The 57,085-nt window shown below is 68.0% G+C and carries 54 protein-coding genes and 1 tRNA gene (1 of these 55 only partly in view); 11 read left to right on the top strand and 44 right to left on the bottom strand.

Translation table 11 applies throughout. From position 1 onward, the window contains the following. Positions 1-232: 232 nt before the first annotated feature. The 5 genes from EV279_RS05285 to EV279_RS05260 form a co-directional block, all read right to left on the bottom strand. Complete coding sequence (locus EV279_RS05285; RefSeq protein WP_166644454.1) at positions 233-754, bottom strand: DUF1877 family protein; 522 nt, start codon at positions 752-754, stop codon at positions 233-235. A 678-nt stretch (positions 755-1,432) separates the two neighbouring features. Continuing rightward, positions 1,433-2,338 (bottom strand): carbohydrate ABC transporter permease, encoded by a 906-nt coding sequence (locus tag EV279_RS05275; RefSeq protein WP_133541835.1) that lies wholly within the window; start codon positions 2,336-2,338, stop codon positions 1,433-1,435. Continuing rightward, positions 2,335-3,252: a sugar ABC transporter permease gene (locus EV279_RS05270; RefSeq protein WP_208109474.1), complete on the bottom strand. Its 918-nt coding sequence runs from the start codon at positions 3,250-3,252 to the stop codon at positions 2,335-2,337. The genes EV279_RS05275 and EV279_RS05270 overlap by 4 nt, the downstream gene beginning before the upstream one ends. Positions 3,253-3,262: 10 nt before the next feature. Then, positions 3,263-4,603 (bottom strand): extracellular solute-binding protein, encoded by a 1,341-nt coding sequence (locus EV279_RS05265; RefSeq protein ID WP_133541833.1) that lies wholly within the window; start codon positions 4,601-4,603, stop codon positions 3,263-3,265. Positions 4,604-4,660: 57 nt separating this feature from the next. Next, positions 4,661-5,758: an enolase C-terminal domain-like protein gene (locus EV279_RS05260; protein WP_133541832.1), complete on the bottom strand. Its 1,098-nt coding sequence runs from the start codon at positions 5,756-5,758 to the stop codon at positions 4,661-4,663. Positions 5,759-5,845: 87 nt separating this feature from the next. On the opposite strand from EV279_RS05260, the gene EV279_RS05255 reads away from it, so the two are divergent. Further along, positions 5,846-6,610: a FadR/GntR family transcriptional regulator gene (locus EV279_RS05255; RefSeq protein WP_133541831.1), complete on the top strand. Its 765-nt coding sequence runs from the start codon at positions 5,846-5,848 to the stop codon at positions 6,608-6,610. A 93-nt stretch (positions 6,611-6,703) separates the two neighbouring features. Here EV279_RS05255 and EV279_RS05250 read toward each other — a convergent pair whose 3' ends face one another. The 16 genes from EV279_RS05250 to EV279_RS05170 form a co-directional block, all read right to left on the bottom strand. Beyond that, positions 6,704-7,777, bottom strand: coding sequence for a Gfo/Idh/MocA family oxidoreductase (locus tag EV279_RS05250; RefSeq protein ID WP_243728446.1), 1,074 nt, complete (start codon positions 7,775-7,777; stop codon positions 6,704-6,706). Between the two features lie 5 nt (positions 7,778-7,782). Continuing rightward, a complete protein-coding gene (locus EV279_RS05245) occupies positions 7,783-8,487 on the bottom strand; it encodes a ThuA domain-containing protein (RefSeq protein WP_133541829.1) in 705 nt (234 codons plus the stop codon). Then, entirely contained in the window at positions 8,484-9,932 is a 1,449-nt protein-coding gene (locus EV279_RS05240) for an aldehyde dehydrogenase (NADP(+)) (RefSeq protein ID WP_133541828.1), read from the bottom strand. Before EV279_RS05240 ends, EV279_RS05245 begins: the two co-directional genes overlap by 4 nt. Then, positions 9,929-10,798, bottom strand: a complete 870-nt coding sequence (locus EV279_RS05235) for a fumarylacetoacetate hydrolase family protein (RefSeq protein WP_243728445.1) — start codon at positions 10,796-10,798, stop codon at positions 9,929-9,931. The genes EV279_RS05240 and EV279_RS05235 overlap by 4 nt, the downstream gene beginning before the upstream one ends. Before the next feature lie 22 nt (positions 10,799-10,820). Beyond that, entirely contained in the window at positions 10,821-11,762 is a 942-nt protein-coding gene (locus EV279_RS05230; protein ID WP_133541827.1) for a sugar kinase, read from the bottom strand. Further along, positions 11,759-12,403, bottom strand: a complete 645-nt coding sequence (locus EV279_RS05225) for a bifunctional 4-hydroxy-2-oxoglutarate aldolase/2-dehydro-3-deoxy-phosphogluconate aldolase (protein WP_133541826.1) — start codon at positions 12,401-12,403, stop codon at positions 11,759-11,761. The genes EV279_RS05230 and EV279_RS05225 overlap by 4 nt, the downstream gene beginning before the upstream one ends. Before the next feature lie 3 nt (positions 12,404-12,406). Further along, on the bottom strand, positions 12,407-13,471 hold the full coding sequence (locus tag EV279_RS05220; RefSeq protein ID WP_133541825.1) for a beta-propeller fold lactonase family protein: 1,065 nt from the start codon (positions 13,469-13,471) through the stop codon (positions 12,407-12,409). Further along, positions 13,468-14,457, bottom strand: a complete 990-nt coding sequence (locus tag EV279_RS05215; RefSeq protein ID WP_133544630.1) for an aldo/keto reductase — start codon at positions 14,455-14,457, stop codon at positions 13,468-13,470. The genes EV279_RS05220 and EV279_RS05215 overlap by 4 nt, the downstream gene beginning before the upstream one ends. A gap of 25 nt (positions 14,458-14,482) precedes the next feature. Beyond that, positions 14,483-15,277, bottom strand: a complete 795-nt coding sequence (locus tag EV279_RS05210; RefSeq protein ID WP_133541824.1) for a hypothetical protein — start codon at positions 15,275-15,277, stop codon at positions 14,483-14,485. Between the two features lie 29 nt (positions 15,278-15,306). Continuing rightward, positions 15,307-16,470: a mandelate racemase/muconate lactonizing enzyme family protein gene (locus EV279_RS05205; protein WP_133541823.1), complete on the bottom strand. Its 1,164-nt coding sequence runs from the start codon at positions 16,468-16,470 to the stop codon at positions 15,307-15,309. A gap of 15 nt (positions 16,471-16,485) precedes the next feature. Continuing rightward, positions 16,486-17,232, bottom strand: coding sequence for an SDR family oxidoreductase (locus EV279_RS05200; RefSeq protein WP_133541822.1), 747 nt, complete (start codon positions 17,230-17,232; stop codon positions 16,486-16,488). Positions 17,233-17,650: 418 nt separating this feature from the next. Beyond that, positions 17,651-18,562 (bottom strand): BadF/BadG/BcrA/BcrD ATPase family protein, encoded by a 912-nt coding sequence (locus EV279_RS05190; protein WP_133541820.1) that lies wholly within the window; start codon positions 18,560-18,562, stop codon positions 17,651-17,653. Positions 18,563-18,640: 78 nt separating this feature from the next. Further along, positions 18,641-18,829: a hypothetical protein gene (locus EV279_RS05185; protein ID WP_133541819.1), complete on the bottom strand. Its 189-nt coding sequence runs from the start codon at positions 18,827-18,829 to the stop codon at positions 18,641-18,643. A 78-nt stretch (positions 18,830-18,907) separates the two neighbouring features. Next, positions 18,908-19,825 (bottom strand): carbohydrate ABC transporter permease, encoded by a 918-nt coding sequence (locus tag EV279_RS05180; RefSeq protein WP_133541818.1) that lies wholly within the window; start codon positions 19,823-19,825, stop codon positions 18,908-18,910. Continuing rightward, complete coding sequence (locus EV279_RS05175) at positions 19,822-20,775, bottom strand: sugar ABC transporter permease (RefSeq protein ID WP_133541817.1); 954 nt, start codon at positions 20,773-20,775, stop codon at positions 19,822-19,824. Before EV279_RS05175 ends, EV279_RS05180 begins: the two co-directional genes overlap by 4 nt. Positions 20,776-20,854: 79 nt before the next feature. Next, positions 20,855-22,090, bottom strand: coding sequence for an ABC transporter substrate-binding protein (locus EV279_RS05170; protein ID WP_166644451.1), 1,236 nt, complete (start codon positions 22,088-22,090; stop codon positions 20,855-20,857). Between EV279_RS05170 and EV279_RS05165 the strand changes: the two genes are divergently transcribed. After that, on the top strand, positions 22,080-23,603 hold the full coding sequence (locus EV279_RS05165) for an ROK family transcriptional regulator (protein WP_208109473.1): 1,524 nt from the start codon (positions 22,080-22,082) through the stop codon (positions 23,601-23,603). The two genes, EV279_RS05170 and EV279_RS05165, sit on opposite strands and share 11 nt — an antisense overlap. Positions 23,604-23,673: 70 nt before the next feature. Here the strand turns inward: EV279_RS05165 and EV279_RS16815 are convergent, their stop codons facing one another. The 7 genes from EV279_RS16815 to EV279_RS05130 form a co-directional block, all read right to left on the bottom strand. Next, a complete protein-coding gene (locus tag EV279_RS16815; RefSeq protein WP_166644395.1) occupies positions 23,674-23,943 on the bottom strand; it encodes a hypothetical protein in 270 nt (89 codons plus the stop codon). Between the two features lie 228 nt (positions 23,944-24,171). Continuing rightward, a complete protein-coding gene (locus EV279_RS05155; RefSeq protein ID WP_166644449.1) occupies positions 24,172-26,463 on the bottom strand; it encodes a right-handed parallel beta-helix repeat-containing protein in 2,292 nt (763 codons plus the stop codon). Between the two features lie 23 nt (positions 26,464-26,486). Then, positions 26,487-28,976: a glycoside hydrolase family 2 protein gene (locus EV279_RS05150; protein ID WP_133541812.1), complete on the bottom strand. Its 2,490-nt coding sequence runs from the start codon at positions 28,974-28,976 to the stop codon at positions 26,487-26,489. 92 nt (positions 28,977-29,068) lie between these two features. Continuing rightward, the gene (locus tag EV279_RS05145; RefSeq protein WP_133541811.1) at positions 29,069-30,106 is read right to left on the bottom strand and encodes a LacI family DNA-binding transcriptional regulator; all 1,038 of its coding nucleotides are present in this window, start codon (positions 30,104-30,106) and stop codon (positions 29,069-29,071) included. Positions 30,107-30,136: 30 nt separating this feature from the next. Next, positions 30,137-32,716: a right-handed parallel beta-helix repeat-containing protein gene (locus EV279_RS05140; protein ID WP_133541810.1), complete on the bottom strand. Its 2,580-nt coding sequence runs from the start codon at positions 32,714-32,716 to the stop codon at positions 30,137-30,139. 35 nt (positions 32,717-32,751) lie between these two features. Then, positions 32,752-33,750 carry a hypothetical protein gene (locus EV279_RS05135; protein WP_133541809.1) on the bottom strand — a complete coding sequence of 333 codons (999 nt, stop codon included), beginning with the start codon at positions 33,748-33,750 and terminating at the stop codon, positions 32,752-32,754. After that, the gene (locus tag EV279_RS05130; protein WP_133541808.1) at positions 33,747-34,634 is read right to left on the bottom strand and encodes a phytanoyl-CoA dioxygenase family protein; all 888 of its coding nucleotides are present in this window, start codon (positions 34,632-34,634) and stop codon (positions 33,747-33,749) included. Before EV279_RS05130 ends, EV279_RS05135 begins: the two co-directional genes overlap by 4 nt. 24 nt (positions 34,635-34,658) lie before the next feature. On the opposite strand from EV279_RS05130, the gene EV279_RS05125 reads away from it, so the two are divergent. Beyond that, complete coding sequence (locus EV279_RS05125) at positions 34,659-35,624, top strand: AraC family transcriptional regulator (protein ID WP_166644448.1); 966 nt, start codon at positions 34,659-34,661, stop codon at positions 35,622-35,624. 761 nt (positions 35,625-36,385) lie between these two features. After that, the gene (locus EV279_RS05120; protein ID WP_208109472.1) at positions 36,386-40,051 is read left to right on the top strand and encodes a serine/threonine-protein kinase; all 3,666 of its coding nucleotides are present in this window, start codon (positions 36,386-36,388) and stop codon (positions 40,049-40,051) included. A 6-nt stretch (positions 40,052-40,057) separates the two neighbouring features. On the opposite strand, the gene EV279_RS05115 is transcribed toward EV279_RS05120, so the two are convergent. The 8 genes from EV279_RS05115 to EV279_RS16910 all read right to left on the bottom strand — a co-directional run bounded on the left by EV279_RS05115 (position 40,058) and on the right by EV279_RS16910 (position 45,141). Beyond that, entirely contained in the window at positions 40,058-40,330 is a 273-nt protein-coding gene (locus tag EV279_RS05115) for a hypothetical protein (protein WP_133541806.1), read from the bottom strand. Further along, entirely contained in the window at positions 40,327-41,022 is a 696-nt protein-coding gene (locus EV279_RS05110; protein ID WP_133541805.1) for a DUF2306 domain-containing protein, read from the bottom strand. The genes EV279_RS05115 and EV279_RS05110 overlap by 4 nt, the downstream gene beginning before the upstream one ends. A 33-nt stretch (positions 41,023-41,055) precedes the next feature. Then, a complete protein-coding gene (locus EV279_RS05105) occupies positions 41,056-42,342 on the bottom strand; it encodes an ABC transporter permease (RefSeq protein WP_133541804.1) in 1,287 nt (428 codons plus the stop codon). Then, positions 42,339-43,052 (bottom strand): ABC transporter ATP-binding protein, encoded by a 714-nt coding sequence (locus tag EV279_RS05100; protein WP_133541803.1) that lies wholly within the window; start codon positions 43,050-43,052, stop codon positions 42,339-42,341. The genes EV279_RS05105 and EV279_RS05100 overlap by 4 nt, the downstream gene beginning before the upstream one ends. Further along, positions 43,049-43,435 (bottom strand): DUF805 domain-containing protein, encoded by a 387-nt coding sequence (locus EV279_RS05095; protein WP_133541802.1) that lies wholly within the window; start codon positions 43,433-43,435, stop codon positions 43,049-43,051. The genes EV279_RS05100 and EV279_RS05095 overlap by 4 nt, the downstream gene beginning before the upstream one ends. Before the next feature lie 26 nt (positions 43,436-43,461). Further along, the gene (locus EV279_RS05090; RefSeq protein ID WP_166644447.1) at positions 43,462-44,469 is read right to left on the bottom strand and encodes an NAD(P)-dependent alcohol dehydrogenase; all 1,008 of its coding nucleotides are present in this window, start codon (positions 44,467-44,469) and stop codon (positions 43,462-43,464) included. Between the two features lie 151 nt (positions 44,470-44,620). Further along, entirely contained in the window at positions 44,621-44,887 is a 267-nt protein-coding gene (locus EV279_RS05085; RefSeq protein ID WP_133541800.1) for a hypothetical protein, read from the bottom strand. A 44-nt stretch (positions 44,888-44,931) separates the two neighbouring features. Then, positions 44,932-45,141, bottom strand: a complete 210-nt coding sequence (locus EV279_RS16910) for a hypothetical protein (RefSeq protein ID WP_208109471.1) — start codon at positions 45,139-45,141, stop codon at positions 44,932-44,934. 77 nt (positions 45,142-45,218) lie between these two features. Here EV279_RS16910 and EV279_RS05075 point away from each other — a divergent pair, with 77 nt between their 5' ends. Then, positions 45,219-45,791: an XRE family transcriptional regulator gene (locus EV279_RS05075; protein ID WP_133541799.1), complete on the top strand. Its 573-nt coding sequence runs from the start codon at positions 45,219-45,221 to the stop codon at positions 45,789-45,791. 353 nt (positions 45,792-46,144) lie between these two features. On the opposite strand, the gene EV279_RS05070 is transcribed toward EV279_RS05075, so the two are convergent. Then, positions 46,145-46,236 (bottom strand) — tRNA-Ser (locus EV279_RS05070). A 185-nt stretch (positions 46,237-46,421) separates the two neighbouring features. Between EV279_RS05070 and EV279_RS05065 the strand changes: the two genes are divergently transcribed. Further along, the gene (locus EV279_RS05065; RefSeq protein WP_243728444.1) at positions 46,422-47,282 is read left to right on the top strand and encodes a hypothetical protein; all 861 of its coding nucleotides are present in this window, start codon (positions 46,422-46,424) and stop codon (positions 47,280-47,282) included. Between the two features lie 33 nt (positions 47,283-47,315). Here EV279_RS05065 and EV279_RS05060 read toward each other — a convergent pair whose 3' ends face one another. The 5 genes from EV279_RS05060 to EV279_RS05040 form a co-directional block, all read right to left on the bottom strand. Then, positions 47,316-48,605: an LCP family protein gene (locus tag EV279_RS05060; protein ID WP_133541798.1), complete on the bottom strand. Its 1,290-nt coding sequence runs from the start codon at positions 48,603-48,605 to the stop codon at positions 47,316-47,318. A 163-nt stretch (positions 48,606-48,768) separates the two neighbouring features. After that, positions 48,769-49,437: an anti-sigma factor gene (locus tag EV279_RS05055; protein ID WP_243728443.1), complete on the bottom strand. Its 669-nt coding sequence runs from the start codon at positions 49,435-49,437 to the stop codon at positions 48,769-48,771. 103 nt (positions 49,438-49,540) lie between these two features. Beyond that, entirely contained in the window at positions 49,541-50,134 is a 594-nt protein-coding gene (locus EV279_RS05050) for a sigma-70 family RNA polymerase sigma factor (RefSeq protein ID WP_133541796.1), read from the bottom strand. Then, on the bottom strand, positions 50,131-50,754 hold the full coding sequence (locus tag EV279_RS05045) for a class F sortase (protein WP_133541795.1): 624 nt from the start codon (positions 50,752-50,754) through the stop codon (positions 50,131-50,133). Before EV279_RS05045 ends, EV279_RS05050 begins: the two co-directional genes overlap by 4 nt. Before the next feature lie 44 nt (positions 50,755-50,798). After that, a complete protein-coding gene (locus EV279_RS05040; protein WP_133541794.1) occupies positions 50,799-51,629 on the bottom strand; it encodes a DUF4397 domain-containing protein in 831 nt (276 codons plus the stop codon). 234 nt (positions 51,630-51,863) lie between these two features. On the opposite strand from EV279_RS05040, the gene EV279_RS05035 reads away from it, so the two are divergent. From EV279_RS05035 to EV279_RS05020, 4 genes are all read left to right on the top strand, one after another. Beyond that, a complete protein-coding gene (locus tag EV279_RS05035; protein WP_133541793.1) occupies positions 51,864-52,460 on the top strand; it encodes a fasciclin domain-containing protein in 597 nt (198 codons plus the stop codon). 97 nt (positions 52,461-52,557) lie between these two features. Further along, the gene (locus EV279_RS05030; protein ID WP_133541792.1) at positions 52,558-53,562 is read left to right on the top strand and encodes an NADP-dependent oxidoreductase; all 1,005 of its coding nucleotides are present in this window, start codon (positions 52,558-52,560) and stop codon (positions 53,560-53,562) included. 136 nt (positions 53,563-53,698) lie between these two features. Continuing rightward, positions 53,699-54,637 (top strand): SDR family oxidoreductase, encoded by a 939-nt coding sequence (locus EV279_RS05025; RefSeq protein WP_133541791.1) that lies wholly within the window; start codon positions 53,699-53,701, stop codon positions 54,635-54,637. A gap of 69 nt (positions 54,638-54,706) precedes the next feature. Further along, on the top strand, positions 54,707-55,552 hold the full coding sequence (locus tag EV279_RS05020; protein ID WP_133541790.1) for a helix-turn-helix transcriptional regulator: 846 nt from the start codon (positions 54,707-54,709) through the stop codon (positions 55,550-55,552). Between the two features lie 16 nt (positions 55,553-55,568). On the opposite strand, the gene EV279_RS05015 is transcribed toward EV279_RS05020, so the two are convergent. Together EV279_RS05015 and EV279_RS05010 are read right to left on the bottom strand one after the other, a co-directional pair. Further along, positions 55,569-56,210 carry an LON peptidase substrate-binding domain-containing protein gene (locus EV279_RS05015; protein ID WP_133541789.1) on the bottom strand — a complete coding sequence of 214 codons (642 nt, stop codon included), beginning with the start codon at positions 56,208-56,210 and terminating at the stop codon, positions 55,569-55,571. 110 nt (positions 56,211-56,320) lie between these two features. Then, complete coding sequence (locus tag EV279_RS05010; RefSeq protein ID WP_133541788.1) at positions 56,321-56,782, bottom strand: pyridoxamine 5'-phosphate oxidase family protein; 462 nt, start codon at positions 56,780-56,782, stop codon at positions 56,321-56,323. Between the two features lie 181 nt (positions 56,783-56,963). Between EV279_RS05010 and EV279_RS05005 the strand changes: the two genes are divergently transcribed. Further along, positions 56,964-57,085 carry the 5' end (the start) of a hypothetical protein gene (locus tag EV279_RS05005; RefSeq protein ID WP_133541787.1) on the top strand. 151 nt of this gene lie beyond the right edge of the window, so only the first 122 of its 273 coding nucleotides appear in the window; the start codon lies at positions 56,964-56,966; its stop codon lies off the right edge, out of view.

Here is a 57,085-nt window from a genome sequence, read left to right as displayed (position 1 = left end):
CGAGGTCGGCATCGATCCGCTCGTACAGCTCCTCGGCGTCGCGCCGGCGCTCGTCTCCGCTCGGATGGGTGCCGAGAATACCGGCGACCACGGGTGCACTGCCGCTCGAAGCAGCTCCCATGCCGCATCGGGCTGCGCGAACTGGCCGAGCCCAGAACGTGGGCGACGGCGGGCACGCGGCCATCCTGGAGGAACACACCGACATCCGTTGACGGGGCGGCGTCGGACCGAGTCACCCGATGAGGTAGACCATTCCGCGGCCCTCCGTCGCGAGCGACTCGACGAAATCCTGCGCTCGCCCGAGGTAGTCGAGGACATAGCGAAGCTCGTCGCCGTCGTCGGCTCCGTGCCGGCTGCGCCAAGTGCGCGCCCAGGATCGCACCTGAGACTCGTCGATCGCGCAGAGCTCGTCCCGAATCGAGGGCACCTCCTCCGGGAGGATCGTCCTCACCCACGGCTCCCAGCCCATGTCGTGCATCGTCACATTTCCCTCGAACATGCGGTAGCACGAACCAGTGGCGGGGCTTCCGGCCCCCGAGCGCGTCAGGGACTGCAAAGCAGACCACGCCTTGTCGAGATAGAGCATGTCGCGCTTCGGCGAGACCTGCTCGAACGTCGCGACGCTCATCGCCGCGTGGGGCTCCAGGCCCCATGCGTCAGCAAGCGGATCGCTGGAGAGGATGCTGTGCGGGTCATCGACCGCCTGCTGAGTGAGGTCGGCGTCGAAGGCATATGCGTAGTACCGGATTCCCATGCAGCGAGCATCGCGACTAGGACGTCGCGCCGATCGTGGCATTCGACGGACGAGGGACAGCCCGCCCGGATCCGCCGTTGTGGAGGAACGGAGGCGACCGAGGGGGACTTCTGCATGGACCCTGGAGCCCGAGGGATTCGCGCTCGCGGTCTCACCGGTGGATGGGCTGGGTCCTCGCCTCCCCGGTCCCAACCAAGCAGACTGATCAGCGAGCGCTCACGGACGCCTGCTGATCGCTAAGCCTCGGACGCTCCACGAACGTTGCAGACATGGCGCCCTTGCTAGCAGCATCGAAGTAAATTACGTCTGATCAGCAACTCTTTTGAGGAGAGGGGAGGATCTGAGCCCTCCGCTCCCCGTGAGGGGACTCTCCCTTAGCATCGTTCACCACGCCCACGTCCTAACGCTCCGAGGCGCCAGCTACCGGCTCCGCGGCAGCGGCATCGACAGCCTCCCCAGCATCAAGACACAGGATCCGGCAGACTGAGCAAACGACGAACTGGTGGCCCACTTTTCGCCCGTCGCACTGGCCCAGTTTTCAAGCGTCGTCGACAATCCGAGCCCGCAGAATGCTCACGCTCACTTGGGGTCACCTGGTCATCTCATCGCGCAACCTCGAAATACTGCAGTTCGAGGGCGACGGGACGGCTCTCAAGGCGCTCGGGCTGCCGCCGGGCGCTATTCCTTCGTCGCCCCCGCGAGCATGCCCGACACCAGTGTGCGTTGCGAGAACATGAAGAGCAGCAGCACCGGGAGGACCGCCACCAGCACTGCGAGCGCGAGTTCGGGTCGATTTATCTCGAGGTTGCCGCCGCCGATTCCCGGGTTGAAGGCCGGAGTGGCTGCGACGAGTTGTTCCAAGCCGAGCTGCAGCGGATATGTCTCGTCGCGAGCGAGCATCACGAGCGGTAGGAAGTAGTTGTTCCAGTTGCCGACGAACCCGAAGAAGGCGACCAGCGCGATGACCGGTTTCGCCAAGGGCAGGGCGATACGCGTGAACAGCTGCCACTCGTTGCACCCATCGATGCGCGCCGCAGCGAGCAGATCCTTCGGGAGCGCTGTCGAGTAGTAGATGTACGTGAGGTATACGCCGAACGGGTAGAAGGAGAACGGCAGGATGACTGACAAGGGCGTCCCCGTGAGATGGACCGCGCTGAGTTCGAGGTAGATCGGAAGAACGAGCGCGGTGTCCGGGACGAGCATGACGATCAGGGTGGCGGCCAGCAGCAGCGTCCGTCCGCGGAATCTCGTCATCGCCAGCCCATACCCGGCCGGGATGCACGCGAGCACCGTGAGCACGAGTGCGGATACCGAGTAGAAGATCGAATTGCCGAACCAGGTGAGGTAGGCACCGTCCTGGAACTCGAGAAGGTTCGCCCATGCGCGGCTGATGTTCTCGAGCGAACCGAAGGCAAGCGGATTGGACCGCACGAGCGCGGAGTCATCTTTGGAGGGGGTGATCACGAGCCACAGCACCGGCACGATGAAGTAGACCGTTGTGAAGGCCAGCAACAGCCAGGACGCGGCGCGGAGGACACCACGGCCCGCGGCATCGGGTGCCTTCGTGCTGCGAGCGGCGGTCATTCGTCGTCCTTGAGGTTGTACACGCCGGTGCGCGTGATGATGACAACCGCGCCGGCGAGCGCCACCAGCAGCAGGAACATCGAGATCGCGGCGGCCCCGTTGAAGTCGTTGTTCTGGAACGCGTAGAGGAAAGCGAGCTGGTTCGGCGACCACGCTGGGTCGACCGCGCCTGTTGCTGTCCCGAAGATCTGAGGCTCGGCGAACAACTGGGTCCCGCCCGCGAAGGCGAGGATCGCCATGTACGCGATCCACTGCTTGATCATGGGGATCTGGACGAACACCGCCGTCTTCAGAGCCGATGCCCCATCCATCCGCGCAGCGTCCATGACCTCGTCGGGGATGTTGTTGAGCGCGCCGTACATGATGACGATCCAGCCGCCGGCACCCGTCCAGAACGCCATGATGACGAAGATGATCGGCAGGTTCTGCGGCGCCACGACGGCGCTCAGATCATTGAGACCGAAAACGCTCAGCACCCACGATGCGGGGCTGACGGCCGGGTCCAGCATGAACATCCACACGAGGATGCTCGCGACGCCCACCAGTGCACCTGGAACGTAGAAGAGGAAACGAAGGATGGAGGACGCGGACCGGGCCCGCTGGCGCAGTAGGAGGGCCAGGCCCACGGTCATGACCAGGAGCACGGCAACCCAGATCACGACGTAGACCGCGATGTTCGCGAAGGCCGGACCGAACCGGAAGTCCCGGAAGACCTTGACGAACTGGCCGAGTCCGACGAATTGCCCGAGGGCGTTCGTGAACGAGAGATAGAGGGCGTACCCGGCGGGAAGTACTCCGAAGACGAGCAGCAACACGGAATAGAAGGCGACGAACAGATAGCCGGAGCGGCCGGGCCGCCGCGTGATGCGGCGGCCCTGCACTTTCGGCTCGTCGACCTTCGGAGAGTCGAGCATGACCATAGGACTATTCCGTGACGATGTATCCGGCGGCGCCCGCGAGGTTGCGCGCCTTGGCCTGCCACGCTGGGAGGGTCTCCTCGAGGGTCTTGCCGCTCGCCAAGCTCGTCAGCACTGTGGACGACCAGATCGACTGCTGATCGACGCGGGCGGTCTGCGACCAGCCGTCCCAGATGGAGTCGACACCGATCCGGAAGGCTTCGCTGACATCGTTGGCGTAGTACCCGGTGTTCTTCGGGTTCTCAAGCCACGCCGCGGCACCGCTCTCGAACGCGGGGTATGTCGACGCTCCTTCGAGCACGCCCATGTCGGTGGTCAGGTACTCGACGACATCCGAAGCCGCTTCGAGGTTCTCGCTGTGCGCCGAGATGTACCAGACTCCACCTCCCACGTTGCCCGTGGTGGTGTCCGTGTCACCCTCCCACTGCAGGGGCGGGGCTGCGGCAATCTGACCGGCCGGCACCTTCAGCGCGTCGCGGAAGACGAACGCGCCGAACCAAGAGGGCCCGACCATCGCGAGCGTCTTGTCGGCGAAGCCCTGCACGTACGCTGCGCCGGTCAGCGCACCTGACTTCTGGACGGTCCCGTTGGCGATCATCCGATCGAGCAGCTGAGCCATTTTGATGCAGTGCTCGTCGGTCAGGTCCGCTGTGAACTCACCCTCGTCGAGCTGGTTCGCGGGACAACGCGAACCCCAGAAGTACTGGAACGCGCCGAATGAGTCGCCGATCTCGCCGAGCGAATACCCGGGATGCTCCGCCGCGACCTTTTCACCGAGCGCCTCGTACTCCTCCCACGTGGTGGGCACCTCGTATCCGAACTCGTCGAACAGTTTCTGGTTGTACCAGAAAACGTTCTGCGCGATGTCGTTGCGAATGCAGTAGAGCGTCTCACCCACGGTGCACGGATCGAGCGCCCGGGGAGCGAATCCCTCGATCTTCTCGTCAGGGAAGATGCCGTCGTTGAGCGGGGCCGCGAACGGCTGCTCTCCTGTGGTCAGTGGCTCGAGGCCGAACAAGCCCGTCGAGAAGACGACATCCGGCCAACCTTCGCCGGCCTTGTTGAACAGCGACACCTTCGCCTGCAGCGTGTTCGGGTTGCCGTCATACGTCACGAGGCTGATGTCGATGTCGGGGTGGGCGCTCATGTAGTCCTGTACGGCCGGCTCGCGAGCAGCGTCCACCCACACCGTCAGCGGCGCCGACGAGTCCTGTTCGACGGGTGCGAACTCTCCGGATACGACGGCGACATCGGCGCTTGCGCATCCGGTGACCGTGACCGCCGTGACAGCGAGCGCAGCAAGGCCCGTGAGTCCGAGCCGTGCCGCGCGGGAAATGTATGACTTCATCGTCTTCCTATTCTCCTGGGTGGTGGATGCGGCCCGATGACGGGCCTCTCGTCGTCGTCACGCAGCGTCGGCGGCGTAGCTCTCGAGCTCGGTCGGGTACTCGAGGCCCGCGGGCAGTGCGATCCCGGCATGACGGGGCGCCCGGACGAGCCCGTCGGCACCGACGATCGCCTCTCGGCGGACGGGATTCGAGGTGACGAGCGACTCGTAGTAGGTGGTGTTGCTGATCGCCATGGCCAAGTGCTGGTTGGGGACCGCGGACCCGTGGATCTCCGCCCGCACCTGGAAGGCGTCTGCCATATGCGCGGTTCGCATCGAGCCGGTGATTCCGCCTCGCAGGATGGCGCTCGCCCGCACCCCGAAGGTCGCCGCGCCGGCGCGGATGAAGTCCGCCGAGTTCATGTGGACGCCATCGGAGGTCTCGGCGACGAGGAGCGGCACCTTCACGGCGGAAGCGAGTTGCGCGTAGGCGCCGATCGAGAACTCGCGCATCGGCTCCTCGTACCAGAGGAAGTCGGCATCGGAGAGGACGTGCCCGAGTCGGATTGCATCGGGTAGGTCGAAACCGGCCGATCCGTCGTACATCAGATCGATGTCGTCACCCACGTGCTCACGCAGCGCGATCGCGAGGCGGCCATCGGCGACGGCGTCGCCCCAGGCGTGCAGCTTGATCGCTCGATACCCCAGCTCCAGAGCTTGGTCAGCGACGTGGAGGAACTCCTCGACGGTCCGGAACGTGGAGGTTGAAGCGTAAGCCGGGATGGACTCGCGCACGCCTCCGAGGAGATTCCAGACTGGCGAGTCGTAGTACCGGCCGGCGAAGTCCCACAGCGCGATGTCGACGAGCCCGAACAGCGGCAGCGGAAACTCCTCGATACGATCCAGCTCCCACATCCGGTGCCACACCAGCTCCCGCGCGAAGGGATCACGACCGACCAGTTCCTCCCGCAGCACGCGGTCGACCAGCTCGGTCATGACGACTGCGCTCCCCGGTCTGCTCGAGAACGCAACGCCGTCGGGACCGTGATCGGTGCGGACGCGCAGCACGGCACATGCCCCGCCGCGGCTGCTGCTGGGAAGCCCGTGTCGCCAATGGAACGGAGGCGAGGCCGGCGGGGTGTCGACACGGAGGACATCGACGTCGGTGATCTTCATTGACTTTCCTTCACGAGTGTGCTTCGTCGAATGTAAGTTGTCGGACAACCGATGTCAAGTGAAATGGTGTAGATTCGGCGACGAAGGATGTGGTGCCGAACGGAGAGGAGGCCCGGCGTGGCTTCCAAAGCCTCGATCGAAATCCCTGCTGACGCGAAGAACCTTGTCGACAGACCGGCACGGCTCAGCACGAGAATCGCGGCAATCCTGGTCGACCAGATCGTCGACGGAGTGTTCGTCCCCGGAGCATCCCTTCCGACCGAGGCTAGTCTGGGCGCGTCGTTCAGTGTCAGTCGCCCGGTGGTGCGAGAGGCGGTGAAGCTCGTCGAACAGAAGGGGCTCATCCGGGTGAAGCAGGGCGAGGGCTCGACCGTGCTCCCTCGGCCGGAGTGGAATCTGCTCGATCCCGACGTGTTGCGCGCCTGTCTCCGGAACGACGACGACTCGCGGCTTCGGCGCGACGTCGTCGCTCTGCGCAGCGGACTCGAGGCCGACATGGTGCGCCGCGCAGCCGCACACCTTTCGCCGGAGGACTTCGCACGCATGGCGCTCTCGCTCGAGACGATGGATGTCGCCACTGAACCGCACGAGCTCTACCGCGCCGATGGCGACTTCCACCGAACCATCCACTACGCATCGGGCAACGAGATCGCCCGCACGGTCGTGTCGAGTCTCGTTCGCGAAGTACGCGGGACGAACGTGCTCGGCGACCGGGGCCGCGAGATCTACGCAGCCGCCAATGCCGACCACCGGCGGATCTACGACCACCTCCAGGCGGGGGATGCCGAAGCCGCGGCGTTGGAGATGGCCAAGCACATCTCCAGTCGCTGGCTGCTCAGCACGCCCCTATAGGCGCAGGGCGAGCCAGGGGTGCTCTCCACCACCCGCCGGTGCCGAGCGCGTCGACCTGCGGGTCTGCACCGCACCGCAATCGTGCACTGAGAGTCAGGCCCCCGAACTTTCGGTGAGCGGGACCGCTGCCGCAATGTCGCACCGACTCGCGATGACGACGGTGCGACCCGACCGGGCCGCCTCGAGGACGCCGAGCATCACCTCCAGGACATGGAAGGCGACCTCGCCGGTAGCGCGTGGCTCGCCGCTGCTCGCCACGAGGTCGGCGATGCCGATGCCGCGAGACGCGTCGATGTAGCCGGCGGTCGGATCCAGCTCGCTCCACTCGGTCTCACCCAGGGGGCGAACCGTCACCGCCCCGATGAACTTGTTGGGATCGGGCACGCTCATCGACGCCCGATCCCCGTGCACCTCGATGCTGGCCGACCGCGTACCCACCGCGTCGAAGCTCATCACCAGCGTCGAGATCGCGCCCGAGGCATGGCGCAAAGCGCCTGTGACGTGGGTGTCGATCTCGACCGCGATGATCTCCCCCGCACGCGGCCCGGAACCGATCGTCCGGGTGGTGCGCGTGTGCCCCGACATCCCGATGACAGACTCCACAGGTCCGAGCAAGTGCACGAGTGCGGTGATGTAATACGGCCCCATGTCCAGGAGCGGCCCGCCGCCCGGCTGGTAGTAGAAGTCGGGGTTGGGGTGCCAGCGTTCATGGCCGGGCACCACCATCACCGCGGTCGCGGCGATCGGGGCGCCCACCAGCCCATCGTCGATCGCCTTTCGAGCGGTCTGGATGCCGGTGCCGAGCACTGTGTCGGGCGCGCAACCGACGGCGACTCCCGCCACGGCCGCCGCATCCAGCACCTCTCGTGCATCGGCCAGAGTGGTGGCGAGCGGCTTCTCGCCATAGACAGACTTGCCCGCCTGTATTGCTCGGAGCGCGACCTCGGCGTGCGCGGCCGGGATGGTGAGGTTCAGAACGAGGTCGACATCATCGGCGTGCATCAGCTCATCCACGGTGCAGGCACGGACTCCCCGCGCGGCCGCGGCCGCCGCCGCGCGCGCGGGATCGAGATCCGCGATGGCGGCCAGGTGCAGGACGTCGAGCCGCTCGAGCGTGTCGAGGTATTGCGAGGAGATCGCGCCGACGCCGACCACGCCCACGCGCACGGACGTCAGCGTGCAGCCCACAGCATCCCCCGCTCGATGATCGTTCGCACGTTGGCGTCTTCGACGATGTCCAGCTGATGGCCCGGTGTCACGACGACGATGAGGCCCTCCCCCCACTGCCGCGTCCACACCGCAGGGCACGTGACCGGACGGTTCCAGGGGTCGTAGTCGCGTGCGGCGAGCGTCGTCGTCGCGAGGACGTCGTTGTAGTCGTCCGACAGCACCCAGTACTGCTCGGTGGTCAGCTCGAAGTCGGCCAGTCCTCGAACGAGAGGATGATCGGCCTGCTCGGGAACGATGTTCACTGTGTAGCGCACGAAGTTACGGGCAGCATCGTCCGGCAGGTCCTCGGGCTGCGCCTTGGACGGATGGTGGGCGAACTGGCCGCCGATCAGTTGCAGGTAGTCGGCGCTGTTGCGATACGAATCCGCGATGCCACCGTGCCAGCCCACCAGTCCGGTGCCGGAGCGGACCGCTCCGATGAGCCCGGCGATCTCCGCTTTCTCGATCGTGTTCATCGTGTTGCACTGCACGATCAGATCCACGGTCTCCAGGTAGTCCACATCCGCGTAGATCCCGCTCCCCTCCTCCACGCGCACCTCGAAGCCGTGGTCGTGGAGGAAGGGCAGGAACAGCGCGGTGGTCTCGTACGGCTGGTGGCCGTCCCATCCGCCGCGCACCACGAGCGCGTTCTTCCTCACGTCCGTCACGACTCTTCTCCCTCGTGTTCTGACCCGTTTCGCAACCCGACCGGCAGCAGCGCGGGTGGCGCGTTCTGGTAGGTGATCGGCCGGAGGAATCGGTCGATGGCGTGCACGCCCACGGAGGTGTGCAGCACCGCTGTCGATGACGGGTACGGGCCTCCGTGCGTGGTCGCTCGACCCACGGGGACCCCGGTCGGCCACCCGTTGAAGATGATCCGCCCGGCCAGCTCCGCCAGCTCGTCGAGCAGAGCCGTAAGCCCCGTCCGAGCGGCGCGGTCTTCAGCATCCGTCTCCCGACTCGTGAAAATGGATGCGGTCAGCGATCCTTCGAGCGCGCGGGCGGCACCGACCAGCTGGGCGACATCGTCATACTCGATGAGCAGCGTGGCGGGGCCGAAGCACTCGTTCTGAAGGCGATCGATGTCGGCGATGAACTCGTCGAGCGACGTGGTGAGCACCAGCGGCACGGAGTCGCCGAGGCGCCCCGACGCGATGCGCACGGCCGTCGACGCCGCGACCTGCTCGACGGCCCGCAGATAGCGGTCTTTGCCCGAGGCGCTCAGCATAGCGAGCGTCGCGGAGTCTGCAAGGCGTTCCGCGAGGATGCCGGCCAGGTCGTAGTCGGAGGGGTGGAAGACGAGCCCCGGCTTGGTGCAGTACTGCCCGGCTCCCATCGTGAATGATTCGACCAGCCCGTCGGCGACGCCTCCGGGATCGGCGTGCACGGCGTCGGGCAGCAGGAACACGGGATTCATGCTGCCGAGCTCGCCGTAGAACGGGATCGGCCGGTCGCGCGAAGCGGCCAGGTCGAAGAGCGCCCTTCCACCCGCGGTGGATCCCGTGAAGGCTGCGGCGCGGATGGACGGATGCTGGACGAGCGCGACCCCCGCGTCGAAGCCGTCCACGCTGCGGAAGGTACCGTGGGGCGCGCCGGCCCCCGCCAGCGCCTGGACGACGATCTCGGCCGTGCGAACGGAGAGCCGAGGGTGCCCGGGATGCCGCTTCACAACGACAGGGCACCCGGCGGCCAGCGCAGACGCGGTGTCGCCACCGGCCACACCGAACGCGAACGGGAAGTTGCCGGCGGCGAAAACCGCAACAGGGCCGACGGGCCGCGTCGTGCGTCGGACATCGGGCGTTCCGGACACGTGGTCTGCCGGATCGACTTCGGTCCGAGACCGGGAGTCGGTGACGACCCGCCCGAACATCCGAAGCTGGTTGGTGGTGCGGGTCAGCTCGGCGTTCAATCGAGCGGCCTCGAGGTTCGTCTCCCCGGCGGCGATTGCGACCAGCTCGGCACGGTGCCCCTCGAGAGCATCGGCGATCGCGCTCAGCTGTCGGGCTCGCACCGCGGGGCTCTGCCGCCGGAGTTCACGGGCCGTGGCGTCGATGCCCGCGAGAGCTGCATCGACATCGGCGGCCGCGGCGCTGGCGTCGGCCGTCGCAATCATGCGAAGGCCCTCGTCTTCGGGGTCGCGGTGCGCACGACGTTCCGGATAGAGCCGACGCCCTCGATGTCGATGACCACGACGTCGCCGTCCTCGAGAACGAACTCCAGGTCGGGCACGATGCCCGTCCCGGTGCTCAGTACGGCTCCTTCGGGGAACTCCAGTTGGCTGTACAGGTCGGCCACCAGCGACTCGGGTGTGCGGTGCAGCTGCGAGCTGTTCGCGGTGCCGGAGAACACGGTCCCACCCCCGCGGTCGATGCGAAGGACGATCTCGTGGGAACCGACCTCGCCGCCCGGAATGACGACGATGCCGTTCGAAATCACACAGCTGCGGTCGTAGACCTTCGCCTGCGGCAGGTAGAGCGGATTCTCCCCCTCGATGCTGCGGGAGCTCATGTCGTTCGCAGCGAGGAGTCCCACGATCTCCGCGTCGGCGTTGACCACCAGCGCGAGCTCGGGCTCAGGGACGTTGAGGGCGGAGTCGTTGCGCTGCCAGACGTCATCGCCATCGGTGATCACTCGCCAGCTGGGGGCCTTGAAGAACAGCTCGGGGCGCGCCGCGTTATAAACGCGGTCGTAGATGTCCGCGTCCTGGCTCTCCTCCATGCGGGCTGTCCTCGAGCGCGTATAGGTGACTCCTGAAGCCCAGACCTCGGTGCGGCCGTCGATGGGCGGCAGCAGGCGGGACGGAAGCGGCTCCGCGGGGGTGCCCGCGATCGCGTTCGCCAGGAGCGCGTTCAACTCGGCGCGTCCCAGTGCGAGCAGGACGCCCACACTCGTCACGGGGAGCGGATACATCGCATCGCCGACGACGACACCGACAGCCGGTTCGTTGGCGGGCACAGATTCGTAGCGGACGATCTTCACGGGCGTCTCCTGGTGGGTTGGGTCAGCGGATGACGTCGTCGACGTCGTCGAAGACGGACAGGTCGGTCGGGCTGGGCAGGTTCTCCCAGTCACTCTCGGAGGCGACGGCGAACGCGGCGACGGCGTTTGCCTGCCGGAGTGCGGCCAGTGGCGCGGAGTGGTCGAGCCATGACGCGAGGAACCCGGCGGCGAAGGCGTCCCCCGCGCCGATCGCATCGACGACGGTGGTGCTTACGGCCGGCGCGCGCTCGACTCCCTCCGGGGTGGCGATGAGGGCGCCCCGGGCGCCCAGCTTCACGACGGCAGCAGAGGGGCCGAGGTGCAGGAGTGCTCGCGCGAGCGCTTCCTCGTGGTCGCCGCGGACCAGGTGGGCGGCCTCGTCTGCGCTGGCGAAGACGAGATCGGCCTCGGCGGCGAACTCGGCGAGCAGTTCGTCGGTCTCGCCAGGCACCCACAGCGAGCGCCGCACATTGAAGTCCATCGAGACGACGGCACCCGCCGCGCGCGCATCCGCGACGGCCTGACGGAGTGCTTCGACCGGTCCCCGGCCGAGGGCGAGGGAGATGCCCGTGAAGTGGAAGCACCGTGCCGAGCGGAGAGGAGTGAGGTCGAACGCATCGCGCCCCGCCCGCGCGAACGCCGAGTTCCGCCTGAGGTAGTGCACCGCATTGATGTCGGGGGTCTTGCGGGTCTTGACCATCACGGCGGTCGGGTCCGGCGACTCGGTGGCCAGGACCTCGACGCCTTCGGCGCGAAGCTCCCGCCGGATGGCGGCCCCGATCGCGTCACGGCCGAGAACGCTGATCCATGTGGCGGACTTTCCGAGCCGGCGCATTCCGATGGCGACGTTGGACTCGGCCCCGGCGATGCGGAAGCTCACGGCCCTCCCATGGCGGAGAGGACCGGTTCCATCGGCCGCGAACACGCCGAGGGATTCGCCGAGCGTCACGATGTCGACGGTCATGACGCCTCCAGCGCGGCGAACCGTTCCGCGGCACGCGTGATGGCCGCGAGATGCGCGGAATCGCCGGTACGAGCGCCTTCCGGCGTGATGAAGAGGGGCGAGCCGACGCCGATCGCCACCGCCCCGTGGGCGAGGTGACGTCGGCCGCGCGCCACGTCGATTCCCCCGACGGCGATCATCGCGACCTGGGGAAATGGAGCGCGAAGGTCACGGATGTAGTCGTCGTTCATGGCATTGACCGGGAACACCTTGACCGCGCTCGCTCCGGATCTGGTCGCGTTCCAGACCTCCTGCGGCGTGAGGACGCCAGGGTAGTAGGCGATGCCTCGATCCCGGCACGCCTCCAGCACTTCCGTGTCGAAGGCCGGGGAGACGACGAAACGCGCGCCTGCATCGATCGCGGTCTGCGCGTCGGCAGCGGTGAGGACGGTGCCCGCGCCGATCGTCGTGTCGCGGAAGCGGGCGACGAGCTCTCCGACGACGGCACCGGCCCCTGGAGTGACCAACGACACCTCCATCGCGCGGATGCCGCCCGCGCGCGCCGCCACGGCGACGGCGACCGCGATCATGGGGTCGCGCTCTCGGATGATGCCGAACACTCGGCCGCCGACCGGCGATGGGCGGGGTGGAGCGATGTTCACGGTTCAGGCCTCCAGAAGCGCGACGGGGGTGGCAGCCTCGACAGTGGCGAGCGGCTGCGCAGTGCCGACCTCGTGATCGAAGCGGAACGCGGCGAGCGTGGAATCGTCCTGGTGGGCGACCACGAGCAGGTCGTCGGCGACGAACGTGAGATCCCGCGGAGTTCTGCCGCCCGCCGGGAGCTCGCGCGCGAACTCGAGCATGAGCGGGTCACTCGAGACGCGGAAGACGGCGATGCTGTCCCGGCTGCGGTTGCCGGCGACCAGGTGCCGTGCGTCGGGGCTGAGCCTGAGAGCGGATGCCGCTGCCGACGCCCGGTGCCCGCGCCCGTAGTCCGCATCGGACATCGCGACCGTGGCTGCGACCACGAACCGCGCGCCGTCGCGGCATGCGGCCGTGATGGTGCCCGCACGTTCGTTGACGACGAACAGCCCGCTGCCATCCGGCGCGAAGACGAGGTGGCGCGGCCCGGCGTCGCGCGCGATGTTCATACGCCTCGCCCGATCTTCGACGAGACCGCCGCCATGGCCGAGCGAGAACAACCGGATCGCGTCGATGCCGAGATCCGTCACGAGCAGCTCGCCCGTGACCGGGTCGAACGCCGCGTGGTGCGCCCGGGAGGCGTTCCCCGCGGGGCGATGCACGGCCACGGCGTCCCCGAGCCCTCCGTCCGCTGCGATCGGCAGAACGCTGACGACACCGTCGAGGTAGTTGGCGACCACAACGTAGCGGCCGTCGGGGCTCACGGTCAGGTGGCACGGCGCGCGCCCCACGGATGAACGCATGCCCAGCGCGATCAGCCGGCGTCCCTCCACGCGGAAGGCCGACACGCCACCCGCCCCGTCCGGGAAGCACGGGGTCTCGTTGACCGCATAGATGTGAACTCCGTCAGCCGACGCCGCCAGGTATGACGGCGAGGGAGTCCGCGCGGCCAGGTCCACCGCGCCGAACTCCCCGGCAGCGATGTCCAAGTCGACCACATGGATGCCCCTTCCTCTGCCGTCCACATGCGGACGCCGCGAGGTATAGGTCCCGATGAACAGCCGTGTTCCAGCCCCCGCGCCGCTCATGGCGCGAGCTGCGTATCGCGAAGGCGGCGCCAGAGCTCGTCAGGCACGGATGCGCGCAGCCGTGCCATATTGTCCACGATCTGCTCGGCACGGGACGATCCGATGACCACGACATCCACGGCTGGGTGCCGGAGCGGATAGTGCAGCGCTGCGGTAGGCAGGTCGACCCCGAATTGGCCACATGTCGCCGCGAGGATGCGAGCACGCTCGAGAGCATCGTCATCGACCGGGCGGTAGTTGTAGCGCGCTCCCGCCCGAGGCTCGTTGACCGCGAGCAGTCCGGAGTTGAACACGGCGGCGTCAGCGACGGCGATTCCGCGCTCCTGGCAGAGCGGGAGGAGCTCCTCGCCCGCCTGCTGCTCGAGCAACGTATATCGACCGGCGATCATCACGATGTCGATGTCGGCTTCTCGTACGGCGCGAGAGGCTGCCTCCGCACTGTTCACGCCCACGCCTATGGCACCGACGATGCCCTCGTCCCGCAGGGCGGCCAGCGCCGGCAGACCCTCCCGGATCCCGCGATCCAGGTCATACTGGTCCGGATCGTGCAGGTAAAGCACATCGATCCGGTCGATCCCGAGGCGTTCGAGCGATGCGTCGAGACTGCGTCGGATGCCCTCCGCAGAGGGGTCGAAACGGCGCACCAGGCTGTTCGGCACGTCGAAGCCGTTGTCGAGGTCACGTCCCCCCGCGAAGTCGGGGTTCGCTTCGAGAACGCGACCGACCTTCGTGGAGAGCACATACTCGTCTCGACGCTGTTCGCGCAGGAAGGCACCCAACCGCTGCTCGGACAGTCCCAGTCCGTAGTGCGGGGCGGTGTCGAAGTAACGGATGCCGGTGGCCCAGGCCGCGGCCAGCGTCGCGTGAGCCTGCTCATCCGAGATCTCGCGACCCATGTTGCCCAGTGGCGCTGCCCCGAAGCCGACGGGTTCGTCCAGGCTGCTGAGCAGGGCGGCGCCACGGGAAGGCGATGCGTGGGGTTTCATCTGATCGGTGTTTCCCTTTGTGCGGTCAGTCGGCCAGATCGATGTCGACCCACCACCGGAGCGGTTTGCCCGGCTCGAGGTGTGCCGCGCGGCCGAGTTCGATCGCGGTGGCGAGGGAGTCGGAGAAGGCGAGGGCCGGTTCGATCGCGATGACAGGCTGCGTGTTGACGGCAGCATGATCGAACCAGACAGCGAGGTAGCGGCATCCTTCGGACCACGAGAGCGCAAGCGTGCCTCGCCTCGGTGAGACCAGTTTCGCCCAGGTCGGGGCCTCGTCTGGATGGACCCACAGCTTGCGAGTGCTTCCGCGCTCCAGCGAATCGATCGTCGCGAGCTCTTCCGACCATGGCACGTAGCCGACCTCCGGGTGCTCGACATCGAGTGCGCGCGAGGCGCGCTCGTCGATCTGAACGCTGCTGCCGGTTTCCGCCAGGAACTGGGGGTGTGCTGCCCAGAGGAACGGCAGATTCCTCAGCGGTGTCGAGCACTCGTAGGTCAGCCGGATTCCACCGCCGGGCGATTCTGACATCGATCGGGAGAACCGGTATTCGAAGGTCTCGCCGTGGGCGTGCAGCTCCTGACCGTCGGGCGTCATCGGTCGGTTCCACAGGTCGCCGTGATCGGGGAGCTCCCGTCCTCGCACGGTGCACGCGGCGATCGTGGGGGCGCACTCGTCCCACCCCGCCATCTCGGCGTCCACGAATCGCGCCTCGGCCGTCACTTCCCGTGCAGGGTCGGTCTGTGCGAGCCACTCGGAGCCGGAGCGATCCTGCAGAGAAGTGATCTTGCCGCCGCGCCGGGGGTCCACCACTGCCGTCACTCCGGCGGAGGAAGAGAATCGTATAAAGCTCACCAGTCGGCGACCGATCCGTCGGAACGCACGAGCTGCGGCATCTCCACGGTGATCTCCGGTTTCGACTCGCAGAGCGCCCAGTCCAGGTCGACCCCCCAGCCGGGCCCGGCGGGGACGGGAAGGTAGCCGTCGGTGACCACCAGCGGTCGGTCGATGATGTCGTCGCGCCAGTCGTCGAGGAAGAGTCGCTCCTGGATGAGGAAGTTCGGCGCGACGGCGTCCAGGTGCAAGGACGCGACGGTCACGAGCGGGCTCATCGGCGAGTGGGGTGCCACCCACGCGCCGAAGAGGTCGGCCGTGACGCTGATGTCCCTCGCTTCGGCCAGACCATGGCAGTGCGCAAGGTCAGGCTGGACTACGGCGAGCGCGCCGTTCGCGAGGAAAGGCAGGGTCTCCTCCTTGGTCGTGAGCCGCTCCCCCGCGGCGATCGGCATGGGCGCCGCCTCACTGACGCGGCGCATGTCGTCCGGCCGATGCGGCTGCACCGGCTCTTCGAAGAACAGCAGGTCGACAGGTTCCAGCGCCCGCGCCAACTCGATGGCGAGGTGGGCGTCGTAGCGCCCGTGACCATCGAGCATGATCGGGCAGTCCGGCCCGACAGCGGCGCGGATCGCTTCGCCGACACCGACGATCGTGCGCACCCCGACGGCATCCCTCACCGGGTCGATCGGAAGGGCGACGCTGAACTTGAAAGCACGATACCCGCGCTCGTACGCTCGGAGGGCCAGATCGGCGACCTGGACCGGGTCGGTCGCCCCGCCGCTCCACCCGTTCGCGTAGACACGGATGCGATCGCGCACCGCTCCGCCGAGCAGCTCATGGACCGGCCGTCCGGCGGCCTTGCCTAGGATGTCCCAGAGGGCGAGCTCGATGCCCGCAATCGCAGAGCCCTTGACCACGCCTCCGCCCCAGAACTTCTGACGGCGCAGCTTCTGCGTGACATACGAGATGCGCCGGGCATCCTGCCCGATCGCCAGCGGCGCCAGGTCTTCGATGAGGCCCCGCACCGCGTGGTCGTGTCCCTCGAGGGTGGCTTCGCCGATGCCCGTGATCCCGTCCTTGGTCTCCACGATCACGAACAGGTAGTTCCTGTCGGTGAGCCGCCCTGTCCCGGGCGTCGGGGCGCCCACCGTGAGCGTGCGGATGCGATCGATCTTCACGGGGTTCCTTCGATTTCAGTCGCCCGAGCCGACGATGCGGCCGCCGTCGACGACGATCGTCTGGCCCGTCAGGTAGGACGAGTCGGATGAGAACAGGAAGGCAACGACGGAGGCGATCTCATGGGGGCTGCCGAGCCGCGCGAGCGGCACCTGTCGCGCGACGGCGTCCCGGAAATGCTGATCGCGCCGGGCCCAGGCCGGCGTCTCGATCGCTCCGGGGGCAACGGCGTTCACCCGCACTCCCGGCGCGAAGTCGACCGCGAGTTGCCGTGTGAGTGCTGTCAGCGCGCCCTTCGCCGCGGCGTACGCGGGGGATCCTCGGAATCCGAGGAATGCGTGGATCGAGGTGGTGAAGACGACCGAGCCGCCCGCCGCAAGACGCGGCGCGAGGGCGCGGAACCCGTGGACCGCGCACCCGAGGTTGACCGCGAGTCCGGAGTCCCAGTCCTCCCTGCTGATCTCGGTGAGGCGGCCAGGCAGGTTTCGGCCCACGTTCAGCAGGACACCATCGACCTGCAGGCTTCTCAGCTGCCCGGACGCGGCGGACCACGCGCCGGGGTCCCCCGCATCGAACGCCAACGGAGTGACCCTCTCGGGGTGCTCGCCCGCCAGGATCGCGAGCCCGTCTCGGTCGATGTCGATCGCGGTGACGTGCGCGCCCTCCGCCACGACGCGCTCCGCCGTCGCCCGGCCTATGCCCGAAGCTGCGCCAGTGATGACGCAATGCCGCCCTTGCAGGCGCACCGACTCGAAGCTCTGCACGTGTGTCCTCTCCGATGTGACACTTCCATAGGTACACTATTTGTCAGACAACCGTCAAATAAGGAGCATCATGGCCTGTTATGTCCTCCACTCGGTCATCCGGCCGGGAGGAGTTGCGGGATACTGCGGGACGCATGCGCGGGTCCCTGACAACCTGGCCGCCCTTTTCGGGCAGGCAGGCATCGACAACTGGACCATCTGGCGCTCGGGGGACCGGCTGTTCCACCTCATCGAGACCGATGACCTGGGATCCGCGCTGGCGGTGATCGGGCCGCATCCGGCGAACCGGGCTTGGCAGCGGCAGATCGGGCCGTTCGTGGATCACTATCGGAACACCGACGGCGATGCGCAGTTCGCGCCCCTCAACGAGGTATGGAGCCTCGCTGGTCAGCTGAGCTCAGCCCCATCCCGACACGAGTCAGCGCCGCGCCCGCAGAATCTCCCGGCCTAGGGGGCTCGCCACCGGGATGTCGGCCAACGATGCCGCGCCGGCGAGCGGGTCGAAGGCATCCACGACGATGCGTGCGGCAGGCATTCGCGAGCGCACTGCCTCGGTGAACGCGTCCCGGAGGGCGTCTGCGCGGAAGATCCCGCCGACCGCCGCCACTCTCCATTCGCGCGGATCGACGGCGGCCCGCTCCAGTGCCGTGGCTGCCGACGTCGCCAGCTCCTCGGCGGCGCGGCGCACGATGTCGCTCGCGACGCGATCGGAAGGCGCGGCTTCGAAGACCGCGCGGGCATACGCCGCCACTCGCCGCACGCGCTCGGCATCCGACTGGATATCGATGTAGGCCCGGGTGAGGTCTGGGAAGTCGGAGCGTACGACCTGGCTCAGGCTCGTGACGGGGCCGCGTCCGTCGAGCTGCCTCAGGACGGCGTCCAGCGCGGCCCGCCCTACCCAATAGCCGCTTCCCGCGTCCCCGATCAGATGCCCCCAGCCGTCGACTCGAGCGAGTCGCGCGGGGCCGACGCCGAGCGTGACGACACCGGTTCCTGCCGCGACGACCGCGCCTTGCGATTCACCGAGGGCGCCGCTGTACGACGTGATGGAGTCGTGCGCCAGGAACACCTCGCGCACACCGAATTCGTCGATCTCGTCCAAGAGTGCAACGGGATCCGCACCGGCGGTCAGGCCGGATACACCGATACCCACCCGATCGATCCGGCCCACTCTCGCGGCCGCTTCTGCGACTGTTCTCGCCAGCTGCGGCAGAAGCCCCAGATCGGTGCGAATAGGCTCCGAGCTCCATTCGGTGGGCTGCGGACTCCCACTGTGACGCACCCGTGTGCCGGACTGCCCGCCGTCGACCGCCAGCGTGCTCAGCGTCATATCTTCCTCATCGTTGTCGTGCGTCGGGAGGCGGTGCGAGTGTGGCGAGCCCACGGAGTCGTGCGCCCCCTTGACAGGTCAGTAGAGGTCGACTCCGCCGAAGCGGAACGGCTCGCCGTCCAGTTCGAGCCCGGTTCCGGCGACCGTGACCAATCCCCTGCCGACCTTCCACGCGTCTGAAGCGGCCGCTGCCGGGGAACCAGCCAGCGCCAGCGCACCGGCGAGGGCGAGTGCGGCGACGAGCGCCGCGGAACGATGTCTTCTCATCTGCGAACTCACTCCATCGTCAACAGGGTGTTGCGACGGTGTGCGGGGCGGGGCGCGGGCGCGCGACGAGGAGCATGGTCACTTGACCGCGCCGGCCGCGAGCCCGCGGTAGATGAACCGCTGGAGCAGCAGGAAGATCACGAGGGTCGGAACGATGACGACGATCGCTCCCGCCGACAAGACCTCCCACTGGGCGCCGAAAGGGCCCACGAACCGGAACAGGGACGTTGAGATCGTTCCGAGCTCGGGATCCGGCATGTAGAGGAACGGGATGTAGAACTCGTTGTAGATGGCGATGCCCTTGATGATCACGACGGTCGCGATCGCCGGCCGCAGGAGCGGCATGATGATCTGCCAGTAGATGCGGAAGTGTCCGGCACCGTCGATGCGGGCTGCTTCGTCGAGCGACCGTGGGATCGACGCCAGGAACTGGAGGAAGATGTAGATGGCGATGATGTCGGTCCCGATGAAGAGCGCGATCGCGGCGCCACGGGTGTTGAACAGGCCGAGCGCATTGACGACCTGGAACGTTGCGACCTGCGTCGCCACACCCGGAACGAGCGCAGCCAGCAGGAAGAGTCCCGTCACGAGGCGCTTGCCGCGGAACTCGAAGCGATCGATACCGTAGGCGGCAAGCGTGCCCATGATGATCGTCCCCACGAGTGAGAACAGCAGGATGACGGCCGTGTTGAAGAATCCCATCAGCATCTGGCCCTGGGTGATGGCGATCTGATAGTTCGAGAAGTCGAGCCAGTTCTGCGGAGGCGTGAAGGCCGACGTGGTCGAGTACTCCTCGGTCGTCTTGAAAGAAGCGAACAGCAGTGTCGTGATGGGAAGGATCACGATGACGGCCACGATCGTCAGCGTCAGGTACTCGAAGGCCGGGCCGATCTTCACGCGCACGCGTTCGGCACTGCGACGGCGCCGATCGGGCGACCGTCCGCCGGAGGGTTCGTCCGCGCGGGCGGCGGGGACGTCTGTCAGGTCGACGGTCATGCGAGATCCACTTCGTCCTTGATGGTCAGCCGCTGGATGATCGTGATCACCAGCACGAGCGCGAGAAGCACGACTGCCATGGCCGACGCCAGGCCGATCTCGTTGTAGACGAACGCTTTGCGCACAGTCTCGATGACGAAAGTCGCCGTTCCGTTCGCGCCGCCCAGCATGATGTACGGGATCTCGAAGACGGCCAGAGCGCCGGAGATGGCGAGGATCGTCGTCAGGGCGGTGATCCGCTTCACGCTGGGAGCGATGATGTAGCGGAACTGCTGCCAGCGCGAGGCTCCGTCGATGTCGGCTGCCTCGAAGAGGTCGGGACTGATGGACTGGATCGCGCCGATGTACAGCACGACATTGAGCCCGATGTATCGCCACACCGAGACGCCTGCGAGCGACCAGTTGACGACGGCGGGGTCGCCCAGCCACTGCTGCGAGAGCGCCCCGAGTCCAAAGAACTGAAGGGTGAGATCGAGCGTTCCGCCCGGCTGGAAGAAGAACAGGAAGATGAAGGCGATCGCGACCCCGTTGATGAGATAGGGGAAGAACACGATGCCCTTGAACAGGTTGCGCAACGGCAGTGTGAAGCTCAGCACCGTGGCGAGGTAGAGCGCCAGGCCGATCTGGACGATCGCGCCGACCAGGTAATACAGACTGACGAAGAAGACGCCGAAGAGGTCGGGGTCCGAGAATATCTCGACGTAGTTCTCGAAGCCGACGTACTCCTTGACGGGACTCAGGCCGTCCCAGTCCGTGAAGCTGTACCACACCATGTTGGTCAACGGAATGCCCGTGAACAAGACGACGAACCCGATCGGAAGGGCCAGATAGAGCCACGGGAGCAGGGCGCGTCCCATCGAGCGCTGCCCACGGCGGCGGGAGCGGAGTCTGCTCTTGCGGACTCGACGCGCCCAGAGCAGGCCGGTGGAGGAGGCTTGGGTGGTCGTCATCGTCGACTCTCTTTCCGGTGTGGGGGCCGGGCGGCGTGCCGCCCGGCCCCGAGCGGTGGAGGTCAGCGTCCGAGGACGCCTACTCCTGCGCCTCGACGGCAGCTGACCAGTCCGCGTTCAACTGGGCGAAGAACGAGTCCTTGTCACCGTCCGCCGCTCCGCGAGCGACGTCGACCAGCTTCTGGTACCACGCAGAGTCACCGAGCGCGATCCCGGCTTCCTTCTGCACCGCGCCGAGCCGGCCCTCCTTGCCTTCGGGTTCGGGGTTCATGGTGATCATCTCGACGCCGACCTCGTCGAAGGCGACCAGACTGGGGGGCAGCTCGCCGCCGATCCGGGGCGTGATGCCGCCCTGACTGGCCGCATAGCCGGAGTCGTTGACGAAGAAGTCGATCCACTCACGACTGGTGCCCTGGCACTCGGAGTTCGTGTTGATGGCCAGGTTCTTGTCACCGGAGAGCACCGTGCGGAAGATCCCGTCCTTTTGGACGGGCAGGGGCCAGAAGCCGATGTCGTCGCTCGACGCTCCCGCGTCCTCGGCTGCCTGCTGCACCTGCGTCACTCCCCATGAGGCGACCATAAGCGAGGCGACCTCACCCGAACCGAGGAGCGTCTTGCTGGACTCCCAGTTGGTAGTGGCCGGATCTTCTTCCGTCAGACCGGATTCGACGGCGTCGAACAGAAGGGAGTTCCCGATGAAGAGGTCCTTGTCCTTGGTCCACGGCTCCGGGTCGGAGGCCAGGATGTTGCGGCCGTCCTCTCCGCTGACGATGCCGATGTACTGCGAGCTCCACGCGCTCAGCGGCCACCCGTCCTTGTAGTTGGTATACAGGGGAACAGCGCCCGTCTCGTCCTTGATCTTCTCGAGCGCGGCGAGGAACTTTTCGGGATCGGCCGGCGGTTCAGTGATGCCGGCCTCGGCCCACACCTTCTTGTTGACGATGTAGCCAGTGGCGTTGCCGGTCTGCGAGAGGCCGTACGTCTGACCCTCGAATGAGCCGGACGGCGTGAAGTAGTACTCCTCAGCGAGGTCGGCCTGCTCGCCCAGCGGCGCGAAGAACGAAGGGAACTGATCGGGCGTGACCGAGGCCGGAATCAGGAGGACATCGCCGTAGTCCTTCGTGTTCATCCTGGTTCGCACGTCGTCGTCGTAGTTCTTCACGGCCTCGAACTTCACCGAGTGGCCGGGGTTCTGCTTCTCGAACTCCTCGGCGTACTCCTTGAAGTCGGTGTCCACGATGTCGGTGCGGTTGGTGAGAACCGTGATCGTTTCGCACTCGCCCACGTCTGCGAGGCCGTCAGCCGTGGGTGCCACGGCCGCAGGCTGCGAGGCGCAGCCTGCGGCCAACAGCGCCAGAACACCGAGCGCCGCCGCTGGAGCGATCGATCGTGTGATGTGCATGTCGTTCCCTTCGTTGCATGTGAGTGGCTGCCTGCCAGCGCGTCTGCGCGCCGGACCCCGGTATCCCGAGTTGAAGCCTCACTTAGTTTTGTCGTTTGACAAACAGTGCCGGTCTCGATCATGGTCGAATGTCGTACAACTGTCAAGTCATCGCCCGCACTTTGTCAATCGGGTGAATGAAGGCTGGTACGGTGTCTGCGGAGAGGGAGGGGGCGAGGTGGCCGATACGACTGGCCTTGCCAGAGGACAGGCGAGTCGCCGAATCGTGCTGGATCGGATTCGGGATTCTCCGGAGGTCAGCCGAGTGGAGATTGCCCAAGCCACCGGCCTCACTCGCGCCGCCGTATCGAACATCGTCCGCGCTCTCATCGACGACGGGCTCGTCCGCGAGGTCGGATTCGCCCAGTCGACCGGCGGCAAGCGACGTACGATGCTGCAGATCAGCCCGGAAGCTCGATGTGCCGTCGGTGTGCATGTCTCCATGACGGGGGTCACATATGTCGTGACCAACATGGCCGGCGGGATGCTCGGGCGAAAGCGGACACGTGGGATCGGCTACGAGCACCCCACAACGGTGGTGGCGGAGATCGCGAACGAGTTCGACCTCCTGTTAGCGCAGGTCGGCGCGACGCGCGAGAGCCTCGTCGGGGTGGGCATTGTCGCCGCGGGGCCGATCGACCACCATGCCGGAACCGTAGGCGGACCGGCGATGCCGAAATCGTGGCGAGGCTTCCCGCTGCGTGATCGGCTCAGCGAAGCACTCGGGCTTCGTGTGCTCGTGGACAAGGACGCCACAGCGGCCGCCGTCGGCGAGTTCTGGGCGGGACACGACTATTCCCCACTGGCCTTCGCCTGCCTGTACATGGACGAGGGCGTCGGCTCCGGAATAGTGATCAACGGGGTCGCGCTGCGGGGTTCGGCGTCGAACGCGGGTGAGATCGGTCATGTCTGCATCGATACGCACGGGAAGCGGTGCGAATGCGGAAATACCGGATGCCTCGAGCTCTACGCGGCACCGTCCGCAGTCGTGGCCGAAGCCAGACGGTCTGGATTCGATTTCGCGGGCGCGGAGGCTGGATCTGACATGCGCCTCTTCGACGAGATCGCTCGTCGCGCGATCCGCCAGGATCCCGCCGCCGCTGCACTGATCGCCCCGTCGGCGGCCGCGATTGCGGAGGGGGCGGTAACCCTCGCCAATGTCGTTGACCTCGATCTCATCGTGCTGGCGGGGCCGGGGTTCGCAGTCGCGGGCGCCCTCTACATCGACGCGATTCGCGCCGCCATCTCGCGTCGCTTCTTCGCGCGACGCGTGCACGATGTGGAGGTGCGCTACTCGAGGAGTCCCCGGGATGCGGCGGCGCTCGGGGCGTCTGCGCTGGTGCTGCAGGAGACCCTCGCGCCACGAGCGGCGGGAGTCCATCGATGAGGGAGTCGTCGCGGCACACTGTCGGCCTGGTGCTCGAACGCGCCTCGCTGCATCTGAGTGCGGAGCCGTTTTACCACGAGTTCATCGCCGGAGCCGAGCGCGTCTTGAGCCCCGCGGGTCTCGCTGTCGTGCTCACGGTGGTCGCGTCGGCCGACGCGGAGGTCGAGACGTACAGGCGCTGGTCGGCGGAGGGCACCGTCGACGCGATCCTCCTGGTGGACCTTGCACGCCACGACGCTCGGGTGCCCGCGCTCGTCGAGCTGGCGATGCCGACGGTGGTCGTCGGCGACCCCGAGACGGCCGGCCCGTTTCCCGCTGTCTGGACGAACGATAGAGCCACGATGACCGACGCTCTGACTCGATTGAAGACTCTCGGGCACCGCTCGGTCGGGCGCGTCAGCGGACCGCGCAAGCTCGCGCACAGTCAGATCCGCTCCGAGACGTTCGCGGCGATGTGCGCGGCACTGGCCCTCACCTGCCACGAAGCAGTGGCACCCTACACGGAGGAGGGAGGCGCCGAGGCCACTGCAGAGCTGATGGCTCACGTGCAGCCACCGAGCGTGATCATCTACGACGACGACCTCATGGCGCTGGGGGGCGTCGGACAGCTCGCTCGCACCGGAGTCTCCGTCCCTGAGCAGGTGTCGGTGCTCGCCTGGGACGATTCCGTGCTCTGCCAGCTCTGCAGCCCGCGGCTGGCGGCTCTCGGCCACGATGTGCAGGCGATCGGCGAACGTGCCGGGGTCACCGTCATCGCGCTCCTTCGGGACGGCGTCGCTTCCACCGTTGAAGCGCCGCAAGCAGAATTGGTGGTCCGCGAATCCCTCGGGTCGGGCCCCGAAGCCGGCGACTGACGAGGACCGACGGTGTCCCATGCGGGCTCGATGAACCCGATCGACTTCACGCTGTGCGCATCCACGACAGGGCTGACGACCCGACCATCGACAGGGAGGCGCAGCCGGGGATCAGCAACCACGGAGTGCTGATCCCGACCCAGCTTCAACCACTCGTCGTCGATCGGCCTGAACCCGCCCGCGGCGCGCGCGTCCGTCCGCCCTTCGCCGGCCCGGACCGTCGACCGGTGCTCGTCCCAGAACAGATTGGAGTCCGAGTTCACCTGGGCGAGGTCAGGGCGCGACGGTCCCTCTCCGACGAACGCCGGTGACCCTGACCCCACCACGATGTTGCGCTCGAACGTGAAGGAGACGTGCGATTCGGGTCGTGTCACGCACACCTGACCGTGCCGGCCATGCGCCAGAACGTTGTTGCGCACCACGTTCCCTCTTCCGAAGTGCTGGTGCAGGACCTGCGCTCCCGCGTCGTAGGCGAGGTTGTCCTCGATCAAGATGTGCGATGCCCCCTCGTCGAGATAGATGCACCAGCCGCCGTAGTTCGCGCAGCGGATGCGGTGGACGACGTTGCCCCGCACGACCGTGCCGGGCGAGACGCCGAGAAGGTAAATGCCCCCCAGATCGGAGAGGCTGCCATCCCCGATGTCGTGGAGATGATTGGCCTCGATCACGTTGGTGTGCGCGACGCTTTCGCGGTAACCCCATACCCAGCCGCACGAAATGCCGGTGGCCTTCGTGTGATGGATGCGATTGTGCCGCACGACGTTGCCACCACTGTGCCGGATGAGGATGCCGGCGCCCGCGGCGAAGACACGACCGATCCAGCCGATGTCGCAGTCCTCGATGATGGCACCGCGAGTAGTCCCGGCCGAACGGTGAGAGGCAGCTCCGCTGACGGCAATGCCGCCAGCCCCCAGATCCCGCAGCCGGCAGTGCGAGACCCAAGCGTCTCTCACGCCTTCGCGGAGATCGAGGGCGTAGCCACCGCTGTGGGCGACGATCGCGTGCAGGAGTGAGAATCGGAGCGCGTGCTCGACCGAGATCACTCCGGGAACGTCCATCGCCGACTGCGGAGCCGAGGCGAACGGGATGCGGGGCAGGCGTCGTAGCAGGCCGTAGTCGGCGGGGCCGGGCATCGACCAGTCCGTGTGCTCGAAGGACACCCCCTCGAAGGCGACCTCCACGACGGGGTCACCCGGTCGCCCGCGCACGATCAGGAGCTGCTCTGTCGCGGGCGCGATGATCCGGACACGATCGGGATCCTCGCCCTGGCGCGGTGCATAGAGCAGTCGACCGGTCTCCAGGTCGTGATACCACTCACCAGGCTCTTCGCCGAGCGCATCGCGGACGTTCTCGAGCGTGTACCGCGCCGGCGCCCTGTCGATATCGTCCCGGAGCGCGAAGATGCTCCGCCGCGTACTCGAAACCGACCGGCGCTCGTTATCCACCGACAGCACCGGCATCCGCTCCTGCACCCAGTAGTGAGAGATCAGGATGTCGATGCGTCCAGCGTCCGCCAGATCGGCGAGATCGGATCCCTCGTACGAGAAGGTGCTGCTTCCGTCGAAGAGGGCATCCATGTGTCCACCCGCCATGGCGAGATCGTCGACGGACCCGATGCGGAAGGTGCCCGACCGGGGTCGCCTCGTGCGGGCCAGCCTCTGCCCGTCCGCTGTCCAGAGGGAGCGGATCTCCGCAGTCTGCGGCGCGGGCGCGGACCAGATGGGACCGCGCGGGCCCGCCGTCGGCGTCCAATCGGCGATCTCGATGCCGCCGTCGAAGACGGCGGCCGCGGCACCATCGTCGGAGCGGGCCCCGACCCAGCGCGTGCGGGAGTCGCGGGGCTCGAGGAGCAACGGCTGGGCGAAGCGATACCTGCCGGGGGCGATGTGGACGACCGCTGCCTGACCGGCGGGCCGCTGCTCGCGAAGCGCGTCCCGCGCCGCCTGCGGGGTGGCATGCGGATCTCCGGCGGAGCCGGTCGCTTCCGGGCGGCCCCAGGGAGCCACGTGCACTTCGACCGGTGGAATCATCAGAGTTGGGCGGCGAGGGCCGCCTCCGCGACCACGAGGTCGTTGGCGGATCGCAGAACGGGTCTGCGGAGCAGCTTATGCTCCTCTCCAGCAGCGATGCCGGTGACGTTGACGATGCGAGTCTCACCCGGCAGGAGGGTGATCAGCGCGTCGTCCGCCTCCGCCGCGTCTGCGAGGCGGTCCGGAAAGACACAGACGTCCCGGACAAGTACGTCGGAGGTGATCGTGACACGCACGTCCTCTCCGTGCCGCTCGACCGACGTCGCGAGGGCAGGCGGCCTGTAGAGCAGATCACGGTCCTCAGCGAAGAACCACAGCGCCCGGTCGGCTCCGACGGGTTCGATGACGATCACTTCCTCCAGCGGGTTTGCCGCGACCCAGAGTTGCCGATCGAGAGCGACCCTCGCCGAGCCGGCCGCCTCGACAACGACATCGAATACCGACTCGGCCAGCACGCGGCCATCGAAGTCGATCCGTCGCGCGGATACCGTGCTCCGCCACGGCGCCGCGGCATCATTGACGAGCACGACCGCGAGCTGCCCGCTGTCCTTCGCAACGGGCTGGACCGTCGCGATGCGTGTCGCCTGCGAGGCGCGGAGGGCGTACCACATCGGCTTCTTGCGCCCGTATCCGTCGATCGCCGCCCACGAGGTGACCGGCCAGCAGTCGTTCAGCTGCCAGATGATCGTGCCGGTGTTGCGCGGCCGAAGAGACCGGAAGTGCTCGATCCCGAACCGGATGGCCCGCGCCTGATTCAGCTGCATAGCGAATAGCCACGAGTCGAAATCATCAGGCCTGTCGAAGTGCGCAGCGAGCCCGCGCTCGAGCTTGTGATTGCCGTCGATCGCCTTCTGGTGGTGCAGCATGCCGGGCGAATCGAGGGCGAGCGGCTCGTCGCGCACCGAGCGCACGATGGTCGACCACGTGGGCGGAGCCTGCCAGCCGAACTCCGATGCGAAGCGCGGGCGCATCTCCCGATACGCGGTGTAGTCAAGGTCGTTCCACACGTCCCAGATGTGCTGAAGCGCATGATCTTCGCTGTTCGGGTGGATGCTCGCCGATCCCGAATAGGGGCTGCCCGGCCAGTAGTGGCGCGACGGATCCACCTCGGCGACGACCGAAGGCAAGAGGTCCGTGTAGTACCCGAGACCCCAGGTACGGTCGCCGATGTGCTCCCGCCAGTCCCAGTCCTCGTACCCCCAGATGTTCTCGTTGTTCCCGTTCCACAGCACGAGGCTCGGGTGTGTCATCAGCCGCTGGACGTTGTCACGTGCTTCGGCTTCGACTTCGGAGCGCAACGGCTCCTCCTCCGGGTATGCGGCACACGCGAAGAGGAAGTCCTGCCAGACCATCACGCCCAGCTCGTCGCAGACGCGATAGAAGTCCTCGCTCTCGTACGTCCCGCCACCCCAGATCCGCAGCAGATTGGTGTTGGCGGCGACCGCCTGCGTGATGCGCTCCCGCACCCGCGCTTCGGTCACGCGGGGGAAGAAGCAATCGTCGGGAATCCAGTTCGCTCCCCGGACCGGTACCGTCGCGCCGTTGATGACGAACGTGAACGGCGTTCCCTCGGCGTCCGGCTCGGTGATGAGCTCGACTGTGCGGAAGCCGACGCTCCCTTCCCAGGAGTCGCGCAGCCCGCTGCCGTCGACGAGCTGGACTGCGACGTGGTAGAGGCGAGCTTCGCCGAAGCCGTGGGGCCACCAGCGCTGGACGGCCGGCACGCGAACGCGGAGGCGGGCCGTCGACTCTCCCGGCGCGACGACCGCCGACGCGCGCAGATCGCCGACGGAGACAGTCGCCTCGAGGGTGGCGTCTGCCGCTCCCGAGAGCTCGACCTGCACGGTGAGGACGCCGTCCTCGCCATCAACGGTCGCCGTGGGCGAGACGCGAGAGATCGCAGCGCCACGCGCCTGCACGAGGCGCACGTCGCGCCAGATGCCTGCGCCTGTCAGAGAGGGACCCCAATCCCACCCGAAGTTGCACGCGGACTTCCGGATGTAGTTGAACGCCGTGGGATAGGCGTTGGGGAGGCGTCCCATGCGTGTGCGCTCCTCCTCGGCAAAGAGGACGGCGGAGTCGAACCGCACAGCGATCGTGTTGGTTCCCGCATGGAGGTGGTCGTCGATCGTCATGGCGACACGCCGGTGCATATTCTGAGATCTGCCCGCGACGTGTCCGTTCACGAAGACGGTGGCGATCGTATCGAGGCCGTCGAACTCCAGGCTCGTCGAGACGCCCGCCATCGGCTGGTGTTCGACCCTGCGCTCGTACAACCAGGCCTGCCTTCCGATCCACTCCTGATCGAGCTCCCGCCGGTCGATATAGGGGTCGTCGATCAGCCCCGCGTCGAGAAGATCGGTGTGCACGGTGCCAGGCACCGTCGCGCGGATCGGGAGACGGGCGCGCACTGCGTCCGGGACGGCCTCGGCTATCGGTTCTGCGAGGCGGAGGGTCCATCCGTCGTGCAGGGGGGTGCGTTCGGTCATCTCCGGACTCCTGACTGTGCGCTGGCTGGCGGGGCCACGGCGCGCCCGCAAACCCCACTATACCGGTAAAGTCCAGAGGGATCGCAAAGCGCTCAGCGGGGGGCGGCCGTGCTCCCGCCGACCACCAGACGCGGGTCCGCGACGTCGACCAGCGTCTGCGGACTGGTGAGGTCCGCACGGTCACCGCCGGAAGCCGCAAGCAACGCCTTTCCCGCTGCCCGCCCCAGCGCGACGATGTCGCGCCGCACATTCGTCAGAGTCGGATGCATCACTCGGCTGAGCGTCGACCCGTCCCAGGCGACGATCGAGATCTCGCGCGGGACGTCGACCCCCGCGGCCAGCAGGACCTCCATTGCGCCGACAGCGAGGAGCTCGCTGTCGAAGACCATCGCGGTGGGTCTCGGGTCATCGCCGAGGAGGGAGCGAGTTGCCACCTCCTGGATATCCGCTGTCAGCGACCCCCGCGCGATGACGCCCGTCATCCCGCGGGCCGCGATGCCGGTGCGGAACGCCTCGTCGCGTCGAACGGCGTAGCGGCGGTCGGGCGCCTCACTGATCCGCGCGACATGCCGATGTCCCAGGGCCTTCAAGTGATCGAGTACCTGATCCGTCGCACCGTCATCGTCGCTCCACAGGCAGTTGAATCCATCGACGAGATCTCCGAGGATGACGGCCGGAAGGCCCAGCTCTCGAACCAGCTCGAGCCGGGGGTCCTCAAGGCGGAGGTCTGCGATCAGCACCGCGTCCGCCCGTCGTTCCGAGGCCAGCGTCCGATAGATCTCGAGCTCGTGCGGGGCATCGCGGGCGACAAGCAGGGAGAGCGCCGTTGATGCGACAGACAGCTCCGCCTCCATCCCGGCGATCAGCCGGAGATAGAACGTGTCGCCCTCGAGCGCATCCACGCTCTTCGCCAGAACCAGGCCGACAGCGCCCGAACGTCGCTCTGACAGAGAGCGTGCCACAGAGCTCGGGCGCCACCCGAGCTCGTCGGCAACGTCGAGCACGCGTCGGCGCGTCTCTTCGGAGACGCCGGGGCGGTTGTTCAGCGCGAAGGAGACGGCCATCTTCGATACGCCGGCGCGCTCGGCCACGTCGTTGATCGTCGGTCGACGAGGGCGCGGCTCGGGCACCGACTCAGGGTAGCGCTCCGCATCGCGGGGTCACGCGCTCTCGCCCCGGACGTGGAGGGCGGCGATGTGCAGATGGGGGATATCAGGCTCTTTCCTGATCTTGAGGTAGCGGTAGGCATGCGGATCGCGCACGTTGAAGACCCCGAGTGCGCCGCGATCCAGCCCGAGCTCGCTGATCCGACCGCCGAGAGAACCGATCACCACGCTCTCTACCGGCGACATCTCCGGATCGTTGGAGGCCGAGACGACGAGATCCGCGCCCTGCTGATCGATGTCGTCTGCGTCGTGCGCGCCCTGATTGGTCAGGATCTCGATCCGCTGTATGACCACGGGCGATCCCAGATCGACGATGAGGAATGTCGGTGACGAGCCGTCGGCCTCCCAGCCGCATGCTGGATCCGGATCGAGCACATTCTCGACCGCGAAGCGGCCGGGAGCGTTGTGGACAAGCCGCTCGCCGCCCGCCGTCACGGACGCGGCGTCAGTGATCAGGTCGCGACCGAGTTCGCTCTCGGCGACGCGCACCCGTATCGTCTCGCTTTGCGCACGCTCGCCGTCCCTCACTGTCAGACGAAGGACGTAATCGCCCGGCCTGCTGAACGCGGCCGTGGTGCGGAGCCCGCTGCGGAAGTGGAATGTGACGTCTCCCGGTCCGGAGATCTTCGACCAATGCAGCCGCAGGCCCAGGCACCGCGGGGCGACCGGAGAAGCATCGTCCACGACCGCGTCCAGGTGCAGATCCTCGGTGAGGCGGACGGTTCGCGGCGCGAGGATCTTCACGGTGGGTGGAGGAACGGGAGGCTCGCCCACTCCCTCGAGCAGGTGCCGGTGGGTCGGCGGCAGCCCCGCACCCTCGATGATCGCGCGCACCGCGGTGGGCGGCGCGGCGGGATCGAAGAGGATCGGCGGATCCACCACGCTGTCCGTCGCCCGATTCACCCAGTCGGTCGTCGTCGCGTAATTGTCGATGACGCGGACGTCGCGGATCGTGTGCCGCCACAGGTACAGCCAATTGCTGTGCGGACGATCGATCACATTGTGATGTGCGCGGACGAAGCGGCTGGTCTCATCGAGGTAGAGGGCCCCGTAGTGGGCGTGGCCACCCTCGATGTGGTTCCAGGCGATCTCACTGTCGTTCTCGACCGTCCCGTCGCCGAGCACCGACCACGTGTAGATTCCGCCGCAGTCGATCGTGCGGGTCATGTAGTCGTGCACATGATTGCGCAGCACGCGGTTGCGACGAGTTCGATTACGGGTGACGTCCGGTGTCCACGAGTTCAGATCGATGCCCCCTCCGCCGGTGGCCGACACGTCATTGTGCTCGATCAGGGTGTCTTGCGTGAAGTACACCTGGATGCCCGGCGCACTGCCGTACTCCACCCCGGTTCGGTGGATCAGCGAGCGGGTGACGGAGTTGAATGTCGGCGTCTCCTCCCACGGCTGGTCGATCACGGCACCGGCCTGAGTCCCGATCGTGATGCCGGTGTCGGATGTGTCGTAGACGACGCATCCGTCGATCTGGACGCGGTGGGCGTAGTGCACCGCGAGACCTATGGCACCGACATGCTCGATACGGCAGTCGATGAAGCGGATGCTGCGCGCCGCGTCCACCTGGACCGCCGCAGGCGGGTGCTGAGCCAGCGGCCCGTCGGAAGGTCCGCGCGGAGCGAGCAGATAGTCCGTCTGGTTGGTGACGAATCCCGCCGCCGTCGGGGCATCCCATGCAGCGTGGCGGAAGGTGAGACCTCGGAGCTCGATGTTCTCGGCGTAGGAGCCTGGGCCATCGCCCTTGACTTCGAGCAGGGTTTGGACGGCGGGGACGGTCGCGACGAATCGGTCGATGTCCTCGCCGTCCACCGGGCGGTATCGCAGTATCCGGCGTGCGGGGTCGAAGCACCACGCGCCCGCCTCCTCGAGGAGCGCAGGATCGTTCTCGATGTGGAACTCGTTGTTGAAGGTTGGCGTCTGCGAGTACGGGGTGTTCGAAAGAGCGACGTCGAAAGCTTCCCGATTGAAGCGGATCGCGACGGTTTCGCTGTCGACGTGCTCAAACGTCCGGATGGGCACGCGGTAGTGGCGCCACTGGATGAGCTGGCTGAGCTCGGCGTGTTGGGGGCGGTCGAGCTCAGGCAGCAGCCTGCGGGGCACGAGGTAGCCATCCCGAAGCCCGCGGGCATCGTACGTCCACCCCGAGCCCTTTATCGCGAACGGAGTGCCCGCGCGCCGGCGACGGACCCCGTCGACGTAGAACTGGCGCACACCGGACAGGCCGGCCGGGACTTCCGCTTCCCAAACATCTGGCGTGCTCCGGCGCCAGACCGAGATCCGGACGCCGCCGTCGAGGACGGGGCGCTCGCCGGGTGCCGCACGGAACACGACCCGCTCCCCCGCGTTACCCGAGTCGCGCCTGTCGAAGGCGAGGGTCTCCGTGACGGGGTAGAGTCCGCCGCGAACGACCACTTCCCACGTCGGGCGTGACTCGGAGCGGCGCCGCTCCCTCACCGCGTCGCGTGCGCGGGTGAGGGTGCGGAACGGGCGTAGGTCCGTGCCGGGTCCGGCGTCGTCGCCGTCGGTGGACACCACGAATGGCGATGGCTCGATCTGGGGCATGGGATCTCCGGTGGACGGGGACGATCAGACTCGGCTCACGTCGGGATGAGCAGGATGACTCTGCCAGAGATCCCCCACTCCGTGACGAGGATCTCACCTTCGGCTCCCACGGCTATGCCGTGCGGAGCATGAAACCGTCCCGCTCGGCGCGTGGCAGCCTGGATCCCCCGCCTGCGGTCTTCGTTGGGCCACGGCCGCTCGCGCCGGTGCGGTAGGGATCCGGTCCCGCCGAGGAACGAGTCGTCCGGGCCGAAAGCCGCGATGCGCCCGTAAAGGTCCGTCACGAGCAGCAACTCGCCGTCGAAGGCGAAGGCGGACGGGCCGGTCAGCTCGGCTTGGCCGAAGGCACCGAGGAATCGGCCGTCCATCGACAGCTGAACGATGCGGCGGTTGCCGCGATCGGCCACAAGAAGCCTCGGCTCGGCGCTGCGTTCGTCCATGATGACCGCATGCGGCGTGCGGAAGGGCATTCCCGAGTCGGCACCGTTGGCGGTGAAGGAGCAGCGCCCATCGGCATCGAAGCCGTACACGAGGCTTCGCCCATACCCGTCGGCCACCCACACCGCTCCGCCTGACGCGGACCCGTGGTCGTGCAGTGCGACACTCGTCGGCATCCAGCCCCGGGTACCCTCGGACGACAGCTGCTGCGCAATTCCCCCGTCGGGGTGAAATCTGGTCACGCCGCCGCCGCGACGCAGGTCGCCATAGCCGGCACCGTCGCGCGTGTACTTGTGCCCAGGGTCGGCGACCCAGATGTCTCCGTCGGCGGTGACCGCGAGCCCGTGGCACTCGGTCGCTGCCACGGCCACCGCTCGCCGATCACGGATTCCGCCGCGGCCGTCCGGCCTCACCACATACAGGAGACGCCCCGAGCTGTCGCCGAAGTAGAGCGAACCGTCCGGCCCCGCAGCCGCCCCCGAATGGGACCACGCGCGCGGGTCGTCGCCGATGGGAAGCACCTCTGACCAGCGGTACTCCCGGCCGGCGAGAAGGATCGAGTGCTTCTCGCGAGCCGGAGCGGCAGGAATCGTCATCGATCGCAGCCGCCCTCCTTGTCGCGACGGGCGTGCGGCGCGGACAGGTCTCGGAGTCCCTTGTAGGCGTACGGGTCTTCGCCGGCGACGAGCACGACATCGCGAAAGTCGTACTCGCCGAAGTGACTGCCCTCCACCTCCTTGCGCCAGGGCAACAGCGACTCCGCACTCATGTAGTGGTTGACAAGTGCCCGGCGGTAGCCGTGCTTACCGGAGTTCTGAAGTGAGCGGTGAAGAAGGTAGCCGTTGAACACAAGCGCGGCTCCGGCAGGGATCTCGACGGGCACGGCATCCTCCTCGGTGTACGGGAAGTCGTACGCCTCTGCCGTGCAGTCGAACTGAGGGTCGTCCTGGTCGCGATCGGGATAGAGGACACCGCGCTGGTGAGAGCCGGGGATCACCCACAAGCATCCGTTCTCGATCGTCGCGTCGTCGAGGGCGATCCACACCCCCGTGAGCGAACGGTCGCGCGTCGGGATGAAGTGCTCATCCTGATGCCAGGCCTGCCCGGGCTTGCCCTCGGACTTCACGAAGAGCATCGACTGCATGGCCTTGACGTTCGGCCCGATGACGGACGTCAGCGCCGCGACGACCTGCTCGTCGTGCATCGCGGCGGCAGCGATCTCTGAGATCTTGTGGGGGTAGTGGATGCAGAGGAACCGGCGGAGCACATCGGCGTCCGACAGACCCGTCAGATCGTCTCCGTCGCTCAGTGGGGTGTTGCGGCAGATCCGGATCGCGTCGCGGTTGAGATCCTCGACCCTCTGCGGCGTCAGTGCCCCCGCGAGGACGGCGTACCCGTCTCGGGCGTACTGCTCCCGGAAGGCGTTGTCGACCTGCTCGTGGAGCGGCACAGAGGCCCGGAGGGCGGTCGTCGTGGACATGTCGGTTGCTCTCTTCCCCAGCGCTTGGGCGCTGACTTGTCGTTTCCTTGCGAAGCTACGCAGCTGATCGCGCTGGCGACATGGAGATATCGATCACTACCATGTACATTCATGACCTTTGTGAGCTCGCCCGTGCTTGTCCGCTCGCTCGCTAACGTCGCCGAGTATCCGGCAGGAGCGATGTTCGGTCCCCGGCAGATGTCATCCTTCGAGTTCGTGTGGGTCCTTCGCGGTTCGGCCACCTGGCACATCGAAATGGGCGAAGACGCACAGGCGCATCCACTGACGCCCGGGACGATCGCCCTGTCGCCGCTGGGAGCCGCTGAAAGGTACGAGTGGGATGCCACGCAGGCGAGCTCGCATGCGTTCGTCCACTTCGAGCTGCCGGCCGATGTGGATGCCTCGGAGTGGCCCCGGACACGGCGGATGGCGCAGCTCCCTCTGCTGGCGGCGCTCTGCGACAGTCTGCTTTCACCCGCCGCCGGCACTGACCAAACGATGCGTGCGCGCAGTTCGCACATCGTCGGCCTCATGCTCGATGTCTTCCTCGAGCACGAGGACGAAGGCGACACCGGCGACCACGCCTTGGAGGCTCTCGCCGAGCGAGCGGTGAGTTACGTCAAGGGGACGTGGTCGGCGACAGGGATGAGGATCATCGCCATCGTCGAGATCGCCCGCGCGCTCGACGTGTCGCCGGGGTACCTGTCGCGCTCATTCCGATCGCACTTCGGGATCGGGCCCGCCAGGGCGTTCGAGATGGTCCGGCTCGCGCGGGCGGCCGTCGCCCTGCAGCGCACGTCGTCGACCGTTGCCGCCATCGCCGCCGAATGCGGCTTCTCGGACGAGTTCCACCTTTCCAAGCGGTTCAGCAGCAGATACGGCTCACCGCCGGGCGCCTTTCGCCGCGATCACGGAGAAGACGAACCGCTGGCCCCTTTGGTAGAGCACCGCCTCATGAGCCTGTGGCGATCGCTGACCGATCTGACCTAGGGACGAAGCGCGGTGATGCCGCAGGCGCCGCCGCTCGACAGCAGCCCGCTTCTCCGCGTAGGCGCGGATGGCGACCTCATCTCTGCGACCCCCGGTGCTGATGCGGGGTCGAGAGTCGAAGCTGCAGCCGGCTGTCTCCGGACACATCAGCAACTGCCTCGAGAGTGGGCGCGCGTTCATCTTCGGACGACCGCCCGCGTCCCTCCCGCACGGACGGGCCGCGGTTCAGCCATCGAGGGGACATCACCTGTGTGGGGTGGTGCACCCCCGAGCGCTCGAGCCGCATGACTTCCCCGGAATCGCGCGGCAGAACGCACCGACGTACGCGTTGGCGAGCGCCGCCGCTATCGCGGGGAGTGACCCCCCGCGGGGTCACTTCGGGGTCACCTTGACGACGGAGAACGCCGAATCAGGTCGCGACGGAATGAGAAAAAGCCGCGATGACCGGGTCATTCTGTGGCGGAGACGGAGGAATTTGAACCCGGTCGCTGGGTAGATGCCCGGGTCGGTTCGCAGGCGTTCACGTTGATCTGCCGCGGTTTGAGGTCGCTTCTGATGACGTTCGAAGACGCTCGGAGCTCTTCAGGTTTACGCGATTCTTACGCACGCCAGCGGTGTCGAACACCCTGATCGCCAGGATGTTCTCACGGTGGGCGCAGTCCGGCCGCAGGACTGGGGACGCTACCCTTTAGGTGCAGATGAGGGGGCATCATGCGGAAACCTGTCGTCCTCGAACCACCGGGTAGGGCGCGGAGCTGACGATGAGGCTCGTTGCTGGTGTCGCACTGGGTGATCGCTACCAACTGGCGAGCAGGATCGCGGTCGGCGGCATGGGTGAGGTCTGGAAGGCGGCCGACCGGGTCATCGGCCGCACGGTCGCTGTCAAGATCCTGAAGCCGGATCTCGTCGACGCGCCGGGCTTTCTCCAGCGTTTTCGCGTCGAGGGACGGCTCGCTGCGCGAGTTGATCATGACGGCATCGCGCGGGTGTACGACTACGGCGAGCACGACGGATCGGCATATCTGGTGATGGAGCTGGTCCGCGGCGAGGCTCTCTCCGCGGTGTTGAGCCGGGAGCGCCCTCTCCCCGCGGAGCGCGCGCTGGATGTCGTCGCGCAGGCCGCATCGGCCCTGCATGCCGCGCACAGCGCGGGTCTGGTGCATCGTGACATCAAACCCGACAACCTTCTCATCGAACCCGATGGGCGCGTGAAGATCGCAGATTTCGGAATCGCTCGCGCCTCCGACCAGGTGCCGTTCACGGTCGCCGGCCAGGTGATGGGTACGGTGCAGTACGCCGCTCCGGAGCAGCTGGGTGGGAAACCGGTGACGGCCGCCAGCGACATCTACTCACTGGGCGTCGTCGCCTACGAGGCGCTCGCAGGCGTGCGACCTTTCACCGGCGAATCGCAGATGGCGATCGCGCTGGCGCAGGTAAACGACGAGCCGCCCGCGATGCCTTCGGATGTGCCGCTCCCCGTGCGCGACCTCGTCATGTCATGCCTGGCCAAGGATCCCGCCGAGCGACCGAGCTCAGCGGCCGCGCTCGCCCAGGCTGCACACGAGCTGCGGGAGAGTCTGCGCGCCGAGCCGGGCGGTGGGCACACCGCTCCCTCATCGCCGACCGGCTCTCGGCCGCTCGCCGTAGCGTCCTCGAGGCCACTGCTCGAGACGAAGGTCTATCGACCGGAGGCGCGACGCAACGCGGTGCCACGTCCTCGTCTGGTGAAGCAGCTGGAGCGCGCCATCCAATCCAGCCTCACGATCGTCTCGGCGCCCGCTGGGTTCGGTAAGTCGACCCTCCTCGCCGCCTGGCTGGCAGAGGAGCTCCCGAGTGAGACCGGCGACCGCGCCGCCGCGTGGCTGTCGCTCGACGACGCCGACAACGATCCTGCGCGGTTCTGGGCGTATGTGGTCGCCGCGCTTCGGACGGTTGATCCGGATGTGGGAGCCGAGGCTCTCGCGCTGCTCGAGACGCCCGGATCCGCCTCCCCCTGGACACTGCTGACGAGGCTGCTCAACGACCTCGCTCACCTCGGACGGGAACTCGTCCTCGTCATGGACGACTACCACCTCGTGCACGCACCCGCGGTGCACGAGGGCGTCGCGTTCCTGACCGCGAACCTACCTCCGAACGTCCACCTCGTCCTGGCGAGCCGCGCTGATCCACCCCTGCCGCTTGCTCGGCTGCGTGCAAGCGGCGACCTGGTCGAGCTTCGCGCTGCCGACCTTCGCTTTCGCCCGGAGGAGGCATCCGAGTACCTCACCGGCGTGATGGACCTGGCACTGTCACCGGAGCAGGTCTTGACGCTCGAGGGCCGCACCGAAGGATGGATCGCGGCGCTGCAACTCGCCGCGCTGTCGATGCAGGGGCGGGACGACATCGCGGACTTCATCGCCGCGTTCGCGGGGGACGACCGGTACATCGTCGACTATCTGGTCGAGGAGGTGTTGCAGAGTGTCCCGGCCGAGGTGCGCACCTTCCTTCTCGAGTCGTCGATCCTCTCGCGGATGAACGCCTCGCTCGCCGATGCCGTCACAACGCGCGGAAACGGCCGAGCGATGCTCGACACGCTGGACCGCGGAAACCTGTTCCTGGTGCCGCTCGATGACCGTCGGGGCTGGTATCGGTACCACCATCTGTTCGCGGAGGTGCTACAGGTGAGGCTGACGGATGAGCGGCCCGACGCCGCGCCGGAACTTCATCGTCGAGCCAGCGCGTGGTTCGCGCAGGCCGGCGACCAGGACGCGGCGATCCATCACGCCCTGGCAGCTCCGGACTACGAGTTGGCTGCCGGCCTCATCGAGGCCGCGGTGCCCGCGATGGGCCGCGATCGACGAGAGGCGACGCTCCGCAGTTGGATGGAGGCGCTTCCTCCGGAGACCTTCCGCACACGGCCCGTGCTCAGCCTGGGGTTCGTCGGTGCTCTGCTGTCGACTGGTGAGATCGGTGGCGTGGAGGAACGGCTGCGGGACGCGGAACGGTGGGTGGAACCAGACGCCGCGGGACAGGACCTGGGGTCGCCCATCGTCGTGGACAGCGGCGAGTTGCGGAGCCTGCAGGGCTCGACCGCGATCTACCGTTCAGGACTGGCCCTCGCTCGGGGAGACGCGACCGCTACCGTGCACCATGCGCGGCGCGCGCTCGGTCTGCTGGATGAGTCGGACCACTATCGGCGAGGTGCTGCCGCTGCACTGGAGGCGCTCGCCCTCTGGGGCGACGGGGATCTCGAGGGCGCGCACAAGGGCTATGCCGAGTCGGTCGCGAACTTCACGAGCTCTGGCCACATCGCCGACGTCCTCGGCTGCACCATCGTCCTCGCCGACATCCGTTTGACCCAGGGCCGCCTGAGCGATGCCCTGGCTTCCTACGACGCCGCGCTGCAGCTGGCACACGAGCAGACGCAACCGATCCGCCGCGGCATCCCGGACATGCACGTCGGCAGGGCGACGATCCTGTACGAACGCGACGACCTGGAAGCGGTGACCATTGAGTTCGAACGAGCCGTGGCGGAGGGGGGCGACTCGGCGGGGCTGCCGAAATACCGCTACCGCTCGCGGCTGGGCATGGCTCAGCTCCGGGAGGCGCAGGGCGTCCTGTCTGGGGCGGTCGAGCTGCTGGATCAGGCCGAGCGCTTCTTCACGGCCGACATGGCGCCCGTCGTCCGCCCCGTCCCTGCGACGAGGGCGCGGCTCTGGCTGAAGCAGGGCAGAGTCGCCGACGCGCTCACGTGGGCACGGGGCGCGGGCTTGTCCGCGGACGACGACGTCAGCTACATCCGGGAGTACGAGCACATCACGCTTGCCAGAACGCTTCTCACCCAATACACGCTCGAGGGTGAGCGGCAGACCCTCGCCGACGCTCTGTCTCTTCTGGACCGTCTGCTCGGTGCGGCGGAAGCCGGAGGGCGAGTAGGTAGCGTCATCGAGATCCTCGCGCTACACGCACTCGCGGACCGCGCGCGGGGCGACATCGACGGTGCTGTGACAGCACTGGAGCGGGCGCTGACCCTTGCTGAGCCTGAAGGCTACGCCCGGCTCTTCGTGGACGAGGGGGCACCGATGGCGACGCTGCTTGATGCGGTCGCTGCGCGCGATCGCGTACATGCCTACGCCCGAAGGCTGCGGACGCGGTTCGACGCTCCGATCGCGCGCAGCGGCCGCGGGCCAGTACTCGCCGACCCCGCAGGCAGCCGGGCCACCGACCTCGCCGAACCCTTGAGTGAGCGGGAGCGGGAAGTGCTCCGGCTCCTCGCGACCGAGATGAGCGGCCCCGAGATCGCCCGTCTGCTTGTCGTGTCGCTCAACACGGTGCGAACACACACGAAGCGGATCTACACGAAGCTCGGTGTCAGCAACCGGCGAGCCGCGGTGCTCCGTGCCCAGCAGCTGGGCGAGGTCGGCACAGGAAGCGGGCAGTCGACCTGACCCCTGTCACGCGCCGCCAGCCTCCGGGGGCGCGACGTTGCCGGCCCCGGAAGCCTCGATGGCTCGAACCGAGATGAGGACCATCCCGAGATCCCGGATCTTGATCAGGATGCCGTGGAGGGCGGCCTGGTCGACGACATGGCCTCTGAGCGTCGTCGTGCCATCTGGTTCTCGGGTGAGCGTGAGGTCGCCGAACCACTCCGCCCAGTGATCGTCGAGGTGCCGGCCGACACGCAGCTCGTAGTCGCCGGGCTCGTCGCGACCAGCGCCCGCGGTCATCGCGGCCTCCGCGCCCAGTCAGCGCCCGCTCGGGCGATGCGCCGTGGTCGCCGGCGGATCGCCCATTCCGCGACCGCCAGGTTGATCGCCCATCCCGCCCCGTTCAGGAGAGCGATGCTGAGCTCGCCCTCGCCGAACAGCTGCTCGCCGAAGCCCAGGGTGAACACCTGCGTCGCCGCACCGAGCCCGATCGCGAACGCGCGGATCATCCACGCTCGGTGCGCCGGCAGACGGCGTCGGCGGATGGCACGGAATCCGAGGACGATGAACGCCGCCAGTCCCGACGCGGCGAGGAGCCGGAAGACGAACAGCAGCCCGGAAGAGCCCGACACATAGGCGAACGCGAGCCAGAGTCCGGAGGCTGCGGCGAGCAGCGCGCCGAGGATCGCTAGACGGCCGGCGACGCGATGCCACCGTGGCCGGCGCCCACGCAGGCCTGCCGAGAACTGCAACGCACCGAGGACGACGAAGACAGTGGCGCCGAGAACGTGGAGGACGGCGGGAAGCGGCATCCCCCCATCCCCACCGGATGCGGAACCGTCCGGGCCGACGGCCATCGCGACGCGCCGCAGGGCGTTGGCGGCGATGGGGATCAGGCCGAAGACGATGAGGCCGGTGGGAAGCAGCCAGCCGGGGCTGCGCCTCCGGGCCGGCCGAACACCGGACGTCGGGGGCGAAACGTTGAGGGTCATGGGTACTCGATTCTCCGAGTCAGGCGCCGAGGGTCACTCGTAGCGCAGTGCGTCGATGGGGTTCTGGCGGGCGGCCCGTCGTGCAGGCAGGGTGCCGGCGAGGAAGGCGATCGACATCACGATGAGGAGGATGGATGCCACGGGCACGAGCTCGAACCGCAGCACCTGAAGTCCTTCGAGGTCGGCCAGGACGCGGTCGACGATGACGCCATTGGCCACGGTGCCGATCCCGATGGCTGCGGCCGCGCCGAGGACGCTGCCCGCGAAGCCGATGAATACCGCCTCGGTGCTGAACAGGGCATAGATGCTCCCGCCCCGCATGCCCATCGCCTTCATCAGGCCGATCTCCCTGGTTCGTTCCTGCACGCTCATCAACAGGGTGTTCACGATCTCGAACCCGGCGGCGATCAGAGCGATCACCGCGAAGGCGTTGAGCACCGCGATGATGCCGTCGACGACCGTCTGGATCACCCCGATCTGGTCGGCCACTGTTGCTGCCAGGAATCCCTTGTTCTCGAGGGCCGATTGGATCTCGTCGATGCGCGTCTCGGAGGCGCGCGGGTCGAAGTGTGCGATGGCGACGATGGACTGCTCCGACACGGCGGCAGGCCGTCCCGTGCTCTGGATGGCGTCGAGCTGCTCGAACAGGGCGTCGTTGAGCGCGGCCCCGGACGCGAGAATCGTCTCGTTCTGCACACCGACGACGGTCGCAGCGACCTCGTGCAGGGCGCCGTTGTGGTCCGCGATGCCGATCTCGACGGTCCTCCCCACAGCTCCCTGCGCGTCGGCGAATCCCAGCGCGTCGACGTAGGACGAGACGAGGAGGATCTGCGGCTCGTCGCGACCGTTCTGCAGCTGCGCGCCGGCTGCCAGGTCGGGGGTCGTGAGGTGCGCGGTGGGGTTCACGTCGAGCACGAACTTTCCCTTGCCGTCGTATTCGATGTAGCGGGGAGTGACCTCGCGCACGGGGCTCACGTCGAAGATGCCGTCGATCGATCGGATGGCGTCGAGGTCGTCGGTGGTCAGCGGTTCCGTCTCGAACTGGGCGAGGTCGGAGCCGAGGGTCGCGCCATCCGGGTCGTACGCCGCGGGACCTTCGCGTTGCGCCGTCTCCTGTTGCGCCTTGCTGACGGTGAGCACGTCCTTGGCGCCGAACGCGCCGATCTGGTTGTCGATGTAGTCGGAGACACCTGTGCCGATGGCGCTGGTGATGGTCAGGGTGAAGGCGCCGATGAAGATCGCGAGCACGGTGAGGAGCGTGCGGGTCTTGCTGCGCAGGCTGTTGCCGACCGCGGTGGACAGCATGTCGGTGATCCTCATGCGAGAGCTCCCATCAGTTCTGCTCTCACTTCACGACCGTCACTGATGTGGATCTGGCGGTCGCATCGCGCGGCGAGTTCGGTGTCGTGGGTCACCACGACGAGGGTGATGCCGCTGTTCTGGTTCAGCTGGAAGAGAATGTCTTCCACCAGGCGGCCGGTCGCCGTGTCGAGATTGCCGGTCGGCTCGTCGGCGAAGATGAGCTTCGGCTCGTTGATGAGCGCGCGGGCGATGACCACCCGCTGCTTCTGACCGCCCGACAGGTTGACGGCCCTGTTCCTGGCCTTGTCTGCCAGCTCCAGCTGGGCCAGTACGGCCATCCCGCGCTCCCGTCGCTCGCGACGCCCCACGCCGGCGATCTTCAGCGGCAGCATGACGTTCTCCAGGACCGTGGCGTTCGGGTTGAGGAAGAACTGCTGGAACACGAATCCGAAGGTCTCGTTCCGCAGTCGGCTGACCTCCCGGGTGCTGAGCGTCGCAGCATCCACTCCCCCGACGAGGAGCGAGCCCCCGTCGGGCTGGTCGAGCAGTGCGAGCACGTGCATCAGCGTGGACTTGCCGGAGCCGCTCTTTCCGACGATCGCGACCGACTCCCCGTGGGCGATCCGGAGGGAAACGCCCATAAGCGCGTCGAACCGATTGGCACCGCGACCGTAGGAGCGGCGGATGTCGCGGACATCGAGCAGAGCTCGAGCGTTGTCGATGTTCATCGGAGCGCCCCCTCCATGTCGGCGGGCGTCTGCGGGACGAGGGTGCGGGTCGGCTGGGCGCACAGCACCGCCAGGACGATCGCGCCGGCGACGGGAAGCAGGATCCAGAAGACGTTCCCCCAGCCTGAGCCGCCGTCGCGCAGGCGGCGGACGGTCACCGCGAGGGTGGGCAGGAGGACGGCGATCTGCCACACGGGGGTGAGGGTCGGGGCGCTGAGGACTGTGCCGTCGGCCAAGCCGAGGGTCGGCACGGGGAGCGCGGCGAGAGCGGAGCCGACGATCACGGTGAAGAGGATCCACCACCAGAACTCGGATCGGCTTGCCGTGGCGGAGAACTCGGCGTAGCCGCGGAAGCCGCTGCGGATCGATTGTGCGAAGCGCATGGACGTTCTGTTTTCGGGATGGAGGGTCAGGGCCGGGGGCTTGCGGCGGCGGGCTCGTCCGCTTCCGCGACGTGGATGACGACGCTTCCGCGCTTGCGGCCGGTGTCGACGTACCGGTGGGCCCGGGCGATGTCGTTCAGCGGGTAGGAGCGCTCGATGACGGGGCGGAATTCACCGACCTCGGCGAGGTACATGACGTGCTGAAGGTCGGCGGCGCGATAGGCGCCGGGGCCAGTGATGACGGAGATCCCGTAGCGCTGGGCGTCCCGCTTGGCGCGGATGAGCGAGCGGAGCCCAGCGGCCACGAGCAGCACCGCGCCGCCCGGTCGCACGATGGAGTGCACCCTGCTCACCGGGGCGTTGCCGACGCAGTCCACGATCACGTCGTAGCTGGTTGCGTCGGCGGTGAAGTCCTGAGCGTGGTAGTCGATGGTGCGTTGCGCGCCGAGATCGGTCACGAGGTCCCGGTTCGCCGCGCTGGTGACGGCGGTGACGTGGGCCCCGACAGCGGCGGCGATCTGCACGACCGCGGAGCCCACGGCGCCCGAGGCTCCGTTGACGAGGATGGTGGTGCCGGCCTTCACCGTCACCTGGTTGAGGTAGGCCTGTGCGGTGATCCCCCCGAACACGATGCTCGCCGCCTCGGCGAAGGTGAGGCTGCCGGGCGTGTGGACGACAGCATCGGTCGCCTTGACGATCGCGTACTCGGCGTGGCCGCCGAATCGGCCTCCGAGCATGACCGCGACACGGTCCCCCGGCGCGAACCCCTGCACGTCGTCGCCCACCTTCTCGACGACTCCAGCGGCATCCATCCCGAGCACGGGGCGGCGTGGGCGGAAGAAGCCGAGCACGAGCGAGCTGGGGATGATCAGGCCGGCAGGGATGTCCCGGGCACGCGAACGGTGGTCCGCTGCGCTCACGGTGGTCGCGTGAACACGGACGAGGATCTCGTCACTCTTCGGCTGCAGGTCGGCGACCTGCTCGATGCGGACGACCTCCGGGCCGCCGAAGCGGCGATAGACGGCAGCTTTCATTTCTTCTCCCATGGGGTTCGGGCTCTGGTCGAGCGGGGCTTCTCGATTGACGAAGCTACGAAGCGTTGTGGTGACCCGGCATCCCCACATGTGGTGATCTTCGACGGGTCACCATGCACGGAGCCCCGGGTGGTTCGCCCGGGGCTCCTACTCAGCGGCGTCGACGCGCGAACAGCGCGCGGCGGACGCGGTGCAGGCGAGGCATGAGGGCGTAGATCACGATCGGGACGGCGACGGTGACCAGGATCAGCGTCCTCACGATCATCGGCAACGGGGCCAGCAGATCGCCGACAAGGAGATTGAGGATCGTGAGCGTGGGGAAGACGGCGATCCAGATCATGAGGGCGAGCTGGTGCGTGGTCGGCGGTGGAACCGGCTGGATGCCGGTGCGAGGATCGGATGATTCGGATGTGGACATGGGGGCCTCCTGGTTGGGATTCGGTGGGGTGATGAGGCGTGCGTTCACTGGTCTCGATGCAGCCGAAGGGCGGTGTCGAGGTCTTCCGCGACAAGATCGGCGTTGATCGCGATAGCGGCCGCGGACCCCTGGCCGGCGGCGGTGACGACCTGCGCTCGCGGATCGGCGGCGTTGCGTTCGGCACGCAGCAGCACGAGGGCGGCGTTGAGCCCGGCCGCGCCGCCACCGATCACCAAGATGTCGTAATTGTTCATAACCACAGGATCGGATTCCGCGCCGGACGACGGCAAAGTTCGTTGCCAATTTCGGGATTCCTCTGCACACTGACCGGGTGGACGCATCCGCCTCGATCGAATCCGCGTTGGAAGCCGTCGGACCGCGACTCAAACGCCTCCGTCAACACCGGGGCCTGACCCTCACGGCCCTCTCGGAGTCGACCGGCATATCGAAGAGCACGCTGTCACGCCTCGAGACCGGGCCACGCAGACCCAGCCTCGAACTGCTCCTTCCGCTCGCACAGGCACACCGCGTCCCACTGGACGAGCTGGTGGGAGCCCCGGACGTCGGAGACCCGCGGGTGCGGCTGAAGCCCCGGCGGGTGCACGGCCGAGTGGTCATCCCGCTCAGTCCGCGGCCGGGGCCGGTGCAGGCGTGGAAGATCCTGATCCCCGGCAGCCAAGTTCGCCCCGAACCGCGCGCGCATGAGGGCTACGAGTGGCTGTACGTATTGAGCGGGCGTATGCGGCTGATCCTCGGCAGCCGGGACCTGACGATCGCGGCCGGCGAGGTCGCGGAGTTCGGCACGCACGTGCCGCACTGGTTCGGCAGCGCCGACGGTGGCCCTGCCGAGGTGCTGAGCCTCTTCGGCAGTCAGGGCGAGCGGGCGCACGTGCGCACGGGCTAGTCCTGAAAGCCTGCCGTTTCCGATCGCGCGGCGCTGCCTGAGGAAGAGCCGAACTCCGCTGCGAAAGCCAGGAGGCGCGTACCGCTCAGGGCTCACCCTGTGCGAGCCCCCGGAATCATCGAATCGCTCCCTCCACAGGACCCGAACGACCGAACTTCAGCCGAACGGTTCGCGGTGAAATCGGCGGAGGCGGAACTGGGGCGGAATTCCGCGCCAGAACGGGAAGGGCACCATCCTCAAGGAGTGCAAACAAGGAGTCCCGCCGGTTCGCGGGGAGTTCGCTCTCACGGGACGAGAATGGGGCCGATACGAGGTCCGTCCGACCAGAAAAGCGCCGAACATCAGGGCTTTTCTGGCGGAGACGGAGGGATTTGAACCCTCGGTCCCCGTAAGGGGACTCCACCTTAGCAGGGTGGTGCACTAGGCCTGACTATGCGACGTCTCCAGGCATCCGCGAGCGACCGCGGATGCGCCCAGCCATCATAACCCGCCCGCGCCGATGGCAGAAAACGCCGGATGTAGGCGAGAAAAGACCGCACACCGATAAGGGATGCCGCGGTGAGCGTACGGCTGAACGCCTCCCATGACAACCCCGGTGTCGACACACGCGCCAGGCCATACCTTGCGGACATGAGTACAAACCCCCCTGATCCGCGGGAGCCCGTCTCGCGGGGTACCGATCCCGACCGCACCGTCGCCATGGACCAGCCGGCCCCCACCGACCGCCGCACCGACGCGGACGGCGACGGGTACGCCGACCGCCCGGCCCCCACCGACCGCCGCACCGACACCAACGGTGACGGCTACGCCGACCGCCCCGCCACCACCGACCGCCGGACCGACGCGAACGGCGACGGATACGCCGACCGCCCCGCCACCACCGACCGCCCCGTGTACGCCGGCGGCACGGACGCGGTCGTCGCACGAGACGACGTCGTGGCGCGCGAACGTGAGCGCTTCGGTGGCATGAAGTTCGGCTCCGCGTTCTTCGGATGGCTCGCGGCGATGGGACTCGTCGTCCTCCTCACCGCGATCGTCGCGGCGATCGGCGGAGCGGTGGGCATGACCTCACCGCAGACAGCGGAGGACGCGGCCGAGGCCGCCACCGACAATATGGGTGCAGCCACGATCATCGGCGCCGTCGTCATCGGCATCGTGCTGTTCGTCGGCTACTTCGCCGGCGGCTACGTCGCCGGGCGCATGGCGCGGTTCAGCGGGCTGATGCAGGGACTCGGCGTGTGGCTGTGGGCGATCATCGTCGCCATCGTCGTCGCCATCATCACGGCGATCGCGGGCGCGCAGTGGGACATCTTCGGCGCGCTGAACAGCTTCCCGCGGATCCCGGTCTCGTCCGACCAGCTGACACTCACCGGCATCCTGACCGCCGTCGGCGCGGCCCTCGTCACGCTCGCGGGCGCCCTTCTCGGCGGTCTCGCGGGCATGCGGTACCACCGTCGCGTCGACCGCGTCGGTCTCGGGCTCGAAGAGTAGACCCGAACCGAACCGGGTCCACCCAGCAGCGCCTCAGCGGCTCTTGACGTTGCCGTTCGAGCAGGTCTCCTGCGCGGCGGTCTGTCCCGCGATCGACGAGGGAAGCTCCGCCGCGGTCTCGGTCGGCGCCGACGTCTCGCCCGGCGTCGCCGAGGCCTCAGGCGCCGGCTCGACCGGAGTGGTGGGCTCGGCCGGAGTCGTCGGTTCGACGACCACGACCCCTTCGCCCTGACTCACCTCGCCGGTCAGCTCGAGGGGCTGGTTCGCCGCGATCGCCGTCCACAGCGCGTCGGCCGCCGAGGTGTTCGGCACCACGCGGTCGTTGTCGGCGGGGTCGTCGAGCACCGGGTACTGGATGAAGACGATCTCGTCGAAGGGCACGTTCTTGACCGCGAGCGCGATCTGCACCAGGGTCACCGGATTGGTGAGGCTCTGCGACGGCGTGATGTTGTCCACCGCCGTGGTGGCGAGCTTGTAGAGCGTCGCGGGGTTCGACAGCACCTCCTCGCTCACGAGCTTGCGGGCGAGGCGCGACATGTACTGCTGCTGGTTGGAGATGCGGCCCAGATCGCCGCCGTTGCCGACGCCGTGACGTGTGCGCAGGAACTGCAGGGCGTCGATGCCCTGGATGTTGCGCGTGCCCGCGGCCCAGTCGATCCCCGTGTACGGGTCCTTGATGCCGTTGGCGAGGCACACGTCGACGCCCCCCACGGCGTTGGTGATCTCGATGACCCCGCCCCACGTGACCTTCGCGGCGTACTGGATGTCGAGACCGGTCAGCTGCGAGACGGTCTTCACGACGCAGCCCAGGCCGCCGTAGGCATATGCCGTGTTCAGCATCTGCTTGCTCATGGGCGATGTCGTCGAACCGTCCTCCAGCGTGCAGGAGGGGATCGGAATCATGAGATCGCGCGGAAAGGAGATGACGGTGACGCGGCGCGGATTATCGGAGATGTGGACGAGCATGTTCACGTCGTTCAGCTCGCCCTCTGAATCCGCACCCGTGCAGCGGTCGCCGAAGTAACCGGCGTACTGCGGCTCGCAGGCATCCGTCCCCGCGAGGAAGAGGTTGACGCCGCCTTCGATCGCCCCGATGTCGGGCGGGACGGACTCCTGACCTTCGAGCTCGACGGCGTCCTGGGTGAAGCTCGACGTGATGTCGATCGCGGCATAGGCGGCGACGCCCGCGCCCGACACGAGCGCGACGGCGATGACGATGCCCAGGATCTTGAGGAGCTGCGAGAACGGATGCGGCGACGTGAGCGCACCGTGCCGCGCCACGGTGCGACGGCCCGGCGTCTCGGGCGTGGGCGTCTCGCTCACTCGGGTCCTCTCGGGGTGCGTCACATCCCTCCAGGCCCAGGCACGCCCGCCACCGTCAGAGGGCGGGGTGTCGGCTTCGACCTGAGGGACGAGTACTCAGAATCTCGTCGGAAAACCCACCCATACTCTCATGCGCATCTGTGGCGTCGCTGAACGCGCCGCCTCAGGCGAATGTGAGCTGGCCGCGAACGATGGAGTCGCCGGAGTGCGCGGGATCGCCGTCGACGGGCTCGAAGGAGATGTCGACGAGGTCGTACTCGGCGAGGTCCACGCCGGCGGGGATGGGGAACGAGCCCTTCGACCCGTCGAGCACGCCCAGGCTGATGAGGGCGCCCCCGTCGTTGCGGATGAGCCAGACCTCGCGATAGTCCGCCGACGAGGCGGCCCCATCGAGGGTCACCGTGAGCGTGCGACCGCCGTCGCGTGCTTCGTCGACCTCCGCCGTACCGACGGCCTGCGGATGGTCGGGGAACGCCTCGAGCGAGGCGGACGCGATCGAGGTCGGGGTCAGCGAGCCGACCCCCACCCACACTCCCCCGGCGATGACGAGGACGAAGGCGACGGATGCCGCGAGCGCCCACCATGCCCGCTGCGACCAGCGGCGACGGCGCGGTGCCGCGGAGGGGATGACGGATGCCGCCGCTTGGGTGTCGGCATCCGTCACCGGCCTCGACGGCCGCGCGGAAACGAGGTCTGCGGGGGGAGCGAGGGCGAGCACCGCGGCGTCGCCCAGGCCGAGCTCGTCGGCGATCCGGCCCCAGACGCGGGCGGGCGGGGCTTCGAGCTCCACCTCGTCCATGGTCGAGCGGGCCACGACGGCGGCGTGGGACATCTCGGAGACATCAGCGGCGCACTCCGCGCAGGAGGCCAAGTGTTCGCGGTCCTGGTCGGAGGCGACGGGCTCTCCCAGGGCGATCAGGGCGAGTTGCTCCGGGTCAAGGTGTGACACGCGTCACCTCCAATCGGTTGCGCATTCGGGTGAGACTTCGGCGGATGTGACTCTTGACGGTGCCGAGCGGCATCCCGAGCCGGCGCGAGATCTCTTCATGCGTCAGATCGTCGAAGAACGCCATCCGCATCACGGTCTGGGCGTCGGGCTCGAGCTGCTGCATCTCGTTGGCGACGAGCAGGGACTCGGACAGATCCGGGGGCTCGCGCACGAGGTCGTCGGGGTTTGTGAGCCGCTCCATCTCGGCCTGGAGGGCGCGGATCTTGGCGCGCGACTCGTGCATGTCGGCGATGCGGCGGCGCGCGATGGCGACGAGCCACGTGGACAGCCGGGCCTTCGTCGCGTCATAGCTCGCTCGCGAGGTCCAGGCCGAGACGAACGTGCGCTGCGTGACGTCCTCGGCATCGCCGCGATCGCCGAGGGAGCGGAGCGCGAGCGTGAAGACCACGGGCGACCATCGCCGGTACACGTCCGCGAGCGCGCGCTCGTCGCCCGCCACGAACCGCGCGTTGAGCTGGGCCTCGGCATCCGACGCCCGCTCGAGTGCGGCATCCGGCTCCACGGGTCCCCCGCCTCTCATGATTGCGGCCTCGCGATTGCCACCACGTTATCCCTGTAATGGCCCGTTGCGCTGTCGAAGGGCCCGCCGCACGTGATGATGACGAGCGCGGGGTCGCCTTCGCGGGCGAAGAGGTCGCCGGTCGGGAGCGCGGTCTTCTCGTAGTAGGTGAGGGATTCCACGACCCAGGTGCGGGCCGTTCCGTCGGCGCCCGCGACCACGATCGGCGCGCCGACGGACACATCCCGCAGTCGGGCGAGCGGGCCGATCGGGTAGTCGATGGCGTCGACGTGAGCGGCGAGGACGACGTGTCCCGCGGTGGCGGCGGCATCCGGTCCGTACCGGTACCAGCCGGCCACGGCGGGATCGACGGGAAGCTCCATCTGACCGTTCGGCTCGACGCCGACATCGGTGACCGGCATGTCGACGCCGAGCGCGTCGATGACGAGTCGGGTCGGCGCGACCGCCGCGGTGGGCGGCGTCAGCTCCGCCGAGGTGACGGGGACGTCGACCGCAGCGGTGGGAGGCGGTGGTGCGGGTGCGGAGGTGGATGGCGATGGGGAGGGTGCAGACACCCCCGCACCCGCGGGCGCGCAGGCAGTGAGGCACGCCGCGAGGACCGCGCCGATGAGGGTGGCCATCGCCCGCCCGTCCCGGCCGTGCTCTCGCGGCGTGCCCCGGCGCATCAGCGGCGCGCCTCCTGCCGGCGCCGCATCACCAGCGCGGTGGCTGCCGCGGCGGCGATGGCGAGGGCGCCCGCGCCCGCCAGAGCGATGTACGACATCGTGGCGTCGCGCTCGGCGAGGTATCCGGCCGTTCCCGAGGGGACTCCGCCCGGGTTCGAGTGCCCGACCGAGACGGTCTGGGTGGCGAGGGCGAGGTTCTCGTCCTCGGCGCTGCCCCACGCGTACACGATCGTCAGGACGCCGTCCTGGATCTGCACGTCGGTCGGCCCGAGCACCGGCTCGGTCGTGCCGGCGAGGGCGACGGATGCCGAGACCGTGCTCGCGGGAAGGTTGAGCGTGGCCTCGTTCGGGTTGGTCAGGTCCTCGATGACGGGCGTTCCGCCGGCGAGCACGTCGACCGCGGGGGCGGCTGCGATGTGCCGGACGGTCAGCCGGCCCTGACCGGCTTCGGTGGTCGCCGTGTCGTTCGTGAACAGCTTGAGCGAGTTCGCACCATCCGCGCTGAGGTATGCCGCGGCGGTGTAGTTGACGCCGGCGGCCAGCGGGAGGGTCGCGGGACCGAGGATCGGCGCACTCGCGTCGGCGGCATCCGATGCCGTCACCGCGACCTCGTAGTCGCCCGCGGGGAGCGCGAGCGGGCCGGCGAGCTGGCCGGGCTCGAAATTGTCGAGCGTCAACTCGCCGTTGACGTAAACGTCGACGGTGACACCGGGGATTCCGTGAAGAACCGAGAGCTGAGCCTCAGAGCCCGTGCTCGCGGACGCGGGGACGGCGAACCCGAGGGCGGCAATCAGGCCGACCGCGAGGCCGGCGGCTGCTGTCTTGCGCACTGTCTTCCTCCTTTTTCATGAGCGGTCGGTCGCCGCCCTTCGGAAGTGCCTTCCCGGGCAGGGACGGTTTCGGATGCACCGGGTTCGGATTTCTTCGACGGATGCCTCGCCCGAGCCTGCGGCGCCGGCATCCCGGAAAGGAATTCCCCGCTGCTGCATCCGGCCGCGGCATCCCGCCGGAAGAACTGTTCAGCGCACGGATCCGCGCGCGTTCCTCGATGAAGGAGAGAAACGATGAACAAGATCACCCGCGCATCACTGGCCGCGGTGGCGGCCGCCGCGCTGGCGTTCGCTGCCACACCCGCCCACGCCACAGGCGGCGGCACTCCGTCGGGCAACATCGTCGACGTCGCGGTCGCGGCATCCGGCGGCGGAACCCCCGACAGCAACCCCTGGGACTACGACATCCTCGTGCAGGCCGTGCTGGCCACCGGGCTCGCGCCGGTCCTGTCCGACGGGTCGACCAACTTCACGGTGTTCGCCCCCAACGACCGTGCGTTCCTCCGCCTCGTGCAGGACGTCACCGGTGTCGCGCCGGCGTCCGAGGCTGAAGCCCTCGCGACGATCACGACGGCCTACAGCGGCGACCAGATCAAGAACGTCCTGCTCTACCACGTGGTGCCTGGCCAGAAGCTCGGCCCGCTGCGCGTCCTGACGGCGGGCTCGCTCACGATGGCCAACGGCGGCACCGTCCAGCCGCGCGCCGTGACCCTTCGCGACGAGACTCCCGCTCTGACCGACCCGCGCCTGGTGCTCTGGAAGATCAACATCCAGGCGTCGAACGGCGTGATCCACACGATCGACCGCGTGCTGGTGCCCGCGTCGCTCTGACCTCCCCCAGGGACCCCGCTCGCCGCTTGGTCCTGTGCGCGGCGAGCGGGGCCGGAACACCTCGCACTTCGGCGGGGACACGGCGAAAGGGTTCGACATGAAGACCAAGGTCATCCAGTCCCGCTGGTTCGAGTACGACCACTACGGCGACGCCGACGTGCTGCACGAACGCACCGAGGTGCTGCCGCCGCCCGGTGACGGCGAGGTCACCGTCGAGGTGCTCACCACCTCGATCAACCACATGGAGGTCTTCCTGCGCAACGGGAAGGAATCGACCTGGTCCGACGACCCGTGGCCGCGGCGATCCGGCAGCGACTTCGCCGGCATCGTCGTCGCCGCGGGTCCGGGCGCCCGATTCCGCTTGGGAGCTCAGGTGATCGGCCACGTGCGCACCGGGGCGCACGCTTCGCACCTGACCGTCCCCTCCGAAGCGCTCGTCCTCAAGCCGGCGAACGTCATGTGGGAGGTCGCGGGCGCCCTCTACCTCGCGGGCGCCACCGCCCTCGACACCCTCGACCAGCTCCGGATCGGCCCGGGCGACACGATCGTCGTCTCGGCTGCGGCGGGCGGGGTGGGAAGCCTGCAGACGCAGCTCGCCAAGCACCGCGGGGCGCGTGTCATCGGCACCTGCGGCGATCGCAACTTCGACTACCTCCGCCAGCTCGGGATCACCCCGGTGCGCTACGGCGACGGCATCGCCGATCGCATCCGCCGCGTGGCGGGTGGGCCGGTGACGGCGTTCGTCGACAATTTCGGCAAGGACGGGCGGGAGCTCGCGGAAGAGCTGGATGTGCCGGAGTCGCGCTACCGCTCGAGCGCCGACCGCCGCGACGTGGAGCTGAGCCTGCTCCAGGAGGACGCCGATTCCGTCGCGCACGGGACGTCGCAGCTCGAGCGCCTCGCCCAGCTCGCGCACGCGGGAGCCTTCCGGCTGCTCATCTCGGGCCTGTACCCGCTGGCCGACATCATCGTGGCCTACGAGGATCTCGCGCACATGCACTCCCGCGGCAAGGTCGTGCTGGCGACCCGTCCGGTCACGACCTATCGGACGATCAAAGCCCGTGAGATCCACGAGGCGATGACCGGAGGATATGCGGCCTGAACCGGGTGGCGCGCGGCGCGGGAACCGACCGCCGCGGCCGCGAAACAGGGACCGTCGATCCCTGGGTGAACGCGCCCTGAATGCGCCCGCGGAACGCGCGCAGCATGGAGGACACCGACCACGAAGGAGACCCTCCATGCCCCACGCACTCGACATCCCCGTTCCCGATCTGTCCGGCGCGCGGGCTCTCGTCACCGGCGCAAGCGACGGCGTCGGCTTCGAGATCGCAGCGCGCCTGGCGCGCGCGGGCGCACAGCTCGTCATGCCCGTCCGCAGCGAAGCCAAGGGCGCAGCGGCCGCTGACCGGATCCGCGAACGCGTGCCTGGCGCGCGCATCCACCTCGGCGCCCTCGACCTGGCGTCCCTCGACTCGGTCGAGGGCTTCGCCGACGCGCTGCTGGCCCAAGGCGAACCGATCGACATCCTGATCGCCAACGCCGGCGTGATGGATCCGCCGACTCGCCAGCTCACCGTCGACGGCAACGAGCTGCAGTTCGCAACGAACCACCTCGGCCACTTCGCGCTCGTCGGCCGACTGCTGCCGCTCCTTCGCGCCGGTCGCGGGCACGTGACGACTCAGGTGAGCGTCGCCGCGAGCCGGGGCGAGGTCAGGTGGGACGACGTGAACTGGGAACGCGACTACGACCCCATGAAGGCGTACCGGTCCTCGAAGATCGCGGTGGGACTGTTCGCCAGGGAGCTGCAACGGCGGTCGGATGCCGCGGGCTGGGGCCTGCGCAGCAACCTGTCGCACCCCGGCATCACGCCGACGAACCTCCTCTCCGCGCAGCCGGGCATGGGGCGGTCAGAGGACACGACGGCGGTGAAGGCCATCCGGTGGATGTCGCGCCGCCGCATCCTCGTCGGCACTCCGGCCTCTGCAGCGCTGTCGGCGGTCCACGCCGCGACGAGTCCGCAGGCGCAGGGCGGCCGGCTGTACGGCCCGAAGGGGCTGGGCCATCTCGGCGGGCTGCCGGCAGAGCAGTCGCTGTATGCGCCGCTGCGCAGCGCGAGCGACGCGACCCGGGTATGGGAGCTGTCGGAGCAGCTCACCGGCATCCACGTCCCGGTGTGAGGCGGGTGATGCTCACGCACGGATCCTCGGTCCCTGGCTAAGCCTCGCCGGGTGCCGGAGACTCGCCTCATGGACAGAGAGCAGCTGGCCGACTTCCTCCGGCGCCGCCGTGAGGCGCTGCAGCCCGAGGACCTCGGGCTGCGGCGCGGCCCGCGCCGCCGTACCGCCGGATTGCGTCGTGAGGAGGTCGCCACCCTCAGCGACATGTCGACGGACTACTACACCCGGCTGGAGCAGAGCCGGGGGCCGCAGCCGTCGGAGCAGATGCTTGCAGCGATCGCCCGGGGGATGCGGCTGACCCTCGACGAACGGGACCATCTGTTCCGCCTGGCAGGCCACACGGCGCCGGCGCGGGCGCTGCGCAGCGAGCACGTGTCCCCCGGTCTCATGCGCGTGCTCGACAGGCTCGCCGACACGCCCGCCCAGGTGATGACCGAGCTCGGCGAGACGCTCGCCCAGACCCCGGCCGCACGCGCGCTGTTCGGTGACGAGACGCGGTTCCAGGGGATGATGCGCAGCGTCGGCTACCGCTGGTTCATGCACCCCCCTGCACGGGACGTCTATCCTGCCGAAGACCATCCCGCCCTGTCCCGCGCCTTCACCGCCGACATCCGAACGGTCTACGCCAAGAACGGCGCCCGCTCCCGGGCAGGGGCCATCGTCCAGGCGCTGCTCGCGGAGAGCCCGGAGTTCGCGGCGCTGTGGGAGTCGCATGAAGTGCGATCCACGCACCCCCGCGAGAAGCGACTCCAGCACCCCGAGGTCGGCGTGATGGACATGCAGTGCCAGATCCTCATCGACCCCGAGCAAGGGCAGACCCTCCTCGTCCTCACGGCCACCCCCGGCACCGAGAGCTACGAGCGCCTGCAGCTGCTCGCGGTCATCGGAACCCAGGAGATCTCCTCCGGCAGGTGACGGATGCCGCTGCGCGTCAGGTCTCTCCTTCGTCCGCGTCGCGCGCATCGGCCGCGCGAGCGATGAGAACGGGCTCCTCTTCGAGGCACAGGTCGATGATGCTGCGCAGCAGCCCTCCCAGGCTGGTCGCGTTCAGCAGACGGAACCGGTCGTACTCGCCGAGCGGAGCGATCGCGGCGAGCTGCCACGACGACTCCACCGGATCCTCGGAGAGGGCGGTCCCGGCATCCCAGCGTCCTTCGCCGAGCGCGGAAGCGAGGGCGGCCAGCCGACGCACGACCCGCTCCGCCTCGCGGTGCAGCGGGGCGAGCGCGTCATCCCACACGAGCGGAGAGATCATGGAGACGTCGGCGACCGGATGCGGGTCGTCCTGGCGCCAGCTGTCGACCGTGATGCGCTCGCGGCCCAGCGCCACCACGTACAGGTCCGCGGCGCCGGCTTCGATCTGCAGGATGCGGGCCATCGTGCCGACCGAGGCGCGCTGATCCCCACCGCCCGCCTCGAGCCCGCGCTCGATGAGCACCACTCCGAACTCGGGCTCGTCGAGGTCGAGCAGACGCCCCATCATCGTGAGGTAGCGGGGCTCGAACACCCTCAGCACCAGCGGCGTGTAGGGGAAGAGCACGCTGCCGAGCGGGAACATCGCCACCCCGTCCATGCGCCCAGTCAATCACCCGGACGTGGTGTCCTGGGCCGCGACGGCTCCGAGACGGACGTGCACACCAGGTAGCCCCGAGTGCGCGGTCCACGCCGGCGCAGGTCAGACGCCTACAGGGTGAGAGCGCTCGGCAGACGCGTCTCGAAGTCGAGGACGTTGACCCACTCGGGGACGACCCGGATACGACACATCGGCCGGCCGCGGAGCTGCCCGACCCACGCTCGCCCTTGTTCCTCGCCGAAGTACCGTTCCGCCGCAGCGGCGTACTCGGGCGCGACATCGTCGAGCATCTCCATCTCGGCGCGTCCTCGGATCGACAGCACGCGATACGGCCATCCATCTGTGTCGATGGTGACCGCGACGTCCGGCCGCTCACCCAGCACCTTCAGCTTGGGTGCGCCCGGTGGACTGGCCACAACCACGTACCGACCGTCCCAGTGGAACCACATCGGCACGACTCGGGGGGTCCCATCGGACCAGGTGTACGCGAATCTCGCCAGCACGGGCGCCGCGAGAAGCTGCTGCGCAACCGGATCTTCCAGCAAGGTCACATCGTGGGTAGACACGCTCATCATCCGCTCCTTCGCAGATGCCGACACATCGACGTTATCCCCGCCGGCCGTCGATCGGAATGGGGTACGTCGGCGTCCGGACGCTTACTCTTCGGCGAATGAGACGAGCGATGCGGGCGTTGCCCATCTCCATCGTCTCGGTGATGATCGGTGTGGCCCTGTTGGAACGGTGGGAGTGGACATGAGCGGCGAGTGGCATCGTAAGCACCTCGGAGACGACGTACCGGAGCAAGCTCCCGGCGAGGAGACGATCCTCGGCGCCGCAGGCGACGAGGTTCCCCCGGGCGGAGTCGTCGCCGGCTC

The sequence above is a fragment of the Microbacterium sp. BK668 genome, assembly GCF_004362195.1.
Taxonomy (GTDB): Bacteria; Actinomycetota; Actinomycetes; order Actinomycetales; family Microbacteriaceae; genus Microbacterium.
The sequence above is the reverse complement of the archived record's forward strand: the minus strand, read 5'-3'. Positions and strand labels throughout refer to the sequence as shown.

Bases quoted from the DNA above. Each gene is read 5' to 3' on its own strand.
- EV279_RS05285 (WP_166644454.1), bottom strand. From the start codon at position 754: ATGGGAATCCGGTACTACGCATATGCCTTCGACGCCGACCTCACTCAG.
- EV279_RS05275 (WP_133541835.1), bottom strand. From the start codon at position 2,338: ATGACCGCCGCTCGCAGCACGAAGGCACCCGATGCCGCGGGCCGTGGT.
- EV279_RS05270 (WP_208109474.1), bottom strand. From the start codon at position 3,252: ATGCTCGACTCTCCGAAGGTCGACGAGCCGAAAGTGCAGGGCCGCCGC.
- EV279_RS05265 (WP_133541833.1), bottom strand. From the start codon at position 4,603: ATGAAGTCATACATTTCCCGCGCGGCACGGCTCGGACTCACGGGCCTT.
- EV279_RS05260 (WP_133541832.1), bottom strand. From the start codon at position 5,758: ATGAAGATCACCGACGTCGATGTCCTCCGTGTCGACACCCCGCCGGCC.
- EV279_RS05255 (WP_133541831.1), top strand. From the start codon at position 5,846: ATGTGGTGCCGAACGGAGAGGAGGCCCGGCGTGGCTTCCAAAGCCTCG.
- EV279_RS05240 (WP_133541828.1), bottom strand. From the start codon at position 9,932: ATGATTGCGACGGCCGACGCCAGCGCCGCGGCCGCCGATGTCGATGCA.
- EV279_RS05230 (WP_133541827.1), bottom strand. From the start codon at position 11,762: ATGACCGTCGACATCGTGACGCTCGGCGAATCCCTCGGCGTGTTCGCG.
- EV279_RS05220 (WP_133541825.1), bottom strand. From the start codon at position 13,471: ATGAGCGGCGCGGGGGCTGGAACACGGCTGTTCATCGGGACCTATACC.
- EV279_RS05215 (WP_133544630.1), bottom strand. From the start codon at position 14,457: ATGAAACCCCACGCATCGCCTTCCCGTGGCGCCGCCCTGCTCAGCAGC.
- EV279_RS05190 (WP_133541820.1), bottom strand. From the start codon at position 18,562: ATGACGCTGAGCACGCTGGCGGTCGACGGCGGGCAGTCCGGCACACGG.
- EV279_RS05185 (WP_133541819.1), bottom strand. From the start codon at position 18,829: ATGAGAAGACATCGTTCCGCGGCGCTCGTCGCCGCACTCGCCCTCGCC.
- EV279_RS05180 (WP_133541818.1), bottom strand. From the start codon at position 19,825: ATGACCGTCGACCTGACAGACGTCCCCGCCGCCCGCGCGGACGAACCC.
- EV279_RS05175 (WP_133541817.1), bottom strand. From the start codon at position 20,775: ATGACGACCACCCAAGCCTCCTCCACCGGCCTGCTCTGGGCGCGTCGA.
- EV279_RS05150 (WP_133541812.1), bottom strand. From the start codon at position 28,976: ATGACCGAACGCACCCCCCTGCACGACGGATGGACCCTCCGCCTCGCA.
- EV279_RS05140 (WP_133541810.1), bottom strand. From the start codon at position 32,716: ATGCCCCAGATCGAGCCATCGCCATTCGTGGTGTCCACCGACGGCGAC.
- EV279_RS05135 (WP_133541809.1), bottom strand. From the start codon at position 33,750: ATGACGATTCCTGCCGCTCCGGCTCGCGAGAAGCACTCGATCCTTCTC.
- EV279_RS05130 (WP_133541808.1), bottom strand. From the start codon at position 34,634: ATGTCCACGACGACCGCCCTCCGGGCCTCTGTGCCGCTCCACGAGCAG.
- EV279_RS05120 (WP_208109472.1), top strand. From the start codon at position 36,386: ATGAGGCTCGTTGCTGGTGTCGCACTGGGTGATCGCTACCAACTGGCG.
- EV279_RS05115 (WP_133541806.1), bottom strand. From the start codon at position 40,330: ATGACCGCGGGCGCTGGTCGCGACGAGCCCGGCGACTACGAGCTGCGT.
- EV279_RS05110 (WP_133541805.1), bottom strand. From the start codon at position 41,022: ATGACCCTCAACGTTTCGCCCCCGACGTCCGGTGTTCGGCCGGCCCGG.
- EV279_RS05105 (WP_133541804.1), bottom strand. From the start codon at position 42,342: ATGAGGATCACCGACATGCTGTCCACCGCGGTCGGCAACAGCCTGCGC.
- EV279_RS05100 (WP_133541803.1), bottom strand. From the start codon at position 43,052: ATGAACATCGACAACGCTCGAGCTCTGCTCGATGTCCGCGACATCCGC.
- EV279_RS05095 (WP_133541802.1), bottom strand. From the start codon at position 43,435: ATGCGCTTCGCACAATCGATCCGCAGCGGCTTCCGCGGCTACGCCGAG.
- EV279_RS05090 (WP_166644447.1), bottom strand. From the start codon at position 44,469: ATGAAAGCTGCCGTCTATCGCCGCTTCGGCGGCCCGGAGGTCGTCCGC.
- EV279_RS05085 (WP_133541800.1), bottom strand. From the start codon at position 44,887: ATGTCCACATCCGAATCATCCGATCCTCGCACCGGCATCCAGCCGGTT.
- EV279_RS16910 (WP_208109471.1), bottom strand. From the start codon at position 45,141: ATGAACAATTACGACATCTTGGTGATCGGTGGCGGCGCGGCCGGGCTC.
- EV279_RS05065 (WP_243728444.1), top strand. From the start codon at position 46,422: ATGAGTACAAACCCCCCTGATCCGCGGGAGCCCGTCTCGCGGGGTACC.
- EV279_RS05055 (WP_243728443.1), bottom strand. From the start codon at position 49,437: ATGTCCCACGCCGCCGTCGTGGCCCGCTCGACCATGGACGAGGTGGAG.
- EV279_RS05050 (WP_133541796.1), bottom strand. From the start codon at position 50,134: ATGAGAGGCGGGGGACCCGTGGAGCCGGATGCCGCACTCGAGCGGGCG.
- EV279_RS05045 (WP_133541795.1), bottom strand. From the start codon at position 50,754: ATGGCCACCCTCATCGGCGCGGTCCTCGCGGCGTGCCTCACTGCCTGC.
- EV279_RS05035 (WP_133541793.1), top strand. From the start codon at position 51,864: ATGAACAAGATCACCCGCGCATCACTGGCCGCGGTGGCGGCCGCCGCG.
- EV279_RS05030 (WP_133541792.1), top strand. From the start codon at position 52,558: ATGAAGACCAAGGTCATCCAGTCCCGCTGGTTCGAGTACGACCACTAC.
- EV279_RS05025 (WP_133541791.1), top strand. From the start codon at position 53,699: ATGCCCCACGCACTCGACATCCCCGTTCCCGATCTGTCCGGCGCGCGG.
- EV279_RS05020 (WP_133541790.1), top strand. From the start codon at position 54,707: ATGGACAGAGAGCAGCTGGCCGACTTCCTCCGGCGCCGCCGTGAGGCG.
- EV279_RS05015 (WP_133541789.1), bottom strand. From the start codon at position 56,210: ATGGACGGGGTGGCGATGTTCCCGCTCGGCAGCGTGCTCTTCCCCTAC.
- EV279_RS05010 (WP_133541788.1), bottom strand. From the start codon at position 56,782: ATGAGCGTGTCTACCCACGATGTGACCTTGCTGGAAGATCCGGTTGCG.